Origin of the sequence: Marinobacterium sp. xm-g-59 (assembly GCF_013283315.1) — a bacterium.
In the GTDB taxonomy this organism is placed as follows: Bacteria; Pseudomonadota; Gammaproteobacteria; order Pseudomonadales; family Balneatricaceae; genus Marinobacterium_E.
Genome location: NZ_WBYR01000003.1, coordinates 1 through 57,408, shown reverse-complemented (window position 1 = coordinate 57,408; position 57,408 = coordinate 1). Strand labels below are relative to the sequence as shown.

General features: G+C 48.7%; 53 protein-coding genes, 5 tRNA genes and 1 other RNA gene (1 of these 59 only partly in view). 43 read left to right on the top strand and 16 right to left on the bottom strand.

The window, feature by feature from the left end:
• The 4 genes in view from XMG59_RS04660 to XMG59_RS04645 are tightly spaced (at most 10 nt apart) and all read left to right on the top strand, a layout consistent with a single transcriptional unit that may run on beyond the window.
• Positions 1-407, top strand: partial view of a cytochrome b gene (locus XMG59_RS04660; protein ID WP_173498301.1) — the 3' portion only. The gene continues 76 nt to the left of window position 1, outside the view; the window shows 407 of its 483 coding nt (coding positions 77-483); the start codon falls outside the window, past its left edge; its stop codon occupies positions 405-407.
• Positions 408-411: 4 nt separating this feature from the next.
• Entirely contained in the window at positions 412-1,716 is a 1,305-nt protein-coding gene (locus tag XMG59_RS04655) for an efflux RND transporter periplasmic adaptor subunit (protein WP_173498300.1), read from the top strand.
• Positions 1,713-4,799, top strand: a complete 3,087-nt coding sequence (locus XMG59_RS04650; RefSeq protein ID WP_173498299.1) for an efflux RND transporter permease subunit — start codon at positions 1,713-1,715, stop codon at positions 4,797-4,799. The genes XMG59_RS04655 and XMG59_RS04650 overlap by 4 nt, the downstream gene beginning before the upstream one ends.
• Positions 4,800-4,809: 10 nt before the next feature.
• Entirely contained in the window at positions 4,810-6,018 is a 1,209-nt protein-coding gene (locus XMG59_RS04645; protein WP_217363688.1) for an NnrS family protein, read from the top strand.
• A gap of 153 nt (positions 6,019-6,171) precedes the next feature.
• Here XMG59_RS04645 and folD read toward each other — a convergent pair whose 3' ends face one another.
• From folD to hemC, 6 genes are all read right to left on the bottom strand, one after another.
• The gene (gene folD, locus XMG59_RS04640; RefSeq protein ID WP_173481763.1) at positions 6,172-7,020 is read right to left on the bottom strand and encodes a bifunctional methylenetetrahydrofolate dehydrogenase/methenyltetrahydrofolate cyclohydrolase FolD; all 849 of its coding nucleotides are present in this window, start codon (positions 7,018-7,020) and stop codon (positions 6,172-6,174) included.
• An 81-nt stretch (positions 7,021-7,101) separates the two neighbouring features.
• On the bottom strand, positions 7,102-7,602 hold the full coding sequence (locus tag XMG59_RS04635) for a TIGR00645 family protein (RefSeq protein WP_173484095.1): 501 nt from the start codon (positions 7,600-7,602) through the stop codon (positions 7,102-7,104).
• 10 nt (positions 7,603-7,612) lie between these two features.
• Positions 7,613-8,842, bottom strand: a complete 1,230-nt coding sequence (locus tag XMG59_RS04630) for a heme biosynthesis HemY N-terminal domain-containing protein (protein ID WP_173481765.1) — start codon at positions 8,840-8,842, stop codon at positions 7,613-7,615.
• A complete protein-coding gene (locus tag XMG59_RS04625; RefSeq protein ID WP_173498298.1) occupies positions 8,842-10,041 on the bottom strand; it encodes a uroporphyrinogen-III C-methyltransferase in 1,200 nt (399 codons plus the stop codon). The genes XMG59_RS04630 and XMG59_RS04625 overlap by 1 nt, the downstream gene beginning before the upstream one ends.
• 15 nt (positions 10,042-10,056) lie before the next feature.
• Positions 10,057-10,818 carry a uroporphyrinogen-III synthase gene (locus tag XMG59_RS04620; RefSeq protein ID WP_173498297.1) on the bottom strand — a complete coding sequence of 254 codons (762 nt, stop codon included), beginning with the start codon at positions 10,816-10,818 and terminating at the stop codon, positions 10,057-10,059.
• Positions 10,802-11,734: a hydroxymethylbilane synthase gene (gene hemC, locus XMG59_RS04615; RefSeq protein ID WP_173481768.1), complete on the bottom strand. Its 933-nt coding sequence runs from the start codon at positions 11,732-11,734 to the stop codon at positions 10,802-10,804. Before hemC ends, XMG59_RS04620 begins: the two co-directional genes overlap by 17 nt.
• 165 nt (positions 11,735-11,899) lie before the next feature.
• Between hemC and argH the strand changes: the two genes are divergently transcribed.
• A complete protein-coding gene (gene argH / locus XMG59_RS04610; RefSeq protein WP_173498296.1) occupies positions 11,900-13,297 on the top strand; it encodes an argininosuccinate lyase in 1,398 nt (465 codons plus the stop codon).
• A 61-nt stretch (positions 13,298-13,358) separates the two neighbouring features.
• Here argH and XMG59_RS04605 read toward each other — a convergent pair whose 3' ends face one another.
• The gene (locus XMG59_RS04605) at positions 13,359-13,871 is read right to left on the bottom strand and encodes a glycine cleavage system protein R (protein WP_173484091.1); all 513 of its coding nucleotides are present in this window, start codon (positions 13,869-13,871) and stop codon (positions 13,359-13,361) included.
• A 93-nt stretch (positions 13,872-13,964) separates the two neighbouring features.
• Between XMG59_RS04605 and XMG59_RS04600 the strand changes: the two genes are divergently transcribed.
• Entirely contained in the window at positions 13,965-14,882 is a 918-nt protein-coding gene (locus XMG59_RS04600; RefSeq protein ID WP_173498295.1) for an AEC family transporter, read from the top strand.
• 197 nt (positions 14,883-15,079) lie between these two features.
• Here the strand turns inward: XMG59_RS04600 and XMG59_RS04595 are convergent, their stop codons facing one another.
• From XMG59_RS04595 to XMG59_RS04580, 4 genes are all read right to left on the bottom strand, one after another.
• The gene (locus XMG59_RS04595; protein ID WP_173482545.1) at positions 15,080-15,673 is read right to left on the bottom strand and encodes a 5-formyltetrahydrofolate cyclo-ligase; all 594 of its coding nucleotides are present in this window, start codon (positions 15,671-15,673) and stop codon (positions 15,080-15,082) included.
• A gap of 5 nt (positions 15,674-15,678) precedes the next feature.
• A non-coding RNA gene (gene ssrS / locus XMG59_RS04590) (6S RNA) lies at positions 15,679-15,857 on the bottom strand.
• Between the two features lie 51 nt (positions 15,858-15,908).
• A complete protein-coding gene (locus XMG59_RS04585) occupies positions 15,909-16,190 on the bottom strand; it encodes a cell division protein ZapA (protein ID WP_173482544.1) in 282 nt (93 codons plus the stop codon).
• On the bottom strand, positions 16,187-16,396 hold the full coding sequence (locus tag XMG59_RS04580; protein WP_173482543.1) for a TIGR02449 family protein: 210 nt from the start codon (positions 16,394-16,396) through the stop codon (positions 16,187-16,189). The genes XMG59_RS04585 and XMG59_RS04580 overlap by 4 nt, the downstream gene beginning before the upstream one ends.
• A 187-nt stretch (positions 16,397-16,583) precedes the next feature.
• On the opposite strand from XMG59_RS04580, the gene XMG59_RS04575 reads away from it, so the two are divergent.
• The 8 genes from XMG59_RS04575 to XMG59_RS04540 all read left to right on the top strand — a co-directional run bounded on the left by XMG59_RS04575 (position 16,584) and on the right by XMG59_RS04540 (position 24,426).
• A complete protein-coding gene (locus tag XMG59_RS04575; protein WP_173481775.1) occupies positions 16,584-17,147 on the top strand; it encodes a UPF0149 family protein in 564 nt (187 codons plus the stop codon).
• Positions 17,147-18,460, top strand: a complete 1,314-nt coding sequence (gene pepP / locus XMG59_RS04570; protein WP_173494643.1) for a Xaa-Pro aminopeptidase — start codon at positions 17,147-17,149, stop codon at positions 18,458-18,460. The genes XMG59_RS04575 and pepP overlap by 1 nt, the downstream gene beginning before the upstream one ends.
• The gene (gene ubiH, locus XMG59_RS04565; protein ID WP_371743731.1) at positions 18,453-19,709 is read left to right on the top strand and encodes a 2-octaprenyl-6-methoxyphenyl hydroxylase; all 1,257 of its coding nucleotides are present in this window, start codon (positions 18,453-18,455) and stop codon (positions 19,707-19,709) included. Before pepP ends, ubiH begins: the two co-directional genes overlap by 8 nt.
• On the top strand, positions 19,702-20,994 hold the full coding sequence (locus tag XMG59_RS04560) for a UbiH/UbiF/VisC/COQ6 family ubiquinone biosynthesis hydroxylase (RefSeq protein WP_173482541.1): 1,293 nt from the start codon (positions 19,702-19,704) through the stop codon (positions 20,992-20,994). Before ubiH ends, XMG59_RS04560 begins: the two co-directional genes overlap by 8 nt.
• An 82-nt stretch (positions 20,995-21,076) precedes the next feature.
• Complete coding sequence (gene gcvT / locus XMG59_RS04555; protein WP_173482540.1) at positions 21,077-22,180, top strand: glycine cleavage system aminomethyltransferase GcvT; 1,104 nt, start codon at positions 21,077-21,079, stop codon at positions 22,178-22,180.
• A 19-nt stretch (positions 22,181-22,199) separates the two neighbouring features.
• Positions 22,200-22,589, top strand: coding sequence for a glycine cleavage system protein GcvH (gene gcvH / locus XMG59_RS04550; protein WP_173481779.1), 390 nt, complete (start codon positions 22,200-22,202; stop codon positions 22,587-22,589).
• A 77-nt stretch (positions 22,590-22,666) separates the two neighbouring features.
• The gene (locus XMG59_RS04545; RefSeq protein WP_173482539.1) at positions 22,667-23,863 is read left to right on the top strand and encodes a class I SAM-dependent rRNA methyltransferase; all 1,197 of its coding nucleotides are present in this window, start codon (positions 22,667-22,669) and stop codon (positions 23,861-23,863) included.
• A gap of 146 nt (positions 23,864-24,009) precedes the next feature.
• Positions 24,010-24,426 carry a CBS domain-containing protein gene (locus tag XMG59_RS04540; protein ID WP_173481781.1) on the top strand — a complete coding sequence of 139 codons (417 nt, stop codon included), beginning with the start codon at positions 24,010-24,012 and terminating at the stop codon, positions 24,424-24,426.
• 15 nt (positions 24,427-24,441) lie between these two features.
• Here the strand turns inward: XMG59_RS04540 and XMG59_RS04535 are convergent, their stop codons facing one another.
• Positions 24,442-25,101, bottom strand: a complete 660-nt coding sequence (locus XMG59_RS04535; RefSeq protein WP_173481815.1) for an HAD family phosphatase — start codon at positions 25,099-25,101, stop codon at positions 24,442-24,444.
• Between the two features lie 140 nt (positions 25,102-25,241).
• Here XMG59_RS04535 and rppH point away from each other — a divergent pair, with 140 nt between their 5' ends.
• The 25 genes from rppH (at position 25,242) to fusA (ending at position 49,187) form a co-directional block, all read left to right on the top strand.
• Positions 25,242-25,727: an RNA pyrophosphohydrolase gene (gene rppH, locus XMG59_RS04530; RefSeq protein ID WP_173498294.1), complete on the top strand. Its 486-nt coding sequence runs from the start codon at positions 25,242-25,244 to the stop codon at positions 25,725-25,727.
• Positions 25,728-25,760: 33 nt separating this feature from the next.
• Complete coding sequence (ptsP, locus tag XMG59_RS04525) at positions 25,761-28,055, top strand: phosphoenolpyruvate--protein phosphotransferase (protein WP_173481816.1); 2,295 nt, start codon at positions 25,761-25,763, stop codon at positions 28,053-28,055.
• A complete protein-coding gene (locus tag XMG59_RS04520) occupies positions 28,056-28,865 on the top strand; it encodes a sulfite exporter TauE/SafE family protein (RefSeq protein ID WP_173481783.1) in 810 nt (269 codons plus the stop codon).
• Positions 28,865-29,644, top strand: coding sequence for a prolipoprotein diacylglyceryl transferase (lgt, locus tag XMG59_RS04515; RefSeq protein WP_173481817.1), 780 nt, complete (start codon positions 28,865-28,867; stop codon positions 29,642-29,644). Before XMG59_RS04520 ends, lgt begins: the two co-directional genes overlap by 1 nt.
• Before the next feature lie 14 nt (positions 29,645-29,658).
• A complete protein-coding gene (locus XMG59_RS04510; protein WP_173481784.1) occupies positions 29,659-30,510 on the top strand; it encodes a thymidylate synthase in 852 nt (283 codons plus the stop codon).
• Between the two features lie 12 nt (positions 30,511-30,522).
• Positions 30,523-31,035: a dihydrofolate reductase gene (locus XMG59_RS04505; RefSeq protein ID WP_173481785.1), complete on the top strand. Its 513-nt coding sequence runs from the start codon at positions 30,523-30,525 to the stop codon at positions 31,033-31,035.
• A gap of 2 nt (positions 31,036-31,037) precedes the next feature.
• Positions 31,038-32,003, top strand: a complete 966-nt coding sequence (birA, locus tag XMG59_RS04500) for a bifunctional biotin--[acetyl-CoA-carboxylase] ligase/biotin operon repressor BirA (protein WP_173481786.1) — start codon at positions 31,038-31,040, stop codon at positions 32,001-32,003.
• Positions 31,993-32,715, top strand: a complete 723-nt coding sequence (locus tag XMG59_RS04495) for a type III pantothenate kinase (protein ID WP_173498293.1) — start codon at positions 31,993-31,995, stop codon at positions 32,713-32,715. Before birA ends, XMG59_RS04495 begins: the two co-directional genes overlap by 11 nt.
• Positions 32,715-33,356, top strand: a complete 642-nt coding sequence (locus XMG59_RS04490; RefSeq protein WP_173481788.1) for a hypothetical protein — start codon at positions 32,715-32,717, stop codon at positions 33,354-33,356. Before XMG59_RS04495 ends, XMG59_RS04490 begins: the two co-directional genes overlap by 1 nt.
• A 23-nt stretch (positions 33,357-33,379) precedes the next feature.
• Positions 33,380-33,455 (top strand) — tRNA-Thr (locus XMG59_RS04485).
• A gap of 17 nt (positions 33,456-33,472) precedes the next feature.
• Positions 33,473-33,556: transfer RNA gene (locus XMG59_RS04480), tRNA-Tyr, on the top strand.
• Positions 33,557-33,573: 17 nt separating this feature from the next.
• Positions 33,574-33,648 (top strand) — tRNA-Gly (locus tag XMG59_RS04475).
• Positions 33,649-33,661: 13 nt separating this feature from the next.
• A tRNA-Thr gene (locus tag XMG59_RS04470) sits at positions 33,662-33,736 on the top strand.
• Positions 33,737-33,901: 165 nt separating this feature from the next.
• Positions 33,902-33,977, top strand: a tRNA-Trp gene (locus tag XMG59_RS04465).
• 62 nt (positions 33,978-34,039) lie between these two features.
• Positions 34,040-34,408, top strand: a complete 369-nt coding sequence (secE, locus tag XMG59_RS04460; RefSeq protein ID WP_173481789.1) for a preprotein translocase subunit SecE — start codon at positions 34,040-34,042, stop codon at positions 34,406-34,408.
• Between the two features lie 9 nt (positions 34,409-34,417).
• Positions 34,418-34,960 carry a transcription termination/antitermination protein NusG gene (gene nusG / locus XMG59_RS04455; protein WP_173481790.1) on the top strand — a complete coding sequence of 181 codons (543 nt, stop codon included), beginning with the start codon at positions 34,418-34,420 and terminating at the stop codon, positions 34,958-34,960.
• 95 nt (positions 34,961-35,055) lie between these two features.
• Positions 35,056-35,490: a 50S ribosomal protein L11 gene (gene rplK, locus XMG59_RS04450; protein ID WP_173481791.1), complete on the top strand. Its 435-nt coding sequence runs from the start codon at positions 35,056-35,058 to the stop codon at positions 35,488-35,490.
• The gene (gene rplA, locus XMG59_RS04445; protein WP_173481792.1) at positions 35,490-36,185 is read left to right on the top strand and encodes a 50S ribosomal protein L1; all 696 of its coding nucleotides are present in this window, start codon (positions 35,490-35,492) and stop codon (positions 36,183-36,185) included. Before rplK ends, rplA begins: the two co-directional genes overlap by 1 nt.
• Positions 36,186-36,401: 216 nt before the next feature.
• Positions 36,402-36,896, top strand: a complete 495-nt coding sequence (rplJ, locus tag XMG59_RS04440) for a 50S ribosomal protein L10 (RefSeq protein WP_173481793.1) — start codon at positions 36,402-36,404, stop codon at positions 36,894-36,896.
• A 42-nt stretch (positions 36,897-36,938) separates the two neighbouring features.
• Positions 36,939-37,310, top strand: coding sequence for a 50S ribosomal protein L7/L12 (rplL, locus tag XMG59_RS04435; RefSeq protein WP_173481794.1), 372 nt, complete (start codon positions 36,939-36,941; stop codon positions 37,308-37,310).
• Positions 37,311-37,488: 178 nt separating this feature from the next.
• Entirely contained in the window at positions 37,489-41,589 is a 4,101-nt protein-coding gene (gene rpoB / locus XMG59_RS04430) for a DNA-directed RNA polymerase subunit beta (protein WP_173481795.1), read from the top strand.
• A 66-nt stretch (positions 41,590-41,655) separates the two neighbouring features.
• The gene (rpoC, locus tag XMG59_RS04425; protein WP_173481796.1) at positions 41,656-45,882 is read left to right on the top strand and encodes a DNA-directed RNA polymerase subunit beta'; all 4,227 of its coding nucleotides are present in this window, start codon (positions 41,656-41,658) and stop codon (positions 45,880-45,882) included.
• Between the two features lie 112 nt (positions 45,883-45,994).
• Entirely contained in the window at positions 45,995-46,369 is a 375-nt protein-coding gene (gene rpsL / locus XMG59_RS04420) for a 30S ribosomal protein S12 (RefSeq protein ID WP_173481797.1), read from the top strand.
• A gap of 147 nt (positions 46,370-46,516) precedes the next feature.
• Positions 46,517-46,987, top strand: a complete 471-nt coding sequence (rpsG, locus tag XMG59_RS04415) for a 30S ribosomal protein S7 (protein WP_173481798.1) — start codon at positions 46,517-46,519, stop codon at positions 46,985-46,987.
• A gap of 106 nt (positions 46,988-47,093) precedes the next feature.
• Entirely contained in the window at positions 47,094-49,187 is a 2,094-nt protein-coding gene (gene fusA, locus XMG59_RS04410; RefSeq protein WP_173494647.1) for an elongation factor G, read from the top strand.
• Positions 49,188-49,235: 48 nt separating this feature from the next.
• Here fusA and XMG59_RS04405 read toward each other — a convergent pair whose 3' ends face one another.
• Together XMG59_RS04405 and hemL are read right to left on the bottom strand one after the other, a co-directional pair.
• Complete coding sequence (locus XMG59_RS04405) at positions 49,236-49,820, bottom strand: hypothetical protein (protein ID WP_173494648.1); 585 nt, start codon at positions 49,818-49,820, stop codon at positions 49,236-49,238.
• 6 nt (positions 49,821-49,826) lie between these two features.
• Positions 49,827-51,110: a glutamate-1-semialdehyde 2,1-aminomutase gene (gene hemL / locus XMG59_RS04400; protein ID WP_173494649.1), complete on the bottom strand. Its 1,284-nt coding sequence runs from the start codon at positions 51,108-51,110 to the stop codon at positions 49,827-49,829.
• 180 nt (positions 51,111-51,290) lie between these two features.
• On the opposite strand from hemL, the gene argC reads away from it, so the two are divergent.
• The 3 genes from argC to XMG59_RS04385 all read left to right on the top strand — a co-directional run bounded on the left by argC (position 51,291) and on the right by XMG59_RS04385 (position 53,232).
• Positions 51,291-52,325: an N-acetyl-gamma-glutamyl-phosphate reductase gene (gene argC / locus XMG59_RS04395; protein ID WP_173481818.1), complete on the top strand. Its 1,035-nt coding sequence runs from the start codon at positions 51,291-51,293 to the stop codon at positions 52,323-52,325.
• A gap of 66 nt (positions 52,326-52,391) precedes the next feature.
• The gene (erpA, locus tag XMG59_RS04390; RefSeq protein ID WP_173481802.1) at positions 52,392-52,730 is read left to right on the top strand and encodes an iron-sulfur cluster insertion protein ErpA; all 339 of its coding nucleotides are present in this window, start codon (positions 52,392-52,394) and stop codon (positions 52,728-52,730) included.
• Positions 52,731-52,791: 61 nt separating this feature from the next.
• Positions 52,792-53,232: a YtoQ family protein gene (locus tag XMG59_RS04385; RefSeq protein WP_173481803.1), complete on the top strand. Its 441-nt coding sequence runs from the start codon at positions 52,792-52,794 to the stop codon at positions 53,230-53,232.
• On the opposite strand, the gene XMG59_RS04380 is transcribed toward XMG59_RS04385, so the two are convergent.
• Together XMG59_RS04380 and XMG59_RS04375 are read right to left on the bottom strand one after the other, a co-directional pair.
• The gene (locus XMG59_RS04380) at positions 53,229-54,314 is read right to left on the bottom strand and encodes an anhydro-N-acetylmuramic acid kinase (RefSeq protein ID WP_173498292.1); all 1,086 of its coding nucleotides are present in this window, start codon (positions 54,312-54,314) and stop codon (positions 53,229-53,231) included. The two genes, XMG59_RS04385 and XMG59_RS04380, sit on opposite strands and share 4 nt — an antisense overlap.
• Position 54,315: 1 nt before the next feature.
• Positions 54,316-55,689 carry an OapA family protein gene (locus XMG59_RS04375; protein WP_254447059.1) on the bottom strand — a complete coding sequence of 458 codons (1,374 nt, stop codon included), beginning with the start codon at positions 55,687-55,689 and terminating at the stop codon, positions 54,316-54,318.
• 205 nt (positions 55,690-55,894) lie between these two features.
• Between XMG59_RS04375 and tyrS the strand changes: the two genes are divergently transcribed.
• On the top strand, positions 55,895-57,190 hold the full coding sequence (gene tyrS, locus XMG59_RS04370) for a tyrosine--tRNA ligase (RefSeq protein ID WP_173498291.1): 1,296 nt from the start codon (positions 55,895-55,897) through the stop codon (positions 57,188-57,190).
• Positions 57,191-57,408 lie beyond the last annotated feature (218 nt).

The following is a 57,408-nucleotide window of genomic DNA, read 5'->3' as shown; positions in this document are numbered from 1 at the left end:
AATACGTGCTTCATGACTCTATTGTAAACGCTTGGGAACTCATCCAATCAGGCAAGTCTGTTTCATTTGATCCGCTAGTGCTATCACACGTAGCTGGCGGTATCTTTATAGCAGCAATTGTACTCATACGATTGCGTTTGAGGTCAATAAGCACCCATGAAACAAAAGACTTACTCGGCAACAGATTATCAAACATAGCGCATAAGCTTCTCTATGCAATTTTACTGATGATGGTACTTAGCGGTGGAATGGCATGGTTCTTCAATATTGACGCTGCGGCCAATGCACACAACCTTTTTAAGGTATTACTTTTAATAACAGTTCTTGGGCATGTTTTAGCTGCTCTTTACCATCATTTCATAATGAAAGATGGTTTATTGAATCGAATGTTTCTTGCAAGGAAGTAACAAGATGCAGTGGACTCGTTACTTAAAGTTTGGAATTCCTATTGTTGTGGGAATTGCTGGAACTGCATTACTACTCAACGGCGTCAAACCACCAGAAAAGAGCGCATCGTTAATAGAAATCAAAGCGGTTAAATACCTAGTTGTTCAGCCCGAGGAAGCATTCTCAGAGATGTCGATTTCGGGAACAATTGAGGCAAGCGACAAATGGTCGGCTGTTGCACAGGTTAAAGGGGAAATTTACCGATCAAATGACTCAATCGTTGAAGGGCTTTGGGTTGACGCTGGTGATGTCATTCTCAAGATAGATCCTTTGGACTATGAGCTTGCTATTTCTCAAATTAGTGCTGAGTTGACTGGTATTGAGTACGAGCTTTCACTTCTGAATGCCGAGGCAGAAAACACGCAACGGATCTTAGATTTAGAGCAGCGACAGCTTACATATGCAAAAGCGGATCTAGATCGAATCCAAAAGCTATATGCCAGCGGATCCGCAACACGTAAGCAATTAGATGATGTCCAAAGAGCCACTCTGACTTCAGAGAAGATCGTTACAGACATTAATAATGGCTTGTTGCTTGTAGAACCTAAAAAGCAGAAGCTGCTAGCTCAAAAGCAAGCGTTAAGTATCTCACTAGACCGTGCACATAGGGATTTAGCTCGAACAGATATTGTCGCGCCTTACCCACTTAGGATCTCTAAGCTTCTTGTTGAAGACTATCAGGCTGTTAACGTTGGGCAGCCTTTAATTGAAGGGGTGGGTGTTAAATCAGCCAATGTTACTGCACAAGCAAACATCGATAAGTTCAGAGATTTAATTGGTCTCAATACGCCACCTTCCACGCTGAATAATGAATTTGTAACTCAAACCTTAAATCAATTGGTTTCTGCCGAAGTGCGAACAGTTGGGAGCGTAAGCGAATCTTGGAAGGCAGAGATAATATCTGTTCGTACTGAGCTGGATAACCGAGCAAGAACCCTTCAAATCGTAGTAAGGGTGGATGATCCATATTCGAGCCATTCCACTGCACAGAATTTCCCACTGTTACCAAATCAACCAATTGAGTTGGTTTTTAAAACGATTCAGCCCTCAAGCGTCATTACAATTCCATTATCTGCGGTTCACCAAGATCAGGTTCTTTTGCTAAATAAAGAGAATGAAATTGAGTTTCGAGAAGTTCAGCTTGGTCTCATGCAAGAGAACCAAGTGAAAATTACTCGCGGGCTCAAGGCAGGCGACAGATTGATACTCGACTCTCTGATAACTGCAATACCAGGACAAAAGTTTACTGGGATTGAGGTGGCGAAATGATCAGATGGTTTGCATCCCATCCCACTTCAGCTAATTTACTGCTGTTAGTGTTTATAGCAGTTGGAACGTTTTCAGCACCGACCCTTCTACGAGAGACTTTTCCAGACTTTCGCCCTGTCGAAGCGGAAGTATCTGTTGTTTATCGTGGCGCAACACCTTCCGATGTTGAAAAGAAAATATGTGAACCCCTATGGGATGCCGTTCAATCGGTTGAATCACTGAGTGAATTTGTCTGTACAGCACAAAACAATTTAGCCCACGCTGTAGCGACAATGCAGCCAAGTGGGGATGCCGTTAGATTTGTCAGCAATCTAAGAACTGAAATCTCGGCAATTGATTCATTTCCATTATTAGCGGAAGCTCCCATTATTCGTGAACTTCATCGCACAGATCTTGTGGCTTCTGTCGCTGTATCTGGTGAGCTACCACTGGAACAACTTGATCACTACTCAAAGATTCTACAAGACAAGTTAGCTTCACTCGATACTGTAGCGAAAGTCATTCGTTCTGGTGTAGGGGAGAGAACCTGGTCAATACAGGCTGATCCTCGTGTTTTGAAAGAGTACGGTTTAACAACCTCCTCTATCGCCAATGCACTTAAACAACACAGCATTAATGTTCCTGCTGGAACTCTTGAAGGAGAAAGCGGTGAATACAACATCAGATTTGACTCCGAAGCGCTATCTAAGAATGCCCTATTCAACCTACCCATTATCACCTTAACCAATGGTGCTGTGATCAATCTGAGTGATATCGCTAGCGTAGAGGAGCATTATGAGCCAGCGAGTAACGCAGCCTATTTAGATGGCGTTCCTGTCATCCTACTTGAAGTACACAAACCCCTGGATGCTGACGCTTTAAGATCTCTCGACGACCTAACAAATACGGTGAAAGCCGAGCAAAGCAGAGGTATTGGCTCGATTCACCTTGAAGTCGTTCAGGATGTAACTTCAATTATACGAGATCGATTAACAATGCTGGTTCAAAACGGCGTCGTTGGTCTAGTCCTTGTTGTACTCGTAATGAGCCTATTCTTCCGACCAGCTTATGCAGCATGGGCAGCAATGGGATTGCCTGTAGCGTTTCTAGGCGCCTTTGCATGGATGTCATTGACTGGTGAAAGTTTAAATATGATCACCGTAGTTGCGTTACTTATGGCTATAGGGATTGTTATGGATGATTCGATTGTATTATCCGACTCCATAGCAGTGCATTCTCATGGTAACGTGACTTTGAATTCAGTAGTTCAGGGCGTTGTAGCGGTTGCTCCAGGTGTAGTCTCTTCATTCCTTACAACTGTTTCTGTATTTTTGCCGTTATCATTTTTAGCAGGTGAGCTTGGCGCTGTACTTGAGGTACTTCCAGTCGTTCTTTTAGCTGCGTTAACAGCAAGCCTAGTTGAGGCTTTTTTCATACTTCCTCACCACCTAAAACAAAGCCTAACTAAATCGAATTATTCGCCCAACAAATTCAAAGTCCGCTTCGAAGAGATCTTTAATTCATTTAAAGAGCGGGGCGTTGGCAGGCTAGCAGACTGGGCTATTGATCATCGCTGGCTAGTTGTTGGAGTCGCTGTTGGATTATTGATCCTTACTATTGGAGCCCTAGGTTCAGGCGTAGTGAAGCGTGAAGCAATGCCTGAAATTGATGGTGATGTAATTGAAGCACGAATTTTGCTACCCATGGGTGTATCGCTTGCTAGAACAGAAGAAGCTGTCCGCCAGGTGGAAGACGCCCTTGAGCGTGTGAATGTCGAGCTAAAGTCTAAACAGCCGCAACAGCAGGATCTTGTTAAACGTGTGATAACTCGATTCGGAAAAAATCTATCTGTCGGAGAGAGCGGAAGTCATGTGGCAACGGTTTCAGCGGATCTCTTATCTGCAGAGATCCGAGATACAACGCTCGATGAACTCATAGAAATATGGAAGCGTGAAATTGGTGTATTACCAGGAATCACATCTTTAATTCTTACAGAGCCAGGTATCGGTCCACAGGGCATAGCTGTTGAGCTAAGATTATTCCATGAGGATTTAGATTTGCTTTCTAGGGCTTCGCAAGATCTATTAAGTGAAGTAGAAAAGTACCAAGGTGTATTAAACGCCAAACATGATTTAAATGTTGGCAAGCCTCAACTTGGTATGCAGATAACCTCTGACGGACAAGCATTAGGATTAACGCCATTAGCTATTGCTAATCAGTTGCGCGGAGCGTTTCTTGGCGAAACCCTTGATGATATTCGCGTTGGTGAACTCCAATACGCGATTGAAGTGAAGTTTGCAGATAACAGCACACAAGACATCGACGATCTGTTGGCGTTTGAACTACTATTGAATGATGGTTCAACTGTTCTCTTACCTAATGTTGTAAAGCTTTATGAAACTAGAGAGTGGAGTTCAGTTACACAACGAAATGGAGCAAGATCTGTAACAATTCAAGCGGATGTGGATGGCCGAATAGCCAATGCTGATGCTATTACTGCAGACATCAAGAAAACCTTGCTTCCAAATATCCAAGCAAATTACTCAGGTATTGCTTTTGAGGTTGCTGGACAAGCAGCGAATTCGGCTGAAACTGTTGCCTCTATTCTTCGTGGGTTCTTGATTGGAATAGTAGGGGTATATCTAATTCTTTCATTCCAATTTAGGAGCTATGTTGAACCCTTGATAGTGCTCCTAACTATCCCAATGGCATTTCTTGGCGTTGTATGGGGTCACTATTTGATGGGGTACAATATATCTATGCCATCACTTGTTGGGGCAGCATCGCTATCAGGTATCGTTGTAAACAATGCAATACTGTTAATAGGCGTCATCAAAGAGAGAGTTTCTGATACCAAGTCGGTAATAGATGCTGCTAGCGAAGCCGTTCGCTCAAGATTTCGTCCTATTTTTGTTTCAGTTTCAACGACCATAATGGGAATGGCGCCATTACTCACGGAAACATCGACTCAAGCACAAACCCTTAAACCACTGGTGATTTCTGTTGTGTTTGGTTTGCTAGCATCAACAGTATTGGTCATGATTGTTGTTCCTTCACTATATGCAATTGTTAATGACCTGAAATCTAAGTCACCGACAAACTAAGAGACTATTTGTGGCTCTATTACAAATTGATGGATCCGTTACAGAAGAAAACAATACGAAGAGGCATCACCCTGCTTTTCTAAACGCAGCATTCAGGCCATTCTTCTTGCTTGGTGCTGCGTTTGGTGCATTAAGCATACCCGCATGGGCTCTTAGTTTTCTCGGTTTGATTAAGTTTGATTTCTATGGCGGTGCCTATGCGTGGCACCTTCATGAAATGCTATTCGGATTTTTTCCAGCAATCATGGTTGGGTTTCTCCTAACTGCTGTGCAAACCTGGACAAAGCGAAAATGCATTGAAGGATGGTGGTTAGCTGCTCTTGTACTGACATGGCTTCTAGGTCGTATAACACTTGCCTTTCAACCCGCCTTTTTTCGTGATTACACAATCGTTATAGATCTTCTCTTCTTGCCTGCCTGTGCTGGCTTTTTAGCGCGCCCGATACTGCAAGCCAAGATGTGGAGGAATCTCTTTTTTGTACCTATCCTACTTGTGATGGCGATGATGAATGCTGTCTTTCATTTTTCATTGTCGAGTGAGTCTATCGTTGATATCACCACTATTTCGCACGCCATGGTCATCCTTGCAGCGCTAGTAATGAGCATAATGGGGGGGCGAGTCTTTCCCATGTTCACAGCCAACGGAACAAAGACACCTCGGGTTAACTCGATTGGGTGGTTAGAGCAACTTTCGATTCTAAGCATTGTGATTGTGTTTATTACAACTTTGGCTCAAAACTTTGTACCGATCACTCTTAGCATTGCTGTTCTATTCGTGGCAGGGATTTCAAATCTATTTAGGGCTTTGCGATGGAGGCTATGGGTGACGTTGCAGGTCCCACTAGTATGGTCCTTACATCTTAGTTACTTAGCTATGAGTCTAGGTTTTATTCTACTCGCCTTGGCGAAAATGAATTTGATACCAAGTGTTTCATTTGGTTTTCATTCGATCACGGTTGGCGGGATGGGACTTATGATCTTATCGATGATATCGAGAGTTTCATTAGGGCATACTGGACGACTTATTAAGGCTAATGTTTGGGTTACTTGTTCCTTATTAGCCCTTAGTTTTGCTGCGATTGACCGCGTCACAGGGTCATTACTCGGCATGGAATATTCAATAGTTATAGCGTCATCAGCTCTACTTTGGAGTATAGGCTTTTTGATTTTTGTGTTTGCCTATACCAAAATCTTATTCACTGAAAACATGTCACGATAATGCTGAAATGACCTTTGAAACGTGGAGTGTAAATTTAACTTGAGTGTCTCAAATGGGTCGTGAGTAGCCGTCTGCGTTGTGCCGATAAGAAACAAAAAGGAGAGCTACTGCTCTCCTTCGTTGGTTTTAAATGCAATCAGTTAGCATTCAGCTTTAGCCAGATATCTTCTTTTCCCCGGCTGCGACACACTGGAATATTAGAGTGTTGATGGTCATAGGGCCAACGCCGCCTGGGACAGGAGTCAAAGCAGCAACACGACTCTCTAGTGGTGCAAGTTCGATATCACCCACACCGCCTGGGTGGTAGCCAGCATCGACAACGATGGCGCCATCTTTGATCCACTCTGCTTTAATGAATTCTGGGCGGCCAACCGCACCCACGACGATATCAGCCTGTTTGATAATGTCGGCTAGTCCTTGGGTGCGTGAGTGACAGATGGTCACAGTCGCATCAGCGTTTAACAGCATCATGCCCATCGGCTTGCCTAGAATAGGGCTGCGACCAACTACGACAGCGTTCTTACCTGAAAGCGGAATGTCATAAGCGTCTAGAAGACGCATAATGCCTTGTGGAGTTGCGGAGCCGTAGGCCTCTTCCTGCATCGCCATGCGACCGAAGCCAAGACAGGTGACACCGTCTACGTCTTTTTCTAGAGCGATGGCATCGAAACAGGCACGCTCATCAATCTGTTCTGGAACTGGGTGCTGAAGCAGGATGCCGTGACAGTTTGGATTACTGTTCAGCTCTTGGATTTTCTCTAACAGCTCTTCGGTGGTGGTCTCTGCACCCATCTCAACCGTGATTGATTCCATGCCGATACGTTTGCAGGCATTCTGCTTCATGCGCACGTAGGTTGCTGACGCTGGGTCAGCGCCTACCAAAATAGTGGCTAATGCAGGCGTTTGACCGCCGCTTTTCGCTTTAAGGTTTTCAACGCGTGTAGCGAGTTCAGCTTCGGTTTTTTTAGCAACGGCGCTGCCATCAAGAATCAGTGTGGTCATGGTTTTCCTGTGGTTGGGGTCTAGCAAATTGAATTGTGCGGATTCTATCACTACTGATCGAATTTTGCTCGATCAGCTCTCTCATTTAGGGCTTTTGCGGGTGATCTTATCAAGCATGCCCATTGCCACTGCTGAGATAACAAAGGTTAGATGAATGACGACGTACCAGAGCAGTTTATCGTTATCGATGTTGCTCGCATTCATAAAGACCTTAAGTAAGTGGATTGAAGAGATGGCAACAATGGAGGCGGCGACTTTGTTCTTCAGAGAGTTGGTATCGAGTGTGCCAAGCCATTCGAGCTTTTCTGTCGATTCACGAATATCGAGGCGCGAGACAAAGTTTTCATAGCTTGTAAACATGACCATGACGATCAATCCCGAGACTAACGCGATATCAATAAGAGAGAGAATGATCAAAATGAGATCAGCCTCTGGTAGAACCGACACATCGGTCAGGACGTGTATCACTTCTTGGAAAAACTTAATGGCCAATGCGACCAGGGCTAAGCTAAGTCCTAAGTAAATGGGCGCTAAAATCCAGCGAGTTGAATACATCAAGCGCTCAATAAAACGTTCAGCCACGGTGCAATCCTTAATGAGTTAAATGGTGTCGTGTCGTGCGATCCGCTTCCGACGGAGTTGGCAGTTGAAGCGGTGCGTTCTTGGAACTCAACAGTTGAGCCGCTTCGCGCTGTTCACCCAGCTGTAGGTAGAGCTCGGTTAGTTCGATCAACGTCTGTGCCTGATGGTTGAGTTCGAGTGATTTTCTGTAGTGCGTTAACGCGGCTCCCCATAACTGAGCGCGACGAGATAGACGTGCCAGAACCAGTTCTACCGCCGCATTGTCAGGCTGCTGTTTTAACCAGCCTTTAGCCGTTTTGATCATGGAATCTGGATCATCACAGGGCAGTTCGCTGAAGCGAACCGCTAGATCGTTATCCCAGTGTTTAGCTAACCACTTAATGATCTGCGAGCAGGCATCTGCTGTTTCGTTTAGGGCGGTTAGCTGGCCAATGTAAGCGCGGCGAACTTCTGGATCTTGTTGTGCTTCGTAACTCAGATCTTCCCAACACTGATCTAGCGCAGTACGAGACGTCTCTTCTAGATTGTTCAATTTAGAGAGAGCGGCTGTGCGTCTTAAAGTTTGTATGTCGCTGCTGTTTAAAACCTTGCGCTTTTGCAGGCTCGGTAGCATTGGCAGTAGCGCGTTCCAATCGCGTTTCGCACTCAGCAACGCCGCTTTTTCACGATCTACAGCGGTTGAGTTTGAGCGCTCTTTTGCAAGTCTGCTGAGCAGTTCGCCAGCCCTCTCATGGTGACCTGATTTAACGTCAAAACGTACCTGCTCGAGTTGAAGGCGTAACTCTGACTCAGGTGACTCTTTAGCCGCTTTGATAAGAATGCGGTGCGCCTCTTTTTCATCCCCTTGCTCTGCCGCGCATCGAGCCGCTTCTAAATAGAATAGGGCAGGAGTTCGACTGAGTTCTGCAGCTTGGATAAACAGGCGGCGAGCTTTCCATAGGTCACCATCCAGTTCCGCTTCCAGTGCTTGATTGGATTTTGTGCCGGCTTTTCTATCACCGCGCGCTTCGCTCCAACGGCGAAGCTTCTCGGCAGGTGAGCGCCAATTCGAGAATAGATTGAATAGCCAGTGGGTCAATGTGAACAGCAGAACTACCGCGATCAGAAGCACCCACAGACTGGTCTCAATGGAGACCTGTTGGTAGGCAATCAAGACATATCCACTGTCTTTCATCATGGCCTGCCCGACCCAAGCACCTACTAATAGTAGGAGTGAGAGTAGGATTAAAAAGCGTCTCATTACTGTGCCTCCCTGCGCAGGTTAGCCATCTCTTTTTGATGCTGCTGCAGAGCCTTCAATGATCCCGAGATGTCCGGAATCGTTGGCGACACATTCAAGGTTGTCAGTTCCGCTAGGGATTGGATTAGAACACTGGTTGTGTAGTTATCCTTATCAAAGTACTGCATCAACAGAGACTGCGCGCGTGACAAGCTGGTTGTGAATATAGACTGCTGTTGACGTAATAGCGCCAGTTGCGCCTGTTCTAACAACATCTGGATATTTTGGCGAAGGTAGTGACCTTGATCCGGTGATAGGATCGGCTCTACCGGCTGATCGTGTCGTTGAATAACGATCAGCGACTCAAGTTTGCTGATCGCTTTGGCAAAACCATTGGTGATGTTCTGCTGTGTCTCGGCATCTACCTGCTCAGAAATGACGTTGTCGATCAGCTCAGGCAACTGGCGCTGTTGCTCTAAGGTGAGTGTGGGTAAGTCTTTACTACGCTCAATCAGTGCTGCAACTCGTAGGTAGGTGCCCTCTATGTCCAAATTGGGTACTGATTCGAGTTTAGAGATATCACTGGCAAGGCTTTGGCGCAGTGGGTAGAGGCTGACATCATCCAACTCTTTAAGAATGGTGTCGGTACTGCGCAAGAGGGCCAGCGCACCTTCGGCGCGGTTCTCCATTAAGATGCGTTGGTTCGCTAAGCGTAATAGATACTCAGCCTCAGCCAAACGCCAGTCACTTTCTGATCGTTCACGACCGGCTTCAACCTGTTTGATGGCATCGCTTAGGCGTTCTTGTAGAGTGGCTATTTCGGCCGTTTGTGCCACTTTTTCCGCTTGGATCTGTTGAAAGCTCTCAGTCAACTCGGCAACTGCTGCATTGGCATCATTGACCGCTGCAGTGGCTTCCAGCTGTTGAGCGGCACTGCGCTGATTAAAGCGCTCTTCGAGTTGGGTGAGTTTTTGCTGGGCAAGGTAGCCGCCAGCACCTACCGCCCCTAGAGCAACCAAGCTGATGATCGTCGCTAAGATTGCTGACGCGCTTTTTTTGGCTGGGCCGGTCTCTTTTACATCTGAGGCCTCTTTCAATTCGGAGCTATCTGCAGCCTGCTCGCTGACGGTCTCTTCTACCTTTGACTCGACAACTTCAGCTTCGAGAATCTCGGCATCTTCTACTTGATCGGTTTGATTCTCTTTATCGGAGTGACTCATCGCTCTATTCCTTTATTAAAATCGCTGCTCTAGGGCCGCGATCATGGCACTGTCATCAGCACCTTCTGCGACTGTGATATCGGTAAAACCTAAGGTATTTCCCAGATCGGCAACACGCTGACTGGGAACAAAAATGGGTGTATCGGCAAACATGCCCCACTCATCGGCAAGCTTCGCTAAATGCTCTAACGCTTCGCCACTACTGATGAGTATAGCGCCTGGTGCCTGTTTAAAACATTCTGAAAGTTCAGCGTCAGTGTATTCGGGCATTTGGCGTTGGTATAGGCTGATGGTTTCAACTTTTGCACCGCGCTCGACTAGAGTCTCTTCTAGGAGTGTTCTACCGCCAACGCCTTTGAATATTAGGATTCGTTCTCCAGAGGGTTGTGCAAATGCAGGCAGTGTTAAAAGGGCTTCAGAATCGAGCCCTTCATTAGTATTGGCATGAATCTCATAACTGGCCAATTCTTCAGCCGTCCCTTTGCCGATGGCGTGCCACTGCACCCCAATAGGCAGTTGAGGCCAGAGTTGATCGAGTAGATCAATGGCAATACTGGCTGCATTACGGCTGACAACGATGACGTGTTGATAGAGGTCGAGATCCAGTAGTTTGCTTTGCAGACCAGGGGTAGATGGGTTCTCTAGCTCTTCAGGAATGATCTCGAGAAGAGGCAGTGGGATAGGCGTAAAGCCTCTCTTTTTCAGGGCAGACGTTAGCGCGCCCTGCATGGCTGCCGGGCGCGTAGTTAGTACGCTGGGTTTAGCCGCGCTCGGCATACACCTGCTCTAGAATCTCACCGGCACCTGCTGCAAGGAGCTTTTCAGCCAACTCAATCCCCAAGGCTTCGGCACTCTCTTTGTGACCACGAATCTCATCGCGCAATACCAGTGTGCCATCAGGGCGACCGACTAGGCCGCGTAACCAGAGTTGATCGCCTTCCAGTTCGGCATAGCAACCGATTGGAACCTGACAGCCGCCCTCTAGGCGTTTGTTCATAGCGCGTTCGGCAATGACACGAGCCGCCGTTTCGTCGTGGTTCAGTGGTGCTAACAGAGCCTGAGTCTCTAGATCATCCATTCGACACTCGATACCGACTGCGCCTTGGCCACCCGCGGGAAGACTCTCGGTAGAGTCGATTTGATGTTTAATGCGATCTTTCAGCTCAAGGCGAATCAGTCCGGCTGATGCAAGGATAATGGCGTCATATTCACCGGCATCGAGTTTTCCAAGGCGGGTCTGAACATTGCCACGCAAGGTTTTGATCTCTAAATCAGGACGGCGTTCACGCAGTTGCACCTCGCGACGAAGCGATGAGGTACCCACCACAGCCCCCTGCGGCAGTTCATCAAAGTGGTTGTAAGTATTGCTGACAAACGCATCCGTTGGTGTTTCTCGCTCACAGATAACAGACAATCCTAGCCCCTCTGGAAACTCCATCGGTACATCTTTCATTGAATGCACGGCGATATCAGCGCGTCCTTCCAGCATGGAGACTTCTAACTCTTTAACGAACAGGCCTTTGCCGCCGATTTTGGCGAGAGGGGTATCCAAAATCTTATCGCCGCGGGTCACCATAGTAACTAGCTCAACGTTAAGATCGGAATGTAGCTCTTCAAGACGGGCTTTTACGAATTCTGCTTGCCATAAAGCGAGTAAGCTCTGGCGAGTCGCAATGCGGAGTGTGCGTGACATGAAACTTCCAAATAGAGATCTTTTTTTCGAATTTTCTAAGTGTATCAGATGTCTCTACTAAATTGAGCGTCCGGACGGGTTATTAGATCGGCTGAGAGTGCTATAATCGCGCCACTATTTTATGCGGTGTCATCCACCGAGACAGTTTCAAGAGAGGTAAATGAGATGAGTGATCAAACGAACCAGCAGTGGGGTGGTCGTTTTAGTGAGGCAACCGATGCGTTTGTGGCTCGATTCACAGCCTCTGTTGATTTTGATCAGCGTCTCTATCGCCAAGACATTCAGGGCTCTATTGCGCATGCACGCATGCTGACCAAAGTGGGTGTTCTGACTGAAGATGAGCGCGATGCAATCATTAAAGGTCTGGGTGAGATTCGCATTGAGATTGAACGTGGTGAGTTCGAATGGTCTGTTGCACTGGAAGATGTGCACATGAACATTGAAGCGGCACTGACTAAGAAGATTGGCATTACCGGTAAAAAGCTGCATACCGGACGTTCGCGTAACGACCAAGTAGCGACCGATATCCGCCTCTACATGCGTGATGAGATTGACCAGATACTGTCTGAAATCACGCGTCTGCAAGCGGGTCTTTTGGATCTGGCTGAGCGCAATGCTGACACAATCATGCCTGGCTTCACTCACCTGCAAACGGCACAACCTGTTACCTTTGGTCACCACCTGTTGGCCTGGTACGAGATGCTTTGTCGTGATTACGAGCGTTTTGCGGATTGTCGTAAGCGTGTCAATGTGATGCCACTCGGTGCCGCGGCTTTGGCCGGTACGACCTACCCAATCGATCGTCACTACACTGCAGAGCTTCTAGATTTTACGATGCCAGCTCGCAACTCATTAGATGCTGTGTCAGATCGTGATTTCGCGATTGAATTCTGTGCTGCTTCAAGCGTGTTGCTGATGCACATGACTCGTATGTCAGAAGAGTTGGTGCTTTGGACCTCTGCACAGTTCAACTTTATCAATCTTCCAGATCGCTTCTGCACCGGCTCTTCAATCATGCCACAGAAGAAGAACCCAGACGTGCCTGAGCTGGTACGTGGTAAATCGGGCCGTGTTTACGGACATCTGATGTCGTTGCTGACGTTGATGAAGTCACAACCGCTGGCGTACAACAAAGACAACCAAGAGGATAAAGAGCCTTTGTTTGATGCTGTCGATACGGTTCAAGGCTGTCTGCGCGCGTTTGGTGATATGGTGCCTGCGATTGAGGCTCGTCCTGAAGAGATGCGCGAAGCGGCTCGCCGTGGTTTCTCTACCGCAACGGACTTGGCTGACTACCTAGTGCGTGCAGGTGTTGCCTTTCGTGATGCCCATGAAATCGTTGGGCTGTCGGTGGCTTATGGTATTAAAACAGGCAAAGATCTATCCGATATGACTCTTGAAGAGCTACGTCAGTTCTCAGATCAGATTCATGAAGATGTCTTTGAAGTGTTAACCCTTGAGGGCTCGGTGGCCGCTCGTGACCATATTGGTGGTACAGCACCTAACCAAGTTCGTTTGGCGGTTGCGGCGGGTCGAAACGAGTTGGCGAAACGCGCTGAGTAATATTCGGCGCTGCTAAACCAAAAAAACTGCCTACGGGCAGTTTTTTGGTTTTAGGGTCTCGTTATGCAAAGGTGATGTCGACCATCAGATCGGATGCGATCTCTTCAAGAGCTGCTTGTACGCTGTCTAAATCAACGCTTTTCGGTACTTGCAGTTCACCTTTGGCTTTAAACAAAAGCTCAGATGACATAGAGCCGGGTGTCAGTTCGGTTTCTAAACTGGCGAGGTTAACGCCCAGTAGCGACAAGGTATTGGAGATATCACGAACGATACCCTGTTTGTCATGTCCAACCAGATCAAGCGTCACGGTTTCATACTCGGTATCACTCTCTTGACTGTTGCTGACTTCACAAGAGACGCGAATGCCTTGCTCTTTTAGGTCGTCTAATGCGCGAGTTAAACCATCTAAGTTTGCGGTAGGTACATCAACCACTACAACGCCCGCGAATTTACCCGCCAGTTGCGATAGACTGGATTCAGACCAGTTGCCTTGGTGCTCTGAGATGGCTGCAGAGATAAGGTTTACCAATCCTGGTTTATCATCAGCAATAAAGCTGAGCACTAAAGATTTCATTGTCGTCGCTCCACAGATAGGATGCTCTAAAGCATGATCGTTACTAGATTTGTCTCAAAGACTAGCACTTTGTTTGGCAAGAGTGCATAACTGATGGATATTTTTGCGGCCCTTTGGCCTGTCTTCGCACTTCTGTTGTTAGGTGTGTTGATCAATCGAGTCCAGTTCGTGGATCACAACTTTTGGAACGGCGCAGAGAAGATCATCTACTACCTCTGCTTCCCAGCCCTGTTAGTGACACGGCTGGCCGCGGCTGACTTTAATGGCAGTGAATCTCTGGTGTTGATTGAAGCGGTGCTACTACTTCTAGCGCTAGGCTCGCTGTTCTTACTCGCGTTGCAGAGGCTTTTCAAATTCAGTGCGGCTTCATTTACTTCGGTTTACCAAGGCGGACTGCGTTTTAACACCTACATCACACTGGCTATTGCTGCGAGCCTGATTCCCGGTAAGGGGTTAGTGATTGCGGCGATCATCGCCTCCGTCATGATCCCTCTGCTCAATCTACTCTGTGTGTTGGTGTTTGCCCTCTACAGCGATAAACGCCCCTCTGTTTTAACTGTGTTGAAACAGATATTGAGCAATCCACTGATTCTTGCCTGTCTGCTGGGTTTGGCGCTGAACCTCTCTAAGTTGGGCATACCTTCTCTTGTTACACCGGTGTTGGAACTGTTGGCTCAGGTTGCCTTACCGCTAGGTCTGTTGGCGGTGGGTGCGGGGATCAATTTAAAGGCGATGCGATCTTCAGGGTTACCGCTGATGATGGGCGTTGCTGCTCGATTAATCGTTATGCCTCTACTGGCAGTGGCGGTTGGTGCGATGCTTCAACTCTCATCAGAGTCGCTGCTGATTTTTATGGTGTTTGCGTCGGTACCAACGGCTTCAGCGGCCTATATTCTTGCAAAACAGCTGAATGGAGATGCGCCTTTGGTTGCAAATATTCTCTCTGCACAGACTCTGTTATCGATGCTGACATTGCCGGTGGCGCTATCCTTGCCGAGCCTGATTTTGTGAATTGATATTAATTTTGAAATTTTTTTGAACTTATTTTGAACTTTTTTCTGATGCTGAGGTCTTACTTAATAAGCCTCCTAGTTTCAGTTCAAAATATGAAAATGAAACAATCTCCAGACCTATTACTGCTACTCACGGTTACCTTAGTAACCGGAGTTGCAGTGACCGGGTTGATCCAATCGATCTAATCTCACTCTTTAAGCAATATAGCGTCCCTTGTCAGTCGCAATGCCGTGCATTGGAACGTCCCAAGGTTGTATCGGTAGCTTCTCAACCTTTTGCAGGTCGTGTGCCACGCCAATGAGTTTAGGGCCGTGCATGAACCCTTTTTTCTGTGTGAATTCGAAGGTTCGATCGTAGTAACCGCCCCCCATGCCCATGCGTCCACCTTGCTGATCAAATGCAACCAGCGGCATCAGTACTAGATCCACTGCCCAGGCAGGAGAGTGTGAGCGCTTTAATTTTGGCTCCCAAATCTTGTAGCGATTTTGGTTCATTGAGGTGTTGGGTTGATATTGAGTAAACCAGAGTCGATTGTGTCGAACCGGATGCAGTACCGGCAGGTAGACCGATTTCTTAAGTTTCCAACACAACTTGATGAGCGGTTGAAGATCGATTTCACCATCGTTAGCTAGGTAAACGGCAATGCGTTTAGCGCGATGAAAGTAGGGGGCTTTTCTTAGTTGGTGAACTAATGAGAGTGCAGCACGCTTCTGCTGTTTACTGGAGAGCGCACGACGTGCTCGACGTTTCTCAAGACGAATGGTTTTTCTATCTTCGATACTGAGCATAGAGAAAAGACCCCAGGATGCCGGTGGTGTTCTTGGCCCTGAACCCGAAGGTTCAGAGTGGATACGAGTATAGATATATTAGGCTTTCCGCACGCGGACATGCTCACAATACCTATTCCCCGCATCCGGGAAAATGATTATCGGCTCGAGGGACTTGAACAACTGTCGAACATCCCAGGGTTGAGTTAATTATAACCCTATGAAGCCGCTATTAAAGGGTTTAAGACCGGAAAAACTATGAAAATTTTGCAAGCGTCGCGTCGATCTTATCGATCAACTGCTTGGATTCATCGTTTGAGCTCGCTTCGGCTTTTGATGAGTTCAAATTGTCATAACTCAGGTTGAGAGCCGCCATCACTGCGATACGTTCCATGCCCAGTAGTTTGCCACTGCTAGAGATCTCACGCATTTTCTCGTCCAAGTTTTCTGCTGCAGCAATAAGGCCTGCCTCAGCACCGGCTGGGCAGCTAAGTGTGTACTCTTTATCAAGAAGGGCAACGGTCAGTGTGTTACTCATGAGCTTTTCTCCAAAACACGAAGGCGATTTAGCATCGATTCAACACGACTACGGGTGCCCTCATGTATTTTGAGTAGCTGAGCACGCTCCTCTTTCAACTTCAGGTTCTGTGTCTGTAAGTGACGATTCTGCTCATCCAACTTTTGTACCAACTCGATCAATTGATCCACTTTGGTGGCGAGCGTTGATGGGTTTACTTCTGACATTGACTGCCTCGAACGTTTTGAATTCCGACCATATTAGCAGGCAGTTGCATTGGGTCAATGTTCTGCATAGCTCCAAAGGCCGCAAAGTGCTAGGATCATCCCCAATAAATGCTCTTGAAAGCGGTCGTCTTAAACGCCCTCTGAATAGCATCTGAACCTTTATTTCTACCGTAATAAGTGAGAGTCGATGAGCGCGCCAGATTTTGATCAACTAGCCAATTTAATGATTGAAGAGGGGGCTATCGCCTTTTCACCCTCTGAGTTACATGGCGCGATCGTTGGGCAGCTCACCGCCGCTAAACGTTTTGATAAAGCGAGTCTTGAGGCGTTTTGTGTCACTCAAATGGATATCACTCGTATCGCTCTTGAGAGCAGCAGCGAAAAGTTGATGGCACTCTACACCCAGATTTTAGAACAGCTGGAATCATCCGCTTTTGAGTTGGCCATTTTACTACCGGATGATGAGCAACCTCTGGCTGAGCGTGCAGAGCAGTTAGGCCTTTGGGTGACTGGGTTCCTAGCAGGTTTTGGCATGGCGATTGGCGATCAAGGGCAACATCTCTCTAATGATGCGCAAGATGGTCTTAAAGATCTGGTGCAAATTGCGCAAATTGAGGCGGACGGCCAGGCCGAAGAGGACGAGAATCTCCTGATGGAGGTGGAAGAGTACGTTCGTATGGCTGCCATGCTGCTATTTAGTGAATGTAATAAAGCGGAGTCTACTGAGTCTGATAAACCGGTAATGCACTGATGAAAATTGATCTCTCAATCTACAAAGAGCGTCGAGCTAAACTGCTCTCTGAGTTACCTGACAATTCGGTCATGATTATCGCTGCGGCCTCTTTGGTCAGCCGCAACGCCGACGCTGAGTTTCCGTTTAGGCAGTCGAGTGATTTCTACTACCTTACGGGATTTAATGAACCGGATGGTTTGTTGCTGCTTAAGCCAAGTTCAGATCAGCCGGTGGTACTGTTCTGTCAGCCACGTGATCCTGAAATGGAGATCTGGACTGGTTACCGAGCAGGTCCAGAGGGTTGCATTGAGACCTTTGGCGCGGATGCTGCATACAATCTTTCAGAGATTGATCAACAGCTTCCCAGCCTAATCGATGGCGTTGATCAGCTGTTCTACCCGTTAGCACGCGATGCTGCATTGGACTCCCGGGTAAAAGGTTGGATTCAGGATCTGGCTAAACGTGTTCGAGCGGGCGCTGAAGTTCCCAAGGCTTTGAGTGATTCAGATTCTATTTTGCATGAGATGCGTCTGTTTAAATCCGATGCTGAGATCGCCATCATGCAGCGAGCGGCCGATATCTCTGCAGAGGCTCATGTTAAAGCGATGCAGCAGTGCCGGGTTGGCATGAATGAGTACCAACTGGAAGCGATTATTCAGAGTCACTGCATGGCTGAGGGTGCTCGTTTTCAAGCTTACACGCCTATTGTGGCGGCAGGGAAAAATGCCTGTATTCTTCACTACATCGACAACGATCAGCCCATTAATGAGGGTGATCTCATTCTGATAGATGCAGGTTGTGAATTGGATAACTATGCCAGTGACATTACCCGGACTTTCCCTGCTAACGGCCAGTTCAGCGAAGAGCAGCGTGCCATCTATCAGTTGGTCTTAGACGCCAACAAAGCCTGCATTGACGCGGTCAAACCGGGTTGTAATTGGGACTCTCTGCATCAGTTGTCTGTCGAAATATTGACTAAAGGGTTGGTTGAGCTCGGTTTGCTGTCGGGTGAGGTGGATCAGTTAATTGAATCGGGCGCGTATCGTCGATTCTATATGCACCGCATTGGTCACTGGTTAGGTATGGATGTTCATGATGTTGGCTCTTACCGTGTAGAGGGTGAGTGGCGCGAGCTTTCGCCTGGCATTGTCACGACCATTGAACCGGGTCTCTACATCGCCCCCGATGATCACAGCGTCGAAGAGCGCTGGCGCGGCATCGGTGTTCGCATCGAAGATGATGTTATGGTAACAGATGAGGGTGCGCGAGTTTTAACCTCTGCAGTACCCAAAGAGATAGATGAGATAGAGGCATTGATGCGCCGTGCATGAATCGCAGTTTGATCTAATCATTTGTGGTGGTGGCATGGTGGGCGCCAGTTTAGTCGCTGCGTTAACACCTTCTGCCAAATCCTTAGGTCTTAAGATCGCTCTTGTTGAGCAGAGCCCTATGCAGGCTAAGCCCAATCCTCAGTTTCAGCCCAGCTTTGATGCACGCTCTACCGCATTGGCTTATGGATCCCGAACCGCCTTTGAGTCTATGGGTGTGTGGGAGCTTCTCCATGAACACCTGACTCCCATCGATCGGATCCATGTTTCTGACAGAGGACGCTGGGGTCAAACGACCATGAGTGCTGAGCAGGAGCGCGTCGACGCACTGGGCTATGTTGTCGAGAACCACTGGTTAGGTCAGGTGTTAATGAGCTCGGTACTGGCCGCGCGCGATCAGGTCGAACTCTATTCGCCGGCAACCGTTGAATCGGTTGAGTGGGTGGAGGGTCAGCGTCATGTGGTGATAGATCAAGATGGTGAGTCGATAACCTTAACAGCACCACTGGTGGTCATGGCGGATGGTGGACGTTCTGAGCTAAGACAGCGTATGGGTATTGAGTATCGCCAGACCCCCTATCATCAGCATGCACTCATTGCCAACCTAGAGGTCGATCGCCCTCATGATGGCGTTGCTTATGAACGTTTTACCGAAAATGGTCCTATTGCTCTGCTTCCGATCGAAGATCACGAAGGGCGCCACCGTATGGGGTTGGTTTGGACGCTGTCTGACGATCAGGTCAATTCCCGCATGGGGCAGATCGATCAGCAATTTTTGGCCGATCTTCAACAAGCCTTTGGATATCGTGCCGGTCGCTTGATTGGAGTGGGTGAGCGATTCTCCTACCCACTGCATTTAACCTTGGCTGATGAGCAGGTTCGCCGTGGTTTGGTGGTTCTTGGTAATGCCGCTCATGCTCTGCACCCCATTGCAGGTCAGGGGTTCAACCTAGCCTTGCGCGGTGTTTGTGAGTTAGCGGAGCGGATTATTCTGGCCAAGCAAGCGGGCCAAGATATTGGTGCATTAGCCATGTTGGAGGAGTTCATTGACGGGCGTCGAAAAGATCAAAGTCGTACGATCGGGTTTGGCGACTCTGCATTGAAAATCTTTAGCTCTACTAATCCGGCTCTCCGTTTGGGGCGAAGCTTGGCATTGCAAACCCTAGACTTAATTCCATCGGCACGCACTCTATTGGCGAGGGCTGCGATGGGCTTGGATACCCCAGCGGCGAGGTTAAAGTCTAATGACTGATAAAAATGCTATTCGCTCAGTGGACGTTGCCATTGCTGGCGCAGGTATGACTGGCTTGGCTGCAGCGATTCAACTGGCGGATCTTGGTTTGAAGGTTGAGGTGTTGGATCAATTTGGTATGGATCTGTCGACCATTGATGACCAGGCTGCTCAGCTCATGCAGGGGGCTTTTGATTCTCGTGTGAGTGCTCTCACACTGGCCTCTGTCGAGTTACTGAAATCCTTGGGGGCTTGGTCGCATATTCTTAGCTGGCGAGCAGAACCCTATGAGAAAATGCATGTCTGGGACGGTGAAACGCGTGGCGAGGTCGATTTTGACTGTTTTGATATTCACGAGAAGCAGTTGGGCTTTATCGTAGAGAATCGCCTGGTTGTTTTAGGTCTATTAAAAGCGGCACTTGACCGTGCAAATCTTAAGCTCAATTTCGCCTCACGTATTAAAACACTGGGGCGATTCCAAGAGTCTAGTCGACTCATAGAGCTCGAAGATGGTGATCTTTTATCTGCGCAGCTTGTGGTAGGTGCTGACGGTGCCCACTCAAATACACGTAAGCAGTTGGGTCTGGCTACTCATGAGTGGGACTATGGTCAGCATGCCGTTGTGGCAACGCTTGAGATGACTCGGCCTCATCAACACACCTGTTGGCAGCGGTTTACAGAGGATGGCCCTCTTGCACTGCTCCCTCTTAAGACCGCAAGCGCTCATCATGTCTCGTTGGTCTGGTCGACCTCGCCTAAACATGCAGCAGAACTATTAGAGATGGATCAGGATGCCTTTTGTGCAGCCGTCAGCTTTGGTTCGCGTGATGTGTTGGGCCGAGTGGCGTCGGCAACTGGTATTCAAAAGGTTCCGTTAAGACAGCGTCACGCCAAGCACTATGCTGTTGAGGGAGGAGTACTGATCGGCGATGCTGCACACACGATCCACCCGCTTGCAGGGCAGGGTGTCAATTTAGGTTTTTTGGACAGCGCTGCGCTCAACGACGTGATTGCTCAGGCACAGATGCGTCGTGAGCCGATCGGTGATGCGAAGGTGTTAAAGCGTTATGAGCGTTCAAGGCAGATGAGTAACCTGCGCATGAGCGCGGTGATGGAAGGGTTTAGGCGTCTATTTGCTCCACAACCAGCTCCGATCGAATGGGCGCGCAGTGTTGGTATGCGTCTTTTCAATCGCGTTGAGCCAATTAAGCAGCACATTATGTCAGAAGCGATGGGCCTTTCCGGCGATCTACCGACTCGGATGCGACGAGCAGCGTCGGCAAGCGTTGATCAAAGATTGAACTAAACCCATTTTAGGGTAAACTTCTTGTCCCTTTTTGAAACTCCGCAGAGAGGCGGAGTTTATTGATTGAATAACAGGACTGTAAATGGGACACAAAACTCCACTCTATGAGTTGCACGCATCAATGGGCGGTAAGCTTGTCGATTTCGGCGGTTGGGATATGCCATTGCACTATGGTTCTCAGCTAGAAGAGCACAATATCGTGCGCCAAGATGCAGGTATGTTCGATGTGTCGCACATGACCATTGTTGACGTATCAGGTCAGGAATCACGTAAGTATCTTCAATATCTTGTGGCTAATGATGTCGCGCGTTTAGAAGTTAAAGGTAAGGCGCTCTATACAGCCATGCTCAATGAGCAGGGCGGCATTATCGATGATCTTATTATCTACTTGATGACTGATAAGAGCTCTTCTAACGAGTGGTACCGCTTGGTGGTTAACTGTGCGACGCGTGAGAAAGATTTGGCCTGGATGGCGGATCGAGCGATCGGTTTTGATGTGACGTTAAATGAGCAACCTGAGTTGGCCATGGTCGCTGTGCAGGGTCCTAAGGCGCGTGCAAAAGTCGCTGCGCTTCTTGGTGGATCGCGTGAGCAGGCCATTAACGAACTATCGGTCTTCCAAGGGTTTGAGTCGGAAGGGTGGTTTATTGCCCGCACCGGTTATACCGGCGAAGATGGCCTTGAGATCATGGTGCCTGATGATGAAGTTGCTCAGTTTTGGTCTGCACTGGCTGAAGCGGGTGTCGCACCTTGTGGCTTAGGTGCGCGTGATACGCTTCGCCTGGAGGCGGGTATGAATCTATACGGCAGCGATATGACCGATTCTGTGACTCCGTTAGAGTCCGGCATTGCATGGTCGGTGGCGTTTGAACCATCTGATCGACAGTTTGTCGGTCGTGAGGTTCTTGATCAGCAAAAAGCGAATGGCGGCTACGATAAGTTAGTGGGCTTGGTGCTTGAAACAAGAGGTGTCTTAAGAGGGCATCAGCGTGTTATTGTTGACGGTGTTGGTGAGGGTGAAATTACCAGTGGTACATTCTCCCCAACCTTAGGCTTCTCGGTCGCTCTGGCTCGAGTGCCTGCCGGTACTGGTGCTGCTGCGAAAGTTGAAATGCGTGGAAAAGAGATCGACGTTCGAGTCGTCCGTCCGCCTTTCGTCCGCAACGGCAAAAAAGTTTTTGAATAATCAGATCAGGTGATAAAAGATGAGTAACGTTCCTGGCGAATTGAAGTATGTAAGCAGCCACGAGTGGATCCGTGTTGAGGGTGATGGCACTGTAACGATTGGTGTTACAGACCACGCGCAAGAAGCACTGGGCGATGTGGTATTTGTTGAGTTGCCTGACATCGATGCAGAGGTGTCTGCTGGTGATGACGCAGGTGTGGTTGAGTCTGTAAAAGCAGCATCTGATATCTATGCACCGGTTAGCGGTGTTGTCGTTGCGGTTAACGATGATCTTGAAGATGCACCAGAGATGGTTAACAGCGACCCTTATGGTGATGGCTGGTTCTTCAAACTTAAACTGACTGATGAGAGTGAATTGGATGACCTTCTAAGCGCTGACGAATACTCAGCTGCTTGCGAAGAAGAGTAATCTGATCTGACTAAAACCCCGGTTGGCTTGAAAGTTTCAATGCCAACCGGGGTATTTTTATTTTTGGTAATCGCTAGATGAAAGCAAAATCTTTAGTTCTACAGCAGGGTGCAGATCGCCGTCTTCGTGGCGGACACGTCTGGATCTACAGTAATGAGGTGGACAATAAAGCCTCACCCCTGAAAAATTTTGAGGTGGGAGAGCAGGTCCAGGTTGTAGATTCCCAAGGTCGCCCAAGAGGCAGTGCGATTATCAACCCCAATACCTTGATCTGTGGTCGTCTGTTTAGTCGTGATCCAGAGCAAGAGCTCGATCGCTCGCTGATTGTGCACCGTCTCAACATCGCACTGTCTTTGCGCGAGATGAGTTTTGATCAGCCCTGCTACCGCTTAGTGTATGGCGATTCGGACGGTCTACCTGGCCTAGTGATCGATCGATACTACGATATCTTTGTGATACAGATTTCGACGGCAGGGATGGAGAAGGTTCAGCATCATGTGATTGATGCCTTGAACAAGGTCTTTATGCCGGCCGCCATTGTGTTGCGTAATGACGGTAAGTTCCGTGAAACCGAAGGTCTTGAGGCCTACGTTGAGGTGGTTCAAGGTGAAGTCGGCGATCTGTCACCACTGTCTGAAAATGGCGTTAACCTAGTTGCACCCCTGTTGACGGGGCAAAAAACAGGTTGGTTCTACGATCACCGTGAAAACCGAGCACGTATGCAGACGATGGTGAAGGGTAAAAAGGTCCTTGATCTGTTCAGTTATGTGGGTGGCTGGGGTGCTCAAGCACTGGCTGCCGGCGCGTCTGAAGTGGCCTGTGTTGATGCGTCTGCAGGCGCACTGGAAGTGGCTGAAGAGAATGCGCGTCTACAAAATGCTCTGCCGAAATTTAGAGCTCTGCAAGGCGATGCCTTCGATATCTGTAAAACACTGGTAGCTGATAAAGAGCGCTTTGATGTGGTGATCGTCGATCCACCTGCCTTTATTATGCGCAAAAAAGACATTCGTAATGGTGAGCGTGCTTATGCACGTATCAACAACTTTGCGATGCGTCTGCTGAAGCGTGGTGGTGTGTTGGTATCGGCATCATGCTCAATGCACCTGCAGACAGACCGTCTAGTCGATACGCTACGGACCAACAGTCGTGAGCTGGATCGTCAGGGGCAAATTTTCGCACAGGGCTATCAGGGAGCGGATCACCCTATTCACCCAGCGATTCCTGAAACTGAGTATCTGAAAGCTTATTTCATGCGCTTATTGGCGAATGAGTGATCAGAATTTATGGAAGAGAAAAACGGAGCCTTAGCTCCGTTTTTTTGTGCCAGATCATTTGATTGATTATCTCTTAAGTCTGAGTGTGGAAAAAATTGGATTTTGAACCATAATGAAAGTGTGACTCTAATCAATAGGAGAGAGTAATGTTTTCCCAGAAACTGGTTTCAGATCTAATGGATGCTTCGGTCGTGCCTCTGCAAGAGTCTGCCTCTTTGGAGGTGGCGGTTGCCCACCTTGTTGATTCTAACTACCCGGGTCTGCCCGTTGTTAACACTGAGGGCAAAATTTCAGGATTCTTGTCAGAGCATGACTGCCTGCGCTACCTCATCTCAAGTAGCTACTATCTTGATGATCGCACCTGTGTCAGCGATATCATGTATCGCCAACCACTGACGGTCTCTCCTAAAGAGACGCTGTTGCAGCTGGCTGAGCGCATGGAAGGTGGTAAGCCTAAGGTTTACCCAGTCTGTGAAGAGGGTAAGTTGCTTGGAATAGTAACCCGTAAAAATGTGATGCGTGCACTTAATGACACGCTGGCGAATACCAAAAAATCCGCTTAAAACAGTTGCGTAGGATTAGCGGCGAAGATCAAGGATCGGCCAGCCGCGCTGCTGAGCTTCAGCTGTTAGTCGTTCGTCTGGGTTAACGGCTACGGCGCGTTCTACCTGCTCAAGCAGAGGTAGATCGTTGATTGAATCGCTGTAGAAGTGGCTGCCAGAGAGGTTGGCGTTGTGCTCTTTGAGCCACTCGTTGAGTCGGGTAACTTTGCCAGATTGGAAGCAGGGTGTGCCCGCTATTTTTCCTGTGTATGCACCATTGAGCTGTTCTGGCTCAGTGGCAAGAAACTCATCTACCTCTAAGCGTTTAGCAATGGGTCCTGTGACAAAGCTGTTGGTCGCGGTGATGATCATCAGCCTATCTCCCGCGGCGCGGTGTGTTGCTAAGAGCTCTTCAGCCTTAGGCAGGATGATCGGCTCAATAACCTCGGACATGAATTCGTTGTGCCACTGATCTAGTTGAGCTTTGCTGTGCTCTGTCAGTGGTTTTAACGCAAACTCGAGAAATTCGTTGATATCCATCGTACCCGCTTTGTACTGTTCAAAAAAGCGATCATTTGCGGCTCGGTAGGCGGTCTCATCAACAATGCCTTTTTGACACAAAAACTCCCCCCATGCGTGATCACTGTCGCCGTTGAGTAGGGTGTTATCCAGATCAAAAATAGCCAAGGGTTTCATAAGGTTCTCGTGTTTAGGATTCGCTGCAGAGAATACGGGTGTCTGAGCTGACTGGCAAGACACTGTGAATAGTCTATTTCTTAAAAGTTGGTACTGTGGAACAATAGGACCATAAGTTAAAGTTTTTTAAGGAAAACAAAGTGATCGATTCAGATGGGTTTAGACCGAATGTAGGTATCATTTTGGTTAACTCGCTGGGTCAAGTTCTGTGGGCGCGTCGTTGTGGTCAAGATGCGTGGCAGTTTCCACAAGGTGGAATCAATGCGGATGAGACCGCTGAACAAGCCATGTATCGTGAACTCCATGAAGAGATCGGCCTAACGAAAAAGGATGTGGAGATCCTCGGCGTTACCCGTGGTTGGTTAAGGTATCGTCTGCCAAAACGCATGATTCGTCGTAATCAGTTTCCACTCTGTATAGGTCAAAAACAGAAGTGGTTTATGTTGCGCATGTTGAGTCGTGACGAGGCAGTGAAAATCGACTGTTCGGACACCCCAGAATTTGATGGTTGGCGATGGGTGAGTTATTGGTACCCAATAGGGCAAGTCGTCTCATTTAAAAAAGAGGTTTATCGTAAAGCGATGCGGGAGTTATCTCCTCGTTTGACACGTATCGTTAAACGCTAGACACACAATGTCTAAAAGGAGTCGCACATGAGCATGCTCGCTCGATTGCGTCAGATTGTGCAGGAAGTAGGCAGTGAGTCCGATCTTGAGTCGGTACTCTCCCTTACTGTGCGTCGCATTCGTGAGACAATGTCGACTGAAGTGTGCTCCATCTACCTAACCGATACGCAAACGAATCGTTATGTGCTTCGTGCCACCGAGGGTTTGAATCAGGACGCGGTGGGTAAAGTCTCTCTATCCTCGACTGAGGGTATCGTGGGTTTAGTCGGTTCTCGTGCAGAACCGATCAACCTTGAAGATGCCTTCACTCACCCTTCGTTTGTCTATCTACAATCGACCGGTGAGGAGCGCTTCCACGCCTTCCTTGGTGTGCCGATTATCCATCAGCGTAAAGTGCACGGTGTGTTGGTTGTTCAGCAGCGGGAAGTTCGACGCTTTGATGAGTCTGAAGAGGCTTTCATGGTTACTCTGTCGGCTCAGCTCGCTGGCGTGATTGCCCATGCCGAGGCCACCGGCTCCATTCTTGATGTTTTTGCTGCCGCTAAACAGGATGATGAGCCTGTCACGGCGAAGCGTTTTGTCGGTATCGCTGGCGCACCCGGTGTCGCTATCGGTAATGTCTATGTGGCAACGCTCTCTGCAGATCTACGCAGTGTGCCTGACAAGCCTGCCAATGATATCCAGGCAGAGCTGCAAGATTTCGAACACGCCCTGGTTCAAGTGCGGGAAGATATTCAGAAGGTCTCTGACTCTCTAGCGACGCGCCTTAGAACAGAGGAGCAGGCGCTCTTCGAAGTCTACCTCCGTATGCTGGATGACAATGCCATTCCAAGTGAAGTGCGAACTAAGATTGAGGCAGGAAACTGGGCTCAGGGTGCGCTTCGGGAAGTTATTCAAGCTCATGTTAGGCAGTTCTCCGATATGGAGGACCCCTACTTGCGCGAGCGGGCAACTGACATTCGTGACTTAGGTCGTCGTCTGCTCTCGGCAATGCAACAAGAGGGGGCTGAACGGGTTCCTGATTTCCCAGATAACACGGTTTTGATTGCCGATGACCTTTCGCCGGCTATGCTCGGTTTGGTGCCTGAAGATAAGTTGGTCGGTATGGTGTCTGTGACCGGCTCTGGCTCCTCACATGCCGCCATATTGGCTCGTTCAATGGGTATTCCAACGCTGATGGGTGTGGTTGAGCTGCCCTATACCAAGCTTGATGGTCGTCAGGTTATTGTCGATGGCTACTCAGGCAGGATCTACGTTGACCCGACAGATGATCTGTTAGAAGCCTACAGCTCTATTCTCAAAGAGGAGCGAGCGATTGAGGCTAACCTGGATCAACTTCGCGACCTTCCCGCTGAGACACAAGATGGTTTCAATCAGACGTTATGGGTTAATACCGGTCTGACGGCAGATGTGGAGCGTGCGGTTAAACGCGGTGCTGAAGGTATCGGACTCTATCGTACAGAAATTCCGTTTATGATTAGGGATACTTTTCCTTCTGAACTAGAGCAAGCGGACAGTTACCGTCGTCAACTGGAAGCCTTTGCCCCCAAACCTGTAACCATGCGCACCCTAGATATTGGTGGTGATAAGGCGTTGCCCTATTTCCCAATTGAGGAAGAGAACCCATTCCTTGGTTGGCGAGGCATTCGTGTCACCTTAGATCATCCCGAGATCTTCCTTGTTCAGGTGCGTGCTATGTTGCGGGCATCTGAGGGGCTCAATAACTTAAGGATCATGCTGCCAATGATCAGCAGTGTTCAAGAGGTGGAAGCGGCGCTGGAGCAGATTAATCAGGCGTTCAACGAGTTGTTGGAGGAGGGGTTGGATCTTCAGAAGCCTGAGATTGGCGTCATGATTGAAGTGCCCGCTGCGGTCTATCAAATTGGCCGTTTTGCGCCTTTGATCGATTTTGTCTCAGTCGGTTCTAATGATTTGACTCAGTATCTGCTCGCAGTTGATCGCAATAATCCGCGTGTTGCTGATCTCTACACCACCTATCACCCATCGGTGTTGCAGGCACTGCAGTTGATTGCTAATGAGGCGCACAAATACCAGAAACAGGTCTCTATCTGTGGTGAGATGGCGGCCGATCCCGGCGGTGCGTTGCTGTTGATGGCGATGGGTTATGACGTGCTTTCAATGAACTCGACCAACTTACCTAAAGTTAAGTTGGCGATTCGCAGTGTTGAATATAAAGATGCAGCGTTGCTTTTAGGGCAGGTGATGAAAATGGATGAGTCTTCAGATATTCACCTATTGCTTCGTGAAACGCTTCAAAACGCGGGTCTGACACAGTTGACGCGTCCCGTTCTTCCAGGAAACGATTAGATGATAGAGACATTAATTACCTACCTAGTTCTAGGTTCGGTGGCTGGCGTTGTGGCTGGGCTCTTTGGTATTGGTGGCGGTCTTTTGATCGTCCCCGTTCTTATCTTTAGCTTTACGGCTCAGGCGATGCCAGAGGTCGTTGTGACCCACGCTGCAGTAGCGACTTCACTTGCAACCATTGTGGTTACCTCGATCAGTTCGGTACTGGCGCATAATAAACGCGGTGCGGTTCGCTTTGATCAGTTTAAGCCGCTCGCTGTCGGTGTTGCCGTTGGTGCTATGGTCGGTGTTTGGATCGCTGATCAGTTAAGTGGTGATAATCTTCAAATCATCTTTGGAGTTTTTGCCTGTATGGTCGCAGTGCAGATGGCTTTCGATTTGAAGCCGCGTCAGGGTAAAAGCACGCCTGAAAACTTAGAGTTGGGTGTTGCGGGTTCAGTCATTGGTGGAGCCTCCTCTATTTTTGGTATCGGCGGTGGTACCTTGACGGTGCCCTACTTGACCGCTCGAGGCAGTGAGATGCGTGAAGCAGTCGGCACTTCAGCCGCAGTCGGTTTGCCCATCGCGCTGTTCAGTGCTCTGGCTTATATCTGGGCCGGCCAAGATGCGGCGGGTATGCCTGCCTATAGTGTTGGCTACATCTATCTGCCAGCCTTTGTGGGCATTGCGATTGCCAGTTCACAGTTTGCTCGAGTCGGTGCGAAATTGGCGCACTCTCTGCCACAAAAACACCTGAAAAAGATCTTTGCCATCTTCTTAATGGTCATTGGTGTTCGTTTCTTGCTGATTAACTTGATGGGGTTGGCGTGATCTGGACTCATGATATTGACCCAGTTGCGGTCGGCTTTGGTGCGCTTCAAATTCATTGGTACGGCATTATGTACCTGCTCGCATTCGGTTCGGCCTATTGGTTGGGTACTGTTCAAGCAAAGCGAACCGGTCTATGGAGCGAAAAGCAGCTTTCTGATCTGATTTTTTATGGTGCTCTAGGTGTCATTCTTGGTGGCCGAGTCGGTTATGTCCTTTTCTACCACTTTGACTACTTCTTAGAAAATCCCCTCTGGTTATTCCATGTTTGGGAAGGGGGGATGTCCTTCCATGGTGGTTTGTTAGGGGTGGTTGCTGTCATTCTCTGGTTCTCTAAAAGTCAGGGTAAATCGCTTTTCGAGATCGGTGATTTTGTCGCCCCGCTCGTGCCTTTAGGTTTGGCTGCTGGCAGGATGGGTAACTTCATCGGTGGTGAGTTGTGGGGGCGTGCCACTGATCAGACCTGGGGTGTGATCTTTCCACGTGCCAACGACCTGTTAGCTAGACACCCTTCGCAGCTTTATGAGGCGCTGCTCGAAGGTATTGTTCTGTTCTCAATTGTCTGGATCTACTCAATGAAACCGCGCAAGTTGGGGTCGGTTTCAGGGCTCTTTTTGTTAGGTTACGGCCTTGCTCGTAGCGCTGTAGAGTTCTTTAGGGAGCCGGATGCGCATCTTGGCTTTATTGGGTTTGATGTTTTAACAATGGGTCAGTTACTCTCTCTACCCATGATTTTGATTGGGCTTTATCTGCTTATGCGCCCAGTTGCGTCGAAAAATTAATCTAAGGTTATTGGATGAAACAGTATTTAGAGTTGTGCCAACGCATCATTGATGAAGGCGTCTGGGTGGGTAATGAGCGCACCGGTAAGCGTTGTTTAACAGTGATTGATGCCAATCTTGAATATGATGTCGCGGGCAATCAGTTCCCGCTCGTCACAACGCGCAAGAGTTTTTACAAAGCGGCTATTGCTGAGCTATTGGGTTACCTACGTGGATACGATAGTGCGGCTCAGTTTCGTGATATTGGCTGTAATACGTGGAATGCTAACGCAAACGAGAATGGTGCTTGGTTGAATAATCCTGCTCGTAAAGGTGAGGATGACATGGGGCGTGTTTACGGAGTGCAGGGTCGTCAGTGGATGGCGTCCGATGGCAGCGTCACCGATCAGCTTAAGAAGATTGTTGATAACCTCTCTAAAGGGATCGATGATCGCGGCGAAATCCTGACCTTCTACAACCCGGGTGAGTTTCATCTTGGTTGTCTGCGTCCTTGTATGCATACCCACACCTTTTCGCTATTGGGTGATCAGCTCTTTTTAACATCCTATCAGCGCAGTTGTGATGTGCCGCTGGGCCTCAATTTTAATCAGGTTCAGGTCTATGTGTTGTTGGCGTTGATGGCCCAGATAACCGGTCATAAACCAGGTAAGGCGTATCATAAGATCGTCAATGCGCACATCTATGAAGATCAGTTGGAGTTGATGCGTGACGTGCAGCTTAAGCGCGAACCTTTCCCTAGCCCGCAGTTAAAGATCAATCCCGATATTAAATCGCTTGAGGATATCGAAACCTGGGTGACAACGGATGACTTTGAAGTGGTTGGCTATCAGTACCATGACGCCATTCAATACCCATTTTCTGTATAAGTAGGAGAGGTTATGAGATTAGCTTTAATCGTCGCTCAGGGTTTAAATCGCGTTATTGGTAATGACAATAAACTGCCTTGGTACCTACCTGAAGATCTGCGTTATTTCAAAGAGGTGACCATGGGTAAGCCCATTATTATGGGTCGCAAAACCTTTGAGTCGATTGGCAAGCCTCTGCCAGGTCGTTTGAATATCGTCATTACACGAGATTCGAATTGGAGTGCTGAAGGTGTCAAAATCGTGGCAAGCCTAGAAGAGGCTATCGAGGTCGGTGAGGCACAGGCTATGATCGATGGGGTAGAGGAGGCTGTCATTATTGGTGGTGCTCAGATCTATGCACAATCGCTACCTCTTGTTGATCGTCTCTACCTGACACAGGTAGAGGCTGAACCCGAGGGTGATGCTCATTTTCCTGAAATTGACTACGGCCAGTGGCAAGAGTTGGGTCGTCAATCTTTTCCTGCCGGCGATCAGCCGAACCGCTACCCCTACGCATTCATCGTCTACGACCGCAGCGAGGCGTAACCGTGCAACGACTGTTATCGCTGCTGGCAGATGGCCAGTATCGCAGTGGTAACAGTCTGGCTGCGATTCTGGACATATCCTCATCCGCACTTCGAAAAGAGTTAGATAAACTCAGTGCTCTGGGAATCGCTATTCAATCATCGAGAGGGCGGGGTTATCGCATCAATGGCGGTCTAGATCTGCTTGATGAACAGTTTATCGCAAATGAGTTGTCCTCTCTTAACTATGACCGCATCGACGTTTTAGATTCGGTCGACTCGACCAATCGTGTTGCGCAAACCCATATGTCTGATGGCTGTCGCAAAGTGTTAGTGGCAGCTGAGTATCAGGGGCAGGGTCGAGGTAGACGCGGACGTCAGTGGGTGAGCCCTTTTGCGGCCAATTTGTATCTTTCACTGGGCTGCCAATTTAAAGGGGGCGCGGCAGCACTCCAAGGTCTAAGTTTGGCGGTTGGGTTGGCTGTTCAGCAGGCATTGAGTTCGCTTGCTGTGACAGGAGTGCAGTTGAAGTGGCCGAATGATCTCCTATTAGAGAAGCGTAAGCTGGGTGGGGTATTGATCGAGCTGGCCGGCGATCTGACGGGTGAGTGTTCTGCTGTGATTGGTGTTGGGATCAATGTGAAGATGCCGGACAGTGTCAATTCGAGCATTGACCAAGAGTGGTCGGATTTGGGCAACTACATGTCAGGTACGCTAACTCGTTCTCAGCTTTTGATTGAGATTGTCCGATCATTAACTCAACTGTTAAATGAGTTTGAAACAAAAGGTTTCTCGGCATACGCTCAGCAGTGGCAGGCGGTCCATGCATTCCAAGATTATCCTGTTAGGCTCTTAATGGGTCACGCTGAAGTGGAGGGTATTTGCCGAGGTGTGGATGCGCAGGGTGAGGTGCTAGTGGAGGTTGAGGGTAAGCTAAACCGTTACTCTGCTGGTGAGATTAGTTTACGAGGAGTTAACAGTGCGTCTTGAACTGGATATAGGCAACAGTCGAGTTAAGTGGCGCCTGGTATCAGATCGGGTTGAACGCGAGGGTGTGACCAGACTGGTTGATCCTCAATGGCCTGATGCATCGGTGGATGCTCTTTGGATTAGCTCAGTTGCGGCGTCAGAGGTTAATGAAAGGCTCTCCTCGGAACTGGAACAGCGCTATGGCTGTACTCCAGAGTTTGCTCGTGTTTCGAAAGAGTGCGCGGGTGTGCGCTGTGGATATGAGGAGGTCTCTCGATTAGGTGTCGACCGTTGGTTGGTTTTGTTGGCTGCTTTTCAGAGAGGGAAGGGAGTGCCCGCGATACTGGTTGATGCCGGCAGTGCGGTGACCATCGATCTATTGACGGCAAATGGGCAGCATACAGGTGGATTTATCACCCCAGGTTACCAAATGCTGCAGAGTGCGCTGCTGGGGCAAACGGCAAACATCCGTTTTGAGCAAGAGGCTAGTGCTCAACCCTTTGGTGGAGTCGATACTGCTAGCTGTGTTTCATCAGGTGCGGAGTTAGTATTTGCCGGTCTGGCTCACTCTATTATGGCTCTAAGAGCAGATTTCCATGAGCAGGCGAGTGTTCTGTTAACCGGTGGTGATGCTCTTAAGCTTTTTGAATATATTAAGTCAGAACCTAGGGTTGAGTGTCTGCCAAACCTGGTGTTAGATGGATTGAGTTTGGCGGAGAGGGTGACACTTTAATGTTACGTTGGTTGGTGTTGTTAGTGCTTTTAGGGAATGCGCTGCTGTTTTTGTGGTACGCGCAAGAGTACCGATTTGCAGACACCGTCAGGCAGCCAGACATCAGGCCGGCCGCGCTTCGACTTCCCAATGAACTTGATGCAAGCGAGCAGTTAGTATTGCGTCCAAGGGAGTGTGGTTATTTTCAGCCTTTAGAGAGTGACTATGAGGCAGAGAGGTTGCTTATTCAGCTTGAAGGCTATGGAGTAGATCTCGCTTACGAAAAGATTCCTCCTGTTGCGCAAGGTTGGAAAGTTGAATTGCCCCTGCCAGCAGATGCCGATCGTCGTGTTGCCTTGCTCGATCAGCTGGCGTCACTGGGTTGGGTTCCCGAGAGTCGCGATGGTGCACTAGTGATGGGCGTCTATCCTGATGATGCTGCCGTCGATGAGTTGCGAAAGCAGTTCCCAGATGATTTACAGAGCAAATTGCGTAAAAAGGTTAACACCATTCAAAGTGATGCTTTTCGTGTGACTGTAAGCTACCTACAAGGGTTTGAATTTGATCAAGAATTGATCGAAATGGTCGCGACACAGTGGCCTGGCGCTCAATTTGAAAAAAAACCCTGCGAAGGGGTTGCAACGCTGAAACCTGATCAGTAAGATACGCCCCACTTCATTGCTGAGCCGGTATAGCTCAGTTGGTAGAGCAACTGACTTGTAATCAGTAGGTCCCGAGTTCGACTCTTGGTGCCGGCACCATTTCAGCAATAAGTACTGGTGGGATTCCCGAGTGGCCAAAGGGATCGGATTGTAAATCCGACGCGAAAGCTTCGATGGTTCGAATCCATCTCCCACCACCATTTCGATAGCTCCTTCGGCGGGTATGGTATAGTGGCTATTACCTCAGCCTTCCAAGCTGAAGAGGCGGGTTCGATTCCCGCTACCCGCTCCAATCGACGATATTCGCTCATGTAGCTCAGGGGTAGAGCACACCCTTGGTAAGGGTGAGGTCGGCGGTTCAAATCCGCCCATGAGCTCCATGACACATGTAAGGTAGATTAATTGTCTGCCTTTTTTTACGTCTTGGGGTAGGTGTCAGAGCGTTTCGAAGTGGGTTTTCAATACCGCATAGGCTGCTGAATTTCTTGGTTTTATCAGTTGAAACTGAGATTTTAGGCGGGTATAATGCGCGTCCCTTGTTGTATAGGGTAGTGGCTCAATTGGCAGAGCAGCGGTCTCCAAAACCGCAGGTTGGGGGTTCGAGTCCCTCCTACCCTGCCACCTTTTGCAGGTGGTTTATATGCAGCAAATCTAGCTTAAGTGTTTGATTAGTAGAGGTTCTGGTGAACTCAAAAGTTTCTGACGACGTGTCTAAATTTGACAGCCTGAAGTGGCTTGTTGTTATTGCGATCGTTGCTGTTGGTGTGGTCGGTAACTCTGTCTACGCTAACGAGTCACTGCTCTATCGTGTGCTTGCGTTAGTTGCGCTCGCAATTGTAGCTGGCTTTGTTGCACTTCAAACGGCAAAAGGTAAAGCGTTCTTCCGTCTATTCAAAGAGGCGAAGAATGAGATTCGCAAAGTGGTATGGCCAACTCGTCAAGAGACTTTGCAGACGACCTTGATCGTTGTTGTGGCTGTATTGATTGTTGGTCTTTTGCTTTGGGGTCTGGACTCGCTACTCGGCTGGGTAGTGTCTGGCTTTATTGGTTAAGAGGTTTCTATGAGTTCAGAAAAGATGCGCTGGTACGTTGTTCACGCTTACTCTGGTTATGAGAAGCGTGTTCAGGCTGGTCTGCTAGAAGCGATCGAGCGTCACGGTATGGAAGATCTGTTTGGCGATATCCTTGTGCCAACAGAAGAGGTTGTAGAGATCCGTGATGGTAAGAAGCGTAAGTCTGAGCGCAAGTTCTACCCAGGTTATGTGCTTGTTAACATGGTGATGAACGACGAAACTTGGCACATGGTTAAGAGTACGCCACGTGTTCTAGGTTTCATAGGTGGTACGGCAGATAAGCCTGCACCAATTACTCAGCGTGAAGCTGATGAGATTCTACGTCGTGTAGAGAGTGGTGTTGATAAGCCACGTCCTAAGACGATGTTTGAAGCGGGTGAGATGGTGCGTGTTAATGATGGCCCATTCGCTGACTTCAATGGTGTTGTTGAAGAGGTTGATTACGAGAAGTCACGTCTGAAAGTGGCTGTATTGATCTTCGGTCGCTCAACACCGGTTGAACTTGAGTTCCGTCAGGTCGAAAAAGTTTAACGAAGGTTTTTAACGAACTGAGTGGCTGAAAGGCTGCTCGGTTTTTGTTGTGTAAAGGGGAGCCGAGAGGCGCTTGTACCCAAAGGAGTAGCTCAATGGCTAAGAAGATAGAAGCCTACATTAAGTTGCAGGTTAAAGCAGGTCAGGCGAACCCAAGTCCGCCAGTAGGTCCTGCGCTAGGTCAACACGGTGTGAACATCATGGAGTTCTGTAAAGCGTTCAACGCACAGACTCAATCGATGGAACCTGGTATGCCAATTCCAGTGGTTATCACTGTATACGCTGATCGTAGCTTTACGTTCATCACTAAGACTCCACCAGCTTCAATCCTATTGAAGAAAGCGGTTGGTCTTAAATCTGGTTCATCTCGTCCAAACACTGAGAAAGTGGGTACTGTTACTCGCGCTCAGCTTGAAGAGATTGCAACAATTAAAATGGCTGACCTTACTGCTGCGGACATGGATGCAGCGGTACGTACGATTGCAGGTTCTGCACGTCGCATGGGTCTAGTTGTGGAGGGTGATGAGTAATGGCTAAGTTGACTAAACGTCAAAAGGCGATCGCTGAAAAAGTAGAAGCGGGTAAATTGTACGCTGCTGCTGATGCTGCTCAGATTCTTTCAGAAGTTTCTGCTGTTAAATTCGCTGAGTCTGTAGATGTTGCGATCAACCTAGGTGTTGATCCGAAGAAATCTGACCAGGTTGTACGTGGTTCAAGTGTTCTTCCAAACGGTACAGGTAAAGAAGTTCGTGTTGCTGTATTTGCTCAAGGCGAAAACGCTGAGAAAGCAAAAGAAGCGGGCGCGGACGTTGTTGGTTTTGAAGATCTTGCTGAGTCAGTTAAAGCTGGCAACCTAGACTTCGACGTAGTAATTGCAAGCCCAGACGCTATGCGCGTTGTTGGTGCGCTAGGTACAGTGCTTGGTCCACGTGGCCTAATGCCAAACCCTAAGGTTGGTACTGTAACTCCAGATGTTGCTGGTGCAGTTAAGAATGCTAAATCTGGTCAGGTACGTTTCCGTACTGATAAGAACGGCATCATTCACGCGTCAGTTGGTAAAGTAGGCTTCGAGCCAAACCAAATCGCTGAAAACGTAGCGGCTCTACTTGCTGAGCTTAAGAAACTTAAGCCAGCGTCTGCTAAAGGCGTTTACGTTAAGAAAGTAACCCTGTCTACCACTATGGGACCGGGTCTACAGGTGGATGTTGCGTCACTAGACGCTTAATCCTCCAGCAAAGGTATTTGAGGGTCTTCAGACCTGTCTGACAGAGACGAAGACCGTCAAAGACCGCAGGTGATGCTATTGATTCTTCAGTGGCATCTTAATGGGCCAACCAGCCTGCGCAGACGGTGAGATTCCTCGGAATCATTTTAGCCGTACTCATGCCTCGCGTAAGCGGGGTGGTTGGTAAATATGTCGAAAGACAACCAGGAGTAAATTGTGGCAATAGGACTTGAACAGAAAAAAGCGATCGTCGCTGAGGTTCAGGAAGCTGCTGGCTCTGCATTGTCTGCTGTCGTTGCGGATTCCCGCGGCGTTGAAGTAGGCGATATGACTGCACTGCGTAAGCAGGCACGTGAAGCGGGTGTATGGCTTAAAGTCGTACGTAACACGCTAGCACGTCGTGCAGTAGAGGGCACAGCTTATGAATGTCTAGCGGACTCGTTCGTAGGTCCAACTATCATTGCTTTCTCTCAAGAGCACCCAGGCGCTGGCGCCCGTATCTTGAAAGACTTTGCAAAAGGCAATGACAAGTTTGAGCTGAAAACAGCTGCCTTCGAAGGCGAGATCGTTGATATCGCAATGCTAGCAAGCCTACCGACATACGACGAAGCACTAGCGAAGCTAATGAGCTGCATGAAAGAAGCAGCTGCTGGCAAGCTCGTACGTGCTATCGATGCGGTACGCGTTCAGAAAGAAGAGCAAGCAGCTTAATTGGCTGGTTGCTAAGTAACCGATTTAATAAAGGAATTAATCATGTCTCTGTCTAAAGACGATATCCTAAATGCAATTGCTGAAATGTCAGTAATGGACGTTGTTGAACTAGTTTCTGCAATGGAAGAAAAATTCGGCGTATCTGCTGCAGCTGCAGTAGTTGCTGGTCCTGCTGGCGATGCTGGCGGTGCTGCAGAAGAGAAGACTGACTTCGACGTTGTTCTAGCTTCTGCTGGCGATAAGAAAGTAAACGTAATCAAGGTAGTTCGTGCAGTAACTGGCCTTGGTCTTAAAGAAGCGAAAGAGATGGTTGACGGTGCACCTTCAACTGTTAAAGAAGGCGCTTCTAAAGAAGAAGCTGAGCAGATCAAAGCTGATCTTGAAGCAGCTGGCGCTTCTGTCGAGCTTAAGTAATAACTTGAGCTTGCTGCGCATTAAGCAGCTCTACGCTGCTTAAAAAGCGTATGGCTGGTGGCAAAAATGCCACCGGCCTTTTTCCGTTATTAGTAGATAGACTTTTTAACGGAACGAATTGCTCGATAATTTATCGAGTTTGGTTTCTCAACCTAGATGCACATGCTGGGGAACACTGATGGCTTATTCATACACTGAGAAGAAACGTATCCGAAAGGATTTCAGTAAACTCGGTCAGGTAATGGAACTACCTTACCTGCTCGCGACACAGCTGGATTCATATCGTAAGTTTCTAGAGGCGGGCGCTACTTCTGAAGGTCGCACCGAAGAGGGGCTTCATGCCGCATTCAATTCTGTATTCCCAATCGTTTCTTACTCTGGAAACGCTGCTTTGGAATACGCTGGTTATCGCCTAGGTGAGCCTGTCTTTGACGTAAAAGAGTGTCAGCAGCGTGGTATCACCTACGCAGCGCCACTTCGCGTTAAAGTGCGTCTGGTGATCTACGATCGCGATTCGTCTACGAAAGCGGTTAAAGACATTAAAGAGCAAGAAGTTTACATGGGCGAAATGCCGCTCATGACTGAGAATGGTACCTTTGTTGTCAATGGTACTGAGCGCGTAATCGTATCGCAGCTCCACCGTTCACCTGGTGTATTCTTCGATCACGACAAGGGTAAAACACACTCATCGGGCAAATTGCTTTACTCTGCTCGAATCATTCCTTACCGTGGTTCTTGGCTCGACTTCGAGTTTGATCCAAAAGACTCTCTATTTGTTCGTATCGACCGTCGCCGTAAACTGCCTGCGACTATCTTGATGCGCGCGCTTGGTTTCCAAGCAGAAGAGATTCTAGATATCTTCTTTGACACGACTGGCTGGAATCTATCGAAAGATAAGATTCAGATGGATCTTATTCCTGAGCGCCTACGTGGTGAAACAATGAGCTTCGAGATCCTTACACCTAAAGGTGATGTGATTGTTGAAGCGGGTCGCCGTATCACTCCGCGCCACATCCGTCAGATGCAGAAAGAGGGTATGACTCAACTAGAGACTCCTGCAGAGTACCTAGTGGGCAAAGCTCTAGCTAAAGATATCGTTGATCCTGCTACAGGTGAAGTACTGCTTCCTTGTAACACCGAGCTGACTGAAGAGGCGGTAGCTAAACTTCAAGAAGCTAAGATCGAACGTTTCGAAACGCTTTACACTAACGAACTGGATTGTGGTCCATTCGTTTCTGACACTCTTCGTATTGACCCGACTCGTAACCAGCTAGAAGCATTGGTAGAGATCTACCGTATGATGCGTCCTGGTGAGCCGCCAACGAAAGAGTCAGCAGAATCACTATTTGAAAATCTATTCTTCTCTGAAGAGCGCTACGATCTTTCTGCGGTAGGTCGTATGAAGTTCAACCGCCGTCTTGGTCGTGAAGAGGAGACAGGTTCAGGCATTCTGTCTAAAGATGACATCCTAGATGTTATGAAGACACTGATCGAGATCCGTAACGGTAAAGGCGTTGTTGACGATATCGACCACCTTGGTAACCGTCGTATCCGTTCAGTTGGTGAGATGGCTGAGAACCAATTCCGTGTCGGTCTTGTTCGTGTAGAGCGTGCTGTACGTGAGCGCCTAAGCATGGCTGAATCAGACAACCTGATGCCTCAGGATCTGATCAACGCTAAGCCAGTTGCAGCTGCCATTAAAGAGTTCTTTGGCTCGTCGCAGCTGTCACAGTTCATGGACCAGAACAACCCGCTTTCCGAAGTAACTCACAAGCGTCGTGTCTCTGCACTAGGCCCAGGTGGTCTAACGCGTGAGCGCGCGGGCTTCGAGGTTCGTGACGTACACCCAACTCACTACGGTCGTGTATGTCCTATCGAGACTCCTGAAGGTCCAAACATCGGTCTGATCAACTCGTTAGCTGTGTTTGCTCGTACAAACAACTACGGCTTCCTAGAGACTCCTTACCGTCGCGTTGTTGATGGTCAGGTAACAGACGACATCGATTACCTATCAGCTATCGAAGAGTCTAACTTCGTTATCGCACAGGCTTCGGCAACGGTGGATGCGAAGAACAAACTGACTGATGAGCTGGTCACTGTTCGTCACTTGAACGAAACAACCGTAATGCCTAAAGAGCGCGTACAGTACATGGACGTTTCACCACGTCAGGTTGTATCGGTTGCGGCAGCTCTTATCCCGTTCCTTGAACACGATGATGCGAACCGTGCATTGATGGGATCGAACATGCAACGTCAGGCTGTTCCAACACTGAAGGCTGATAAGCCGCTTGTTGGTACCGGTATCGAGCGCAACATCGCTCGTGACTCTGGCGTCTGTGTGGTTGCTAAGCGTGGCGGTGTTATTGAATCAGTTGACGCAAGCCGTGTGGTTGTTCGCGTTAACGATGACGAAATTACTGCTGGCGATGCAGGTGTAGATATCTACAACCTAACTAAGTACGTGCGTTCGAACCAGAACACATGTATCAACCAGCGCGCAATCGTTAACCTAGGTGAGCAGGTATCACGTGGTGATATCCTAGCCGATGGTCCATCGGTTGACCTTGGTGAGCTAGCCCTTGGCCAGAACATGCGTATCGCGTTCATGCCTTGGAACGGTTTCAACTTCGAGGACTCGATCCTAATCTCTGAGCGTGTTGTTCAAGAAGATCGTTTCACTACGATCCACATTCAAGAGCTAACCTGTGTCTCTCGTGATACTAAGCTAGGCTCTGAAGAGATTACTGCGGATATCCCGAATGTTGGTGAATCTGCACTCGCTAAACTAGACGAATCAGGCATCGTGCACATTGGTGCAGAAGTAGGTCCTGGTGACATTCTAGTAGGTAAAGTAACGCCTAAAGGCGAAACTCAATTGACTCCTGAAGAGAAGCTACTGCGTGCGATCTTCGGTGAGAAAGCGTCTGATGTTAAAGACACCTCTCTACGTGTTAAGACAGGTACTGTTGGTAAGGTTATCGACGTTCAGGTCTTCACTCGTGACGGTGTTGAAAAAGATGAGCGTGCAATCGCTATCGAGCAAGCTGAACTTGCAAGCATCCGTAAAGACCTTGATGACGAGTTCCGCATTGTTGAAGTGGCAACCTTCGAACGTCTTGAGCGTACGCTAGTTGGCCTTAAAGCTGACGGTGGTGCTGGTCTTAAGAAGGGTCAAGAGATCACGTCTGAATTCCTTGCTGAACTTAAACACGATGAGTGGTTCAAGATTCGCGTATCTGACAGTGCAGCAGCAGAGATGCTTGAAGCGGCTAAGAAGCAGCTTGAAGAGCGTCGCGAAATGCTGGATAAGCGCTTCGAAGATAAGAAGAGCAAACTTCAGACGGGTGATGATCTAGCGCCTGGCGTACTTAAGATTGTTAAGGTGTACGTAGCAACTAAGCGTCGCGTACAGCCTGGTGACAAGATGGCAGGTCGTCACGGTAACAAGGGTGTTATCTCAGTTATCATGCCTGTCGAAGACATGCCTTACGATGAGAACGGTGAGCCAGTTGATGTGGTTCTAAACCCGCTAGGTGTACCGTCTCGTATGAACGTAGGTCAGATCCTTGAGACTCACATGGGTGCTGCAGCGAAAGGTCTTGGTCGTAAGATCAACACCATGCTGGAAGTTGAGCGTAAGAAGGCTGAAAAAGTTAAGGAAGTTCGTGAATTCCTTGAAGCCGTCTACAACGCACAGCACAGCGGCCTAGAGTGTGCTCGTAAAGAAGATCTTAAGTCATTCAGCGATGACGAGATCTTGGCTCTGGCTGACAACCTCAAAGCGGGTGTTCCACTAGCGACTCCAGTCTTTGATGGTGCTAAAGAATCTGAAATCAAAGCGCTGCTGCGTCTTGCAGACATGAATGATAGTGGACAGGTGGATCTGTTCGATGGTCGCACAGGCGACAAGTTCGACCGTCCAGTGACTGTTGGCTACATGTACATGCTGAAACTTAACCACTTGGTTGATGACAAGATGCACGCACGTTCAACCGGCTCTTACAGCCTTGTTACTCAGCAGCCGCTGGGTGGTAAAGCTCAGTTCGGTGGTCAGCGCTTCGGTGAGATGGAGGTTTGGGCACTGGAAGCGTACGGCGCAGCTTACACGCTTCAAGAGATGCTCACAGTCAAATCCGATGACGTGAATGGTCGTACGAAGATGTATAAGAACATCGTCGATGGCGACCACAGCATGGATCCAGGCATGCCTGAATCATTTAACGTGCTGATCAAAGAGATCCGTTCTCTCGGTATCGATATCGAGCTAGAGAACGAGTAAGGGCCTAATTGAACATCGGGCTGTATGCCAAGTGCTGCAGCCCCCTCCCGTGAGGAGCTATAGATAATGAAAGATTTACTTAATCTGTTGAAGACTCAAAGTCAGAGCGACGAGTTCGATTCGATCCGTATCTCTCTGGCTTCACCAGACATGATTCGTTCATGGTCATATGGTGAGGTTAAAAAACCTGAGACGATTAACTACCGTACATTCAAACCAGAGCGTGACGGTCTGTTCTGTGCCAAGATTTTCGGTCCTGTAAAGGATTACGAATGTCTATGTGGTAAGTACAAGCGCATGAAGCACCGTGGTGTTATCTGTGAGAAGTGTGGCGTTGAAGTGACAATGACTAAAGTGCGTCGTGAGCGCATGGGTCACATCGAGCTAGCCTCTCCAGTTGCACACATCTGGTTCCTTAAGTCACTACCGTCTCGTATCGGCTTGATGCTAGATATGACCCTTCGTGACATCGAGCGCGTTCTCTACTTCGAATCATTTGTTGTGATCGATGAAGGCATGACTACGCTTCAGCGCGGTCAGCTAATGAACGACGAGCAGTACTTTGAAGCACTGGAAGAGTTCGGTGATGACTTTGACGCTCGTATGGGTGCTGAAGCGATCGGCGAACTTCTAAAGTCGATCGATCTAGAAGCTGAGATCTCAGTTCTTCGTGAAGAGATTCCTGCGACTAACTCAGAAACTAAGCTTAAAAAGATGTCTAAGCGTCTTAAGCTACTTGAAGCGTTCTACAAGTCTGGTAACAACCCAGAGTGGATGATCCTAAAAGTTCTTCCAGTTCTACCACCAGATCTACGTCCACTCGTACCACTGGACGGTGGTCGTTTCGCAACCTCTGATCTTAACGATCTATACCGTCGTGTGATCAACCGTAACAACCGTTTGAAGCGTCTTCTAGACCTTAACGCTCCAGATATCATCGTACGTAACGAAAAACGTATGTTGCAGGAATCTGTCGATGCGTTGCTTGATAACGGTCGTCGTGGTCGTGCCATCACTGGCTCTAACAAGCGTCCTCTGAAGTCGCTTGCTGACATGATCAAAGGTAAGCAGGGTCGTTTCCGTCAGAACCTTCTAGGTAAGCGTGTTGACTACTCTGGTCGTTCTGTAATCGTGGTTGGCCCATCACTGCGTCTTCACCAGTGTGGTCTTCCTAAGAAGATGGCTCTTGAGTTATTCAAGCCATTTATCTTCTCTAAGCTAGAGCTTCGTGGTTACGCAACTACGATTAAAGCCGCTAAGAAGATGGTTGAGCGTGAAGAGCCGCTTGTATGGGATATCCTTGATGAGGTTATCCGTGAGCATCCAGTTCTTCTAAACCGTGCACCGACACTTCACCGTCTTGGTATCCAGGCATTTGAGCCTGTTTTGATCGAAGGTAAAGCGATCCAGCTACACCCACTTGTGTGTGCTGCGTATAACGCCGACTTCGACGGTGACCAGATGGCGGTACACGTACCGTTGACGATCGAAGCGCAGCTTGAAGCTCGTGCTTTGATGATGTCTACCAACAACATTCTTTCGCCATCAAATGGTGAGCCGATCATCGTTCCTTCACAGGACGTGGTATTGGGTCTGTACTACATGACTCGTGAGCGCATCAATGCGCAGGGCGAAGGCATGGCATTCTCTGATATCAAAGAGGTTCAGCGTGCGTATGGTGCTAAACAGGTTCACCTACAGGCTCGCGTGAAGGTTCGTATCAACGAAACGATCCGCGACATCGAAGGTAACGAAGAGTCTCGCACTGCAATCGTTGATACGACAGTGGGTCGTGCAATGCTGTTTGATATCGTTCCAACGGGTCTTCCGTTCGAACTGATCAACCAGGCGATGAAGAAGAAAGCGATCTCGCGTCTTCTTAACGAGGCGTACCGTCGTTGTGGTCTGAAGGATACGGTTATCTTTGCTGACCAGCTAATGTACATGGGCTTCCGTCAAGCAGCGCTTTCAGGTGCATCGATCGGTGTTAACGATTTCGTTATCCCAGATGAGAAAGTGAACATTGTTGCTGAAGCCGACACTGAAGTGAAAGAGATCGAGCGTCAGTTCGCAGACGGTCTTGTTACTCAGGGTGAGAAATACAACAAGGTTGTCGATATCTGGTCTCGTGCAAACGAATTGCTTGCTAAGAAGATGATGGACAACCTGAAGTCTGACACAGTGATCAACGCTGAAGGCGAGCAGGAAGAGCAAGAGTCTTTCAACTCTGTCTACATGATGGCCGACTCAGGCGCACGTGGTAGTGCGGCTCAGATTCGTCAGCTAGCAGGTATGCGTGGTCTGATGGCTAAGCCAGATGGCTCGATCATCGAGACACCGATCACGGCTAACTTCCGTGAAGGACTAAACGTACTTCAGTACTTCATCTCGACTCACGGTGCTCGTAAGGGTCTAGCCGATACGGCACTTAAGACTGCGAACTCGGGTTACCTAACTCGTCGTCTAGTAGACGTTGCTCAGGATGTGGTTATCACAGAGCAGGATTGTGGCACCGAAGAGGGTCTAGTGATTCAGGCGCTAATCGAAGGCGGCGACGTAGTTGTCGGTCTAGGTGAGCGTGTTCTTGGTCGTGTTATTGCACAAGACGTTCTTGATCCACAGGGTAAAGATGTATTGATCCCTGCGGGTACATTGATGGATGAAGCTTGGGTAGCACGTCTAGATAATGACGATACTTACAGCTCGATCGATGAAGTGATCGTTCGTTCTGCTATTACCTGTGAATCACACCACGGTATCTGTTCAAGCTGTTACGGTCGTGACCTAGGTCGCGGTCACAAGGTTAACATCGGTGAAGCTGTCGGCGTTATCGCTGCACAGTCAATCGGTGAGCCGGGTACACAGCTTACCATGCGTACCTTCCACATCGGTGGTGCGGCATCACGAGCAGCTGCTGTCGATAACATCCAGGTTAAGAACGGCGGTGAAATTCGTCTACACAACCTTAAAACCGTTGAGCGTGCAGATGGCAACCTAGTCGCTTCTTCACGATCTGGTGAGATCGGTGTAACCGATGAGCACGGTCGTGAGCGCGAGCGTTACAAAGTACCTTACGGTGCAGTGATCAAAGCGAAAGATGGCGACACTGTCGAAGCAGGCGCAATCATTGCTAACTGGGATCCGCACACTCACCCAATCGTAACCGAGGTTGCGGGTCGCATTCAGTTTGCTGGTCTTGAAGACGGCATCACTGTTAAGCGCCAAGCGGATGAGCTAACAGGTCTAACTACGATCGAAGTATTGGATATCAAAGACCGCCCACAGGCAGGTAAAGATATCCGTCCAATGATCAAGCTTGTTGATGCCAAGGGTGAAGACGTTCTTCACGCTGGTACAGCAATGCCTGCACAGTACATGCTGCCACCTAATGCGATCTTGAACCTTCAAGATGGTGCAGATGTGGGTGTTGGTGACGTCCTAGCACGTCTACCACAAGAGGGTACTGTCAACAAAGATATCACCGGTGGTCTTCCACGCGTAGCGGATCTATTCGAAGCGCGTAAACCAAAAGAAGCGGCTGTGCTTGCTGAGATTTCAGGTACTGTCAGCTTTGGTAAAGAGACCAAAGGTAAGCGTCGTATTGTGATCACTCCAACTGATGGTGCGGATCCAATCGAAGTGATGATTCAGAAGTGGCGCTCGCTTAACGTCTTCGAAGGTGAGACAGTTGAGAAGGGTGAGGTGATCTCAGATGGTCCATCAAGTGCACACGATATCCTGCACGTATTGGGCGTAGAAGAGCTAGCTAAATACATCGTTTCTGAGATCCAAGACGTTTACCGTCTACAGGGTGTAGGCATCAACGACAAGCACATCGAAGTGATTGTGCGTCAGATGCTTCGCAAGGTAGAGATCCTAGATAGCGGTGATTCTGAATTCATTCAGGGTGAACAGGCTGAATTCGTAGATGTGACAATCGCAAACGAAAAATTGGTTGCTGAAGGTAAGCAGCCAGCTAAGTTTGAACGTGTGCTTCTAGGTATTACTAAAGCCTCTCTGGCAACAGAGTCGTTCATCTCTGCAGCGTCGTTCCAGGAGACAACTCGTGTCCTAACGGAAGGTGCAGTAACCGGCAAGAAAGATTACTTGCGCGGTCTGAAAGAGAACGTGGTTGTGGGTCGTCTGATCCCAGCCGGTACTGGTCTTGCATACCACAGCGAACGCAAACGCAAACGTATGCAGGATACAGAATCTAGCGTCACTGTAAGTGCTGAAGAAGTACAAGCAGCTTTGACTGAAGCATTGAACGCTTCAGTGGAAGATTCTGAATAATTTCAGAAGACGTTGACGAGAAGGGGTGGAATTGATTAAAATTTCGCCCCCTGAATGACTAGGGCTTCGGTCCTAGTCTTTTTGTTGTTTAACTAAACGTGGAGTTTGCTTAATGGCAACTATCAACCAGCTGGTGCGCAAACCACGTAAACGCGTTGTAGAGAAGTCTGATGTTCGTGCATTAGAAGCTTGTCCTCAACGTCGTGGCGTATGTACCCGCGTTTACACTACTACACCTAAGAAACCGAACTCAGCACTACGTAAAGTTTGTCGTGTTCGTCTTACTAACGGTTTCGAAGTTTCTTCATACATCGGTGGTGAAGGTCACAACCTACAGGAGCACAGTGTTGTTCTTATCCGTGGTGGCCGTGTTAAAGACCTACCTGGTGTACGTTACCACACTGTACGTGGTGCGCTTGACTGTGCGGGCGTTAACGACCGTAAACAGGGCCGCTCTAAGTACGGTGCTAAGCGTCCTAAGTCTTAAGTTCGTCTACTCTCTATGAGAGTCGGCGAAGCTGTTAAGCAGGACCTAGTCCGCGCTGGTAGCTAGACCGAGACGATAAGAGTAAGGGCAGGCTTAATTGCCTGAGTAACCTGAAGACCTTTTAAACGATTTATTGAGGGCTTATCCATGCCAAGAAGACGCGTCGCTGCAAAGCGCGAAATTCTACCGGATCCTAAATTCGGAAACATCACACTGGCTAAATTCATCAACCACTTGATGATTAGCGGTAAAAAATCTGTAGCAGAGAGCATCGTTTACGGCGCTCTAGCGAAAGTTGAAGAGCGTACTAAAGCAGATCCTTTGGAACTGTTTGATAAAGCGTTGGAAACTGTTCAGCCTATGGTCGAAGTTAAGTCTCGCCGAGTTGGTGGTGCAACTTACCAAGTACCTGTTGAAGTTCGTCCATCACGTCGTATGGCGCTTGCAATGCGTTGGCTGGTTGACGCATCGCGTAAGCGTGGCGAAAAAGACATGTCTCTTCGTCTAGCGGGCGAGCTACTAGACGCGGCTGAAGGCCGTGGCGCTGCGGTTAAGAAACGTGAAGACGTTCACCGCATGGCTGACGCTAACAAAGCGTTCGCACACTTCCGCTTCTAAGCGTTTTTATCTGGCGAAATGGTGTTATCATTTCGCCAGCTTTAAATTCGCTTTTTTAAAGCCTTCGTTTATGACGAGGGCTTTTTACGTTTCAGGAGTTTGATCAATGGCTCGTACTACCCCAATTAATCGTTACCGTAACATTGGTATCTGTGCTCACGTAGATGCTGGTAAAACGACAACAACCGAACGCGTTCTGTTCTACACAGGCATGTCACACAAGATCGGTGAAGTGCACGATGGCGCTGCAACCATGGACTGGATGGAGCAAGAGCAGGAGCGTGGTATCACCATTACCTCGGCTGCGACAACCTGTTTCTGGAAAGGGATGAATCAGCAGTTCGATGAGCACCGCGTTAACATCATTGATACTCCTGGGCACGTTGACTTTACCATTGAGGTAGAGCGTTCACTGCGTGTACTGGATGGTGCCGTTGTTGTGCTCTGTGCCTCTTCGGGTGTTCAGCCGCAGACTGAAACGGTATGGCGTCAAGCAAACAAGTACGAAGTACCTCGTATGGTGTTTGTGAACAAGATGGACCGTGCCGGTGCAGATTTCTACATGGTGGTTGATCAGCTTAAACAGCGCCTGGGTGCTGTACCAGTACCTATTAATATTCCGATTGGTGCTGAAGATGAATTCAAAGGCGTCGTTGACCTGATCAGCATGAAAGCGATCATGTGGAACGAAGCCGATCAAGGTATGACCTATGATCTGGAAGAGATTCCAGCTGATCTACAGGACCGTGCCGAAGAGCTTCGTGAAGAGCTGCTAGAAGCGGCGGCCGAAGCCAATGAAGAGTTGATGGATAAGTACCTTGAAGAGGGTGAGCTATCTATTGATGAGATTAAAGCGGGTCTGCGTCAGCGTACTCTGAATAACGAGATTGTTTTGATGCTAGCCGGTTCTGCGTTCAAGAACAAAGGCGTTCAAGCAGTACTCGATGCGGTTATTGAGTACCTACCATCGCCGACTGAGGTCAAAGCGATCGAAGGTACATTGGATGATGCTGCTGAAACCGTTGAAACGCGTGAAGCGGATGACAGCGCGCCGTTCGCCTCACTGGCATTCAAGATCGCTACCGATCCCTTTGTGGGAACCTTGACCTTCGTTCGTGTCTATTCAGGTGTGTTGGCATCTGGTGACAGCGTTTATAACTCGGTTAAACAGAAGAAAGAGCGCATCGGTCGTATGGTGCAGATGCACGCTAACAGCCGTGAAGAGATTAAAGAGGTTCGCGCAGGCGACATCGCTGCGATGATCGGTCTTAAAGATGTGACCACAGGTGATACGCTGTGTGATGCTGACAAGAAGATCGTTCTAGAGCGTATGGAGTTCCCTGAGCCAGTGATCTCGGTTGCGGTTGAGCCTAAATCACAAGCGGATCAAGAGAAGATGGGCTTGGCACTGGGCAAATTGGCGCAAGAGGATCCATCCTTCCGTGTTGAGACCGATCAAGAGACAGGCCAGACCATCATTTCGGGTATGGGCGAGCTTCACCTAGACATCATCGTTGACCGTATGAAACGTGAGTTCAAGGTTGAAGCGAACATCGGTAAACCTCAGGTGGCTTACCGTGAGAAGATCCGCAGCAGTGTTGTTGCAAACCACAAGTTTGCCCGCCAGTCAGGTGGTCGTGGTCAGTATGGTCACGTTGTCGTTGAGTTCTCGCCAAGTGATGACGAAGGGTTGGAGTTTATCAATGAGATCGTCGGTGGTGCGATTCCAAAAGAGTACATTCCTGCGATCGAGAAAGGTATCTCTGAGCAGATGAAGAACGGTGTTCTTGCGGGCTACCCATTGATCGGTCTGAAAGCGCGTCTTTACGACGGCTCTTTCCACGATGTCGACTCTAATGAGATGGCCTTTAAGATCGCCGCATCTCAAGCACTTAAAAAGTACGCTATGGAAGCCGATCCTTGTCTTCTAGAGCCGATGATGAAAGTGGAAGTCGTAACACCTGAAGAGTACATGGGTGACGTGATGGGTGACCTTAACCGCCGTCGTGGTCTGGTTCAGGGTATGGAAGATACGACATCAGGCAAGGTGATTCGTGCTGCAGTGCCACTGGGTGAGATGTTCGGTTATGCGACCGATCTTCGTTCAGCATCCCAGGGTCGTGCGACCTACTCAATGGAGTTTGAAAACTACGCAGAAGCGCCGAAAAACATCCTTGATGGCATGTTGAACCGCTACTAATTGATATCAGTGATTAAAAAGCAGAGCCGGTTTACCGCCTCTGCTTTTTTATGCCTGTGAAGCTTTGGCCTTCAATCCTTTGGAGGCAAACAGAAGCGTCAAACTAAGGGCTAAGTAGAGTAGTAGATCAGAGGTGTTGGCTTTCCAGCTGAAAATAGCGATTGCCAGTAGAATTGCCGCACTCAAAAACGAAGCTCGTTGGGATCTGATTTTGCTAAGAAAGGCAGCTGCTCCTAATGCACCTATTAGAACAATAGCCAACACCATAGCGTAACCTGCTCCGGCATCCATTCTACGGCAGAGCTCAAACAGGGCAATCAGTGCCAGTAGGTAACGCCCCCAGGTTTGCATGGTGAAGCTGCGCTGCACCGCTCGTGCCAGCAGTGCGCTAGCCATCATGGGGGCCCCTGCATAGAGGGCCAAATTGTTCAGCATCCGAAGCAGTGTCGAACTGTCCATGGAGTCACTGGTCAGGGTGAAGCTGCCAATGAGGGCTATGATCATGCTCAGCAGTGAGAGTCGAGTGACTTTGATCTCACTGCTGCTATCGAGGTTATCTTGCGTCCCTCTGAAGAGGTAGAGCGTGCTAGCGATGGCCGCTAGCAACAGGAGTATTTGCCCCAACAGAGTCATCGCAGATTACCCTAGTTTCGCAAAGGCGCGGTCAGCCGCTGCAATGGTTGCGTCTAGGTCAGCCTCTGTATGAGCGGCGGAAAGGAAGCCCGCTTCATACGCTGAAGGTGCCAGATAGACTCCTTCGTCGAGCATGTGGTGGAAGAACTTTCCGAACGCTTCAACATCACAGGCGGTTGCATCACTAAACCCAGTGATGTTCTCACGATCGGTGAAGAACAGACCAAACATACCACCTACTGTGGTCGTGGTCACAGAGATGCCGTTTTTAGCCGCTACTGCCTTCAACCCTTCGGTGAGGTATTCTGTCTTCGCGCTTAACTCTTCGTACAAGCCTTCACGCTCCATCGCGGTTAGCATAGCAAGGCCGGCACGCATGGCTAGAGGGTTGCCTGATAGGGTGCCCGCTTGGTAAACAGGGCCCAGTGGCGCGATCTGATGCATGATCTCCAGTTTGCCACCAAAGGCGCCAACGGGCATGCCGCCGCCAATGATCTTGCCTAGAGTGGTAAGATCAGGTGTGACACCATAAAGCTCTTGTGCACCGCCGCGCGCTACGCGGAAGCCACTCATCACCTCGTCAAAGATCAAAACGGTTTCGTATTCATCACAGATGGCACGCAAGCCTTCCAAGAATCCTTCTACTGGAGGGATACAGTTCATGTTGCCAGCGACTGGCTCAACGATGATACACGCAATCTCTTTACCCACTTCAGCGAAGGCCTGTTTGACACTCTCTAGGTTGTTAAACTGCAGTGTGATGGTGTGCTCCGCCAGTGCAGCAGGCACTCCAGGTGAGTTTGGTTCGCCCAGTGTCAGTGCTCCTGAGCCCGCTTTGACCAGCAGTGAATCGGAATGACCGTGGTAGCAGCCTTCAAATTTAACGATCTTATCGCGACCGGTGTAACCTCGCGCTAATCGGATGGCACTCATGGTCGCTTCAGTACCCGAGCTGGTCATGCGAACCATCTCCATTGAGGGTACAAGCTCACAAATTTTGTCTGCCATCTCTGTTTCGATTGCTGTTGGTGCACCGAAAGAGATGCCGTGGTTTAGGGCATCACGCACCGCATCGATCACAGGAGGGTAGTTGTGGCCAAACAGCATAGGGCCCCAAGAGCCGATGTAGTCGATGTACTGTTTGTCATCTTCGTCGAAGATGTAAGCGCCTTCGGCACGTTTAACAAAGACCGGTGTGCCACCGACACCTTTGAACGCACGAACGGGCGAGTTAACACCGCCTGGGATGTGTTTCTGGGCGGCTTCAAATAACTGTTCTGACTTAGACATCAACTTAACCTCGGTAAACATTTTTGACCATTATCCACAGCCAGCAAGGGAGTGTCAGTAGTACGCCTGAACAAATCCCTTGGATCGTGAATCTGGAGTTGGAAATCACTGTGGCGTATTATACAGCACCTGAATTCTTAAGACTCAGTCAGTATGGCTAACATGGAGCGTGGAACTATCGTGATTAAAGTAGGTATTGTGGGTGGCACGGGTTATACCGGCGTTGAACTGCTTAGACTGTTGGCCAACCATTCAGAAGTCTCTGTCGAGGTGATTACCTCCCGCTCTGAAGAGGGTATGCCAGTTGCTGATATGTTCCCCAATCTTCGTGGTCATTACGATCTAGAGTTTACCGTGCCAGATGTTGACCGCTTGGCCGCCTGTGATGTTGTCTTCTTTGCAACGCCGCACGGTGTTGCCATGTCGATGGCGCCGGCGTTAGTTGACCGTGGTGTGCGCGTGATCGATCTGGGTGCTGACTTCCGAATCAAGGATGTACCGCTTTGGGAGAAGTGGTACAAGCTGGACCACAGCTGCCCAGACCTGGTTGAGAAAGCGGTCTACGGTTTACCTGAGTTGAATCGGGAGCAGATTAAAGATGCGCAGTTAATTGCTTGTGCTGGCTGTTACCCCACCGCGACTCAGCTGGGCTTTTTGCCGCTGCTAGAAGCGGGTTTGGTTGATACACGCCGTTTGATTGCCGACTGTAAGTCGGGTGTATCCGGTGCCGGTCGTGGCGCCAGTGTTGGTACATTGCTGTGTGAGTCGAGCGAGAGTTTTAAAGCCTATGGTGTGCCTGGCCACCGCCACCTCCCTGAAATTCGCCAAGGACTCACTTGGGCGGCGGGTAAGCCGGTCGGTTTAACCTTTGTACCTCATTTGACGCCGATGATTCGTGGTATTCACGCGACGCTCTACTCTACGTTGAAAGACCCTGTTGATTCGGGTCTGCAAGAGCTCTTTGAAGCACGTTATGCCAACGAGCCTTTTGTCGATGTGTTGCCTGCAGGTTCTCACCCTGAGACTCGCAGTGTAAAAGGGTCTAACTTCTGTCGTATCAGCGTTCACCGTCCACAAGATGATGATACGGTCGTGGTTCTCTCAGTCATCGATAACTTAGTGAAAGGTGCTTCTGGTCAGGCAATTCAGATCATGAACATTATGTTTGGCCTAAAAGAGAATGCAGGCCTCACTAACGTAGCGTTGATGCCATAATTCTTGACTGTTTTACTTGGTTTTGTGAGAATTCACCCATTCCAATGAATTTTGAGGTGTGTATTCATGTCCGCTGATGCCGATATGATCTTTACTGACTCTGCTGCAAATAAGGTACGTACTCTGATTGAAGAGGAGCAGAACGATAACCTAAAGTTGCGCGTCTTCATTACTGGTGGTGGCTGTGCAGGTTTTTCGTACGGCTTCACTTTCGATGAGTCTGTGGCTGAAGATGATACTGTGGTTGAGAATGCGGGAGTGACCATGGTGGTTGATCCGATGAGCTTTCAATATCTTGTGGGTGCAGAGGTGGATTACAAAGAGGGTCTGCAGGGCTCTCAGTTCGTGATCAACAATCCTAATGCAACAACGACCTGTGGTTGTGGTTCATCTTTCTCAATTTAAATGAATGCTTTAGGCCAGCGACTCCTAACAGAGTGGCTGGTTTTTTTATTAGGGGGCTATCATGAGTTACAAAGTGTATATGTCGGGTGAAATTCATACCGATTGGCGTGATGTGATTCGCCAAGGCACTGAAGCATTGGGTCTGGATATTACCTATTTGGCTCCGGTCACTGATCACCCTGCGAGTGATGCTGCCGGCGACCACTTGGGAGAGCAGTCAGATAATTTCTGGCGTGATCACCAGTCATCCAAAGTGAACCTAATTAGAACCAAAGGGATGATCGAACAAGCTGATCTGGTTGTGATTCGTTTTGGTGACAAGTATAAGCAGTGGAATGCTGCATTCGATGCAGGCTACTGTGCTGCTTTGGGTAAGCCTTACATTACTCTGCATGCAGAAGATTTGATTCACCCTCTTAAAGAGGTTGATGCTCAATCTTTAGCCTGGGCTAAGACGAATGAGCAGGTAGTGGAGACGTTGCGCTACGTCCTTCAGCCTTAAGCGGGAAAGAGCGCGCCAAGGCGACGCTCACCGAAGGCGCCTGTCACAGCTGGGATATTCCCAGCTTTTTTGTTTTTAAAAGCCCAAGCTAGCCAAGCAAAGGCAGCGGCTTCCATGGCATCGGCTGACCAGCCTAATAGGTCGCTGGATATAATGGTGAAGTCAGGTAGGTGTGCTGTTAGGCGTTCAATTAAATGATCGTTTCTCGCGCCACCGCCACACAGAATCAGTTGGCAGTTTGTCAGCTTGGCCTGTTTCAGAGCGTCAGCAATTGTCACAGCGGTTAATTCAGTCAATGTCGCTTGAACATCTTCAGGCGGTAGCTGATCAAAGTCTGCGAGGTTATGATTGAGCCAGTCTAGATTGAAGGTCTCCCGACCGGTGCTTTTTGGGGCGGCTCTTTGGAAATAGGGCTCGTCTAACAGAGCGTCAAGCAAGGGTTGGTTTATATCACCGCTCGCCGCCCATGCACCCTCTGCATCAAAGTGAACCCCCTTATGTTGGTAGATCCACTGATCGATCAGTGTGTTAGCAGGTCCGGTATCAAAACCTTGAATATCTCCGTTTGATGTAAACAGAGAGAGGTTTGCAATGCCGCCAAGGTTCAAAAGGGCAAAGGGTCGGCGCATCTTCTCGGTTAGGAAATGATGGAAGGCAGGTACCAAAGGCGCTCCTTCACCACCTGCTGCAAGGTCGCGTCGTCTGAAGTCGGCAATGACATCGATTCCGGTCATCTCGGCCAGAATATGAGGGTTACCTGCCTGCAGAGTGCAGCCTTCGTCTGGTCTATGTCGTAGGGTTTGACCGTGGTAGCCAATAGCGTTGACCTCTTTAGGATCAATGCGGTGGTCATGCAGGAAGATCAGAATGGCTTCCGCAGCAAAAGTGGCCAGGTCCCTATCTAGGATCATCAGCTGATCAATCGATTGGGGCTGGCCAGTCATAAAGGGAAGAATGCGCTGCTTAAGTTCGTCAGAGAATTCGAAACAGCGAGAGTGCAGTAGTTGATACTCAGGTTCGAAGTAGCAAAGAGCGATGTCGAGCCCATCTAAGCTGGTGCCGGACATGAGGCCCAGAAACATTTTACTCTGCTGCACGACTCTCACTGGCAATCAGTTGCTCAATAGCCTTCTGCTGAAGTGAAGCAATCATATCGTTAGCCACTTTATTGAAGTTGGCACGCTCTTTCTTAGCAATCGGTTGTGCGGCAGGAAGTTTCACCGTCTGTGGGTTCTTATGGACCCCCGCAACTCGGAACTCATAGTGCAGGTGGGGGCCGGTTGCAGTGCCGCTCATACCTACGTAGCCAATGGTCTGGCCTTGCTTAACGCGTGAACCCTTTTTAACCTTGCTGTTGTATTTGCTCATGTGGCCATAGAGCGTAGTGATGTTGCCACCGTGTTGGATAATGACCGTACGACCGTATCCGCCTTTTGTACCGCGCCAAATAACCTTGCCATCCCCGGCTGCCTTGATGGCTGTGCCTGTTTTAGCAGCGTAATCAGTTCCTCGGTGAGGACGTTTTACGCCAAGCACTGGATGGTAGCGCTCGCGTGTGAAGCCTGAGCTGATTCGGCGGAAGTCGACAGGGGAGCGTAGGAAAGCTTTACGCATACTGCGGCCTTCCGGAGTGAAGTAGTTTACGTCACCGTTGGAGTCTTCATAGCGAACGGCGGCGAAAGTATCACCGTTGTTGGTGAACTCCGCGGCAAGAATGTCGCCATCGCCAATTCTTTTTCCATCTAAATACTTCTCTTCAAACAGCACTCTAAACTGGTCGCCTTTGCGAATATCCAGAGCAAAATCGATGTCCCAGCCAAATACCTCGGCCAGTTTCATGGTGATGTTCTCAGATAGACCGGCGCTTTTGGCTGCAAGGTAGAGCGAGCTGGAGATCTCTCCAGTGACGAACCGCTGGCGCATCTCGGGTTCAAGTACTAGGGTCTCTTGCTGATAACCCGTATCCGTCAGCGAAAACTCAACTGACTCTAACAGGCTCTTTTCAATGCGCAGTGTGATGAGTTGGTTATCTTCAATGTGAAGACTGAGCGTCTGGCCAGGACGGAGCGCATTGAAGTGCTTGGTTTTTTTATCAGCCTGGGCAATCTTATGAACATCTTTAGCACCTAGGCCGGCACGCTTGAAGATTTTGCTTAGGTTGTCACCGCTTTTGACTTTAAAGCGTTGCCACTCAATAGCGGGTGGCTGTTCTGCCACTTCAGTGGTTGCTGAGGTTTGCTCATTGTGTTCTATAAGGGTTGAAGAGGTGGTTTCAGCCACCGGTAGTTGTGCTTCTGGAAGGGCTTTGGGTGAGATAAGTTCGATCTGAGATCGAGTGGCTTCTACCTCCGATGAAGGAAGTATCGAGAGCATCAAGGCGATAAACGACAGAGACCCAACAACGGCAAGGTGCATCTTAGGAAATCGCTTCGCTTTTCTGAAAATATTTTTAGCCAAACCTACAGCCAGATATTAGTTGAAACAGAGTGTTTGTCCCTTAGACAGTTAATTGTATAAAAGTTCCATCTAGATTCCGATAGATAAAGCGATTTAGCGATGATTTTAATCAAATGGATCCCTTATCAAATTTGTCTAACAGATGATCAATCGGTAGAATCTCGCCTCTCAAATTAAGACCGCAAACATCGGATTGAAACAAACCATGGCAAATAGCAATTTAATCGCTGAACTTCAGTCGCGTGGACTTGTCGCGCAAATGAGTAGTGAAGATGAGTTAATGGAACACCTAGAGAAGGGTTCTGTAACGCTCTATTGTGGTTTCGATCCGACGGCAGATAGTCTGCACATTGGTAGCCTAGTGCCGCTGTTAACATTGCGTCGTTTTCAAGAGTATGGCCATAAGCCTTTGGCTCTTGTGGGTGGAGCAACCGGTTTGATCGGTGATCCGAGCTTTAAAGCACAGGAGCGAAAGTTAAACGATGATTCAACGGTTGCTGGTTGGGTGGATAAACTCAAAGCACAAGTGAGTCAGTTCATCAGCTTTGATAACGGCGATAACAGTGCCGAGGTTGTAAATAACCTCGACTGGACTCGAGGCATGGATGTACTGACCTTCCTGCGCGATGTGGGCAAGCACTTCTCTGTAAACTCGATGATTGCAAAAGAGTCTGTAAAACAGCGTATTGATCGTGAGGGATCTGGTATCTCTTTTACAGAGTTTACCTACATGATTCTTCAGTCTTTTGACTTCCAGCAGCTTAATAAGTCGCACGGTTGTACTTTACAGATCGGTGGTTCTGATCAGTGGGGCAACATTACTGGTGGTATCGAACTATCACGCCGTATGAATGGCAACCAGGTGTTCGGTATTACGCTGCCACTGGTAACCAAGTCAGATGGAACAAAATTTGGTAAAACCGAGTCAGGTACTATCTGGTTAGATGCGACTAAAACATCGCCCTACGCCTTCTACCAATTCTGGATGTCGACGGCTGATGCAGATGTTTACAAGTTCCTTCGTTACTTCACTTTCTTAGATGTTGAGAGAATTGCTGACATTGAAGAGGAAGATAAAGCAGCGACTGGTCGTCCTCAAGCGCAAGCGATTCTCGCGGAAGAGGTGACACGCTTGGTGCATGGTAATGATGCAGTAGAAGCGGCTAAGCGAATTACAGAGTCACTCTTCTCAGGTGATATTAGTCAGTTAAGTGAAGCTGACTTTGAGCAGCTTAAGCAAGATGGTCTTCCGGCGACACAGGTTCCAACGGATCTTTCGGATACACCGTTGACGACACTGTTGGTTGATGCGGGTATGGCGAATTCCGGTAAGCAGATCAAAGATGCACTGCAGCGTGACGCTGTCATCGTAAATGATCGTGCCTGTGGTATGGCCGATAATATGTCAGGCAACGAAATTTTCAGCTCTGAAGCAGGCCTATTTGGTAAATATTTCCTAGTCAAACTGGGTAAAAAGAAACACCACCTGTTTTATTTGTAAAAAAGTTAGTTTTTTTACAAAAAAGGGGTTGAATAAAAATCGGGTGTCGGTAATATACGCACCTCGCTTGAGACGAGTACTCAAGCAGCCACCAAGAGATCGGTGGCACGCTCTTTAACAATTAATCAGGTAATGCGTGTGGGCGCTTGTTGAGGTTGAGCACAAAAGCTTAACAAGACAAGCAACCTATATGTGAATTCATTTAGCGTAATGTTTTT

Coding starts and splice junctions, on each gene's coding strand:
- XMG59_RS04605 (WP_173484091.1), bottom strand. CDS start 13,871: ATGAAATCTTTAGTGCTCAGCTTTATTGCTGATGATAAACCAGGATTG.
- XMG59_RS04595 (WP_173482545.1), bottom strand. CDS start 15,673: ATGCTCAGTATCGAAGATAGAAAAACCATTCGTCTTGAGAAACGTCGA.
- XMG59_RS04560 (WP_173482541.1), top strand. CDS start 19,702: ATGACTGATAAAAATGCTATTCGCTCAGTGGACGTTGCCATTGCTGGC.
- XMG59_RS04655 (WP_173498300.1), top strand. CDS start 412: ATGCAGTGGACTCGTTACTTAAAGTTTGGAATTCCTATTGTTGTGGGA.
- hemC (WP_173481768.1), bottom strand. CDS start 11,734: ATGTCACGCACACTCCGCATTGCGACTCGCCAGAGCTTACTCGCTTTA.
- folD (WP_173481763.1), bottom strand. CDS start 7,020: ATGACCACACTGATTCTTGATGGCAGCGCCGTTGCTAAAAAAACCGAA.
- XMG59_RS04625 (WP_173498298.1), bottom strand. CDS start 10,041: ATGAGTCACTCCGATAAAGAGAATCAAACCGATCAAGTAGAAGATGCC.
- erpA (WP_173481802.1), top strand. CDS start 52,392: ATGTCCGCTGATGCCGATATGATCTTTACTGACTCTGCTGCAAATAAG.
- ptsP (WP_173481816.1), top strand. CDS start 25,761: ATGCTCGCTCGATTGCGTCAGATTGTGCAGGAAGTAGGCAGTGAGTCC.
- XMG59_RS04510 (WP_173481784.1), top strand. CDS start 29,659: ATGAAACAGTATTTAGAGTTGTGCCAACGCATCATTGATGAAGGCGTC.
- gcvH (WP_173481779.1), top strand. CDS start 22,200: ATGAGTAACGTTCCTGGCGAATTGAAGTATGTAAGCAGCCACGAGTGG.
- XMG59_RS04505 (WP_173481785.1), top strand. CDS start 30,523: ATGAGATTAGCTTTAATCGTCGCTCAGGGTTTAAATCGCGTTATTGGT.
- rplK (WP_173481791.1), top strand. CDS start 35,056: ATGGCTAAGAAGATAGAAGCCTACATTAAGTTGCAGGTTAAAGCAGGT.
- pepP (WP_173494643.1), top strand. CDS start 17,147: ATGAAAATTGATCTCTCAATCTACAAAGAGCGTCGAGCTAAACTGCTC.
- XMG59_RS04620 (WP_173498297.1), bottom strand. CDS start 10,818: ATGCCGAGCGCGGCTAAACCCAGCGTACTAACTACGCGCCCGGCAGCC.
- fusA (WP_173494647.1), top strand. CDS start 47,094: ATGGCTCGTACTACCCCAATTAATCGTTACCGTAACATTGGTATCTGT.
- rplL (WP_173481794.1), top strand. CDS start 36,939: ATGTCTCTGTCTAAAGACGATATCCTAAATGCAATTGCTGAAATGTCA.
- argH (WP_173498296.1), top strand. CDS start 11,900: ATGAGTGATCAAACGAACCAGCAGTGGGGTGGTCGTTTTAGTGAGGCA.
- rpsG (WP_173481798.1), top strand. CDS start 46,517: ATGCCAAGAAGACGCGTCGCTGCAAAGCGCGAAATTCTACCGGATCCT.
- XMG59_RS04520 (WP_173481783.1), top strand. CDS start 28,056: ATGATAGAGACATTAATTACCTACCTAGTTCTAGGTTCGGTGGCTGGC.
- tyrS (WP_173498291.1), top strand. CDS start 55,895: ATGGCAAATAGCAATTTAATCGCTGAACTTCAGTCGCGTGGACTTGTC.
- XMG59_RS04380 (WP_173498292.1), bottom strand. CDS start 54,314: ATGTTTCTGGGCCTCATGTCCGGCACCAGCTTAGATGGGCTCGACATC.
- XMG59_RS04575 (WP_173481775.1), top strand. CDS start 16,584: ATGAGCGCGCCAGATTTTGATCAACTAGCCAATTTAATGATTGAAGAG.
- XMG59_RS04490 (WP_173481788.1), top strand. CDS start 32,715: ATGTTACGTTGGTTGGTGTTGTTAGTGCTTTTAGGGAATGCGCTGCTG.
- rpoC (WP_173481796.1), top strand. CDS start 41,656: ATGAAAGATTTACTTAATCTGTTGAAGACTCAAAGTCAGAGCGACGAG.
- XMG59_RS04630 (WP_173481765.1), bottom strand. CDS start 8,842: ATGAGACGCTTTTTAATCCTACTCTCACTCCTACTATTAGTAGGTGCT.
- XMG59_RS04600 (WP_173498295.1), top strand. CDS start 13,965: ATGGATATTTTTGCGGCCCTTTGGCCTGTCTTCGCACTTCTGTTGTTA.
- rpsL (WP_173481797.1), top strand. CDS start 45,995: ATGGCAACTATCAACCAGCTGGTGCGCAAACCACGTAAACGCGTTGTA.
- XMG59_RS04585 (WP_173482544.1), bottom strand. CDS start 16,190: ATGAGTAACACACTGACCGTTGCCCTTCTTGATAAAGAGTACACACTT.
- XMG59_RS04545 (WP_173482539.1), top strand. CDS start 22,667: ATGAAAGCAAAATCTTTAGTTCTACAGCAGGGTGCAGATCGCCGTCTT.
- gcvT (WP_173482540.1), top strand. CDS start 21,077: ATGGGACACAAAACTCCACTCTATGAGTTGCACGCATCAATGGGCGGT.
- XMG59_RS04540 (WP_173481781.1), top strand. CDS start 24,010: ATGTTTTCCCAGAAACTGGTTTCAGATCTAATGGATGCTTCGGTCGTG.
- hemL (WP_173494649.1), bottom strand. CDS start 51,110: ATGTCTAAGTCAGAACAGTTATTTGAAGCCGCCCAGAAACACATCCCA.
- XMG59_RS04535 (WP_173481815.1), bottom strand. CDS start 25,101: ATGAAACCCTTGGCTATTTTTGATCTGGATAACACCCTACTCAACGGC.
- XMG59_RS04580 (WP_173482543.1), bottom strand. CDS start 16,396: ATGTCAGAAGTAAACCCATCAACGCTCGCCACCAAAGTGGATCAATTG.
- rplA (WP_173481792.1), top strand. CDS start 35,490: ATGGCTAAGTTGACTAAACGTCAAAAGGCGATCGCTGAAAAAGTAGAA.
- XMG59_RS04650 (WP_173498299.1), top strand. CDS start 1,713: ATGATCAGATGGTTTGCATCCCATCCCACTTCAGCTAATTTACTGCTG.
- XMG59_RS04405 (WP_173494648.1), bottom strand. CDS start 49,820: ATGACTCTGTTGGGGCAAATACTCCTGTTGCTAGCGGCCATCGCTAGC.
- nusG (WP_173481790.1), top strand. CDS start 34,418: ATGAGTTCAGAAAAGATGCGCTGGTACGTTGTTCACGCTTACTCTGGT.
- XMG59_RS04385 (WP_173481803.1), top strand. CDS start 52,792: ATGAGTTACAAAGTGTATATGTCGGGTGAAATTCATACCGATTGGCGT.
- rpoB (WP_173481795.1), top strand. CDS start 37,489: ATGGCTTATTCATACACTGAGAAGAAACGTATCCGAAAGGATTTCAGT.